We start from the raw sequence: 54,965 nt of genomic DNA, 5'->3' as shown, positions 1-54,965 counted from the left end.
CCGCCGGTCACGATCCCGCTGGTGTACTACTCCTCGACGAGGAGCTTGTCGCGCAGCTGGGCGAGGGTGCGGGCCAGCAGACGCGAGACATGCATCTGGGAGATGCCGACCTCCTGGGCGATCTGCGACTGGGTCATGTTGCCGAAGAACCGCAGCAGAAGGATCTTCTTCTCGCGGGGCGGCAGATCTTCGAGCAGGGGCTTGAGGGACTCGCGGTACTCCACGCCCTCCAGCGCCTCGTCCTCGGCGCCGAGGGTGTCGGCGACCGCCGGGGACTCGTCGTCGGTGTCGGGGACGTCCAGGGAGAGCGTGCTGTAGGCGTTGGCCGACTCCAGCCCCTCCAGGACCTCTTCCTCGGAAATCCCGATCTGCTCGGCGAGTTCATGGACGGTGGGTGCGCGGCCGTGCCGCTGGGAGAGCTCGGCCGTCGCGGTGGTCAGGGACAGCCGCAGCTCCTGGAGGCGCCGCGGAACACGCACCGCCCAGCCCTTGTCGCGGAAGTGCCGCTTGATCTCCCCGACGACCGTGGGGGTGGCGTAGGTGGAGAACTCCACGCCGCGGTCCGGGTCGAAGCGGTCCACGGACTTGATCAGGCCGATGGTGGCGACCTGGGTCAGGTCGTCCAGCGGCTCGCCGCGGTTGCGGAACCGCCGTGCCAGATGCTCCACGAGCGGCAGATGCATGCGGACCAGGGTGTTGCGCAGATCCGCGCGCTCGGGGGAGCCGTCGGGGAGTTCCCGCAGCCGGTAGAACATCGCCCGCGCGCCGCTGCGGTCGTGTGGATCATGGGCATGCTGCGGCTCGTGGGCATGCTCGGGTTCCTGGGGCTTCTGGTCGGGGGCGGACGCGTCGTTCGGATGCGCCTGCTTCCCCTGCTGCTCGCTGTGGTCCATGTGGTCCGCCCGCTCTGCCTGCTCCGACGCGTCCGACGGGCCGCCCTGGTCATCCACGCTCACCGGATGCGGCCGTGCCTGCTGATCAGGGATGGTCACCCCGGGTGCCATCCGCGCGCCGCGTTCGAGATCTTTCACGGGGCCCCCTGTTCGGTCATGACGGTCCGGGACCGGCGCCGCGCTCCTTGTACAGGCTGATGGTGACCGTACGGTCCTCGGCGACGGTGGAGTCGACCTTGCCGGCGAGTGCGGAGAGCACCGTCCAGGCGAAGGTGTCGCGCTCGGGCGCGCGGCCGTCGGTCGTCGGGGCCGAGACGGTCACCTGAAGTGCGTCATCGATGAGGCGGAAGACGCAGCTCAGCACGCTGCCGGGCACGGCCTGTTGCAGCAGGATCGCGCACGCTTCGTCGACCGCGATGCGCAGATCCTCGATCTCGTCGAGGGTGAAGTCCAAACGGGCTGCGAGGCCGGCTGTGGCCGTGCGCAGCACGGACAGGTAGGCACCCGCAGCGGGCAGACGGACTTCCACGAAGTCCTGAGTCCCGGGCTCGCCTGCGATCTGGGACACCCTCACCTCCAAGGTGGCACAAGCTGGTTGAGCTGGAATGCTGGATATACGAGATATCCACGCCGGGCGTCTCTCCCCTCGGTGAAAGGAGAACGATCCGGCGCAGCACATGGTTCGGCTGCGACGCTATCGCGATCTGTGGGCCGATGTCGCCCGGAAGGAGCACGACTGCCCCCCGGACGGCGATTCGGGCCCCGGTCGCCCGGCGCCATCGCTGTCACTCATTGTAAGGCTACGGGTACGCACAGTGGCTAGGGGTCTGCACTGCCAAATCCATACCGATTACGCTCTGTTGACGCGCGAGGAGCCCGCAAGGTTGTGCAGTGCCTCTCCAGTGAGCCGGAAGACCGTCCATTCGTCCATGGGCTGAGCGCCGATCGACCGGTAAAGGCCGATGGACGGTTCGTTCCAATCCAGGACTGACCACTCGAAACGCTCATAGCCGCGAGTCACGCACACCTCCGCGAGGGCCGCCAGCAGCGCCTTGCCATGGCCGCCGCCGCGCGCTTCCGGCCGGACGTACAGGTCCTCCAGATAGACACCGTGCGTGCCCGTCCACGTCGAGAAGTTCCGGAACCACAGGGCAAAGCCCACGGGGGCGCCGTCCGCCTCCGCGATGAACGCGAAGGCCGCCGGCTGGGGGCCGAAGAGGGCCTCCCGGAGCTGCGGCTCGGTGGCCCGGGCGGCGTCCGGTTCGCGTTCGTACGCTGCCAGCTCGCCGATCATGGCGAGGATGACGGGGACGTCGGCGGGGGTGGCTTCGCGGATCATGCGAAAAGGTTAAAGCGGCCCCGGACCGTCCCTCACACCAGGAGCTGGTCGGTGAAGCACCACCGCCAGGACTCACCGGGCTCGAAGGACCGCATCACCGGGTGGCCGGTCTCCGCGTAGTGCCCGCTCGCGTGCCGGTACGGCGACGAGTCGCAGCACGCGACATGGCCACAGACCAGGCACAGCCGCAGCTGTACGGGATGGCTGCCGACGGCCAGGCACTCCAGGCAGGTGGCACTGCGCGCGGCCGGCTCGGCGCGCGGCAGTTCTGATACGTGCGTGCACTCGCTCATGATGGCCAGGTTAGATCGCCGGAACGGATGGCGAAGAGTGTCCCCGGCCCGGGGGCCGGGGGACGAGACGAACACGGGGACGGGACGGACCGATGGCTGTGATGCCGCTGTTGTTGCTGGTCGCGGGGAGCGCCGCGGTCGCCGGACTGGCACGCCGCACGCCCGTTCCGGCGCCGCTGCTGCTCGTCGCCGCCGGGCTGCTCGTCGGCTACGTCCCCGGTGTCCCGGACTACACGCTCGATCCGCACATCGTGCTGCCCCTGCTGCTCCCGCCGCTGCTGCACACCGCGGCCCTGGAGAGCTCGTATCTGGATCTCCGCGCCAATCTGCGGCCGGTGGCGCTGCTGTCGGTGGGCTATGTCCTCTTCGCCACCCTCGCGGTCGGTTACGCCGCCTATCTCGTGATCCCGGACCTGCCGCTGGCCGCGGCGCTGGTCCTGGGCGCCGTGGTCGCGCCACCGGACGCCATCGCGGCCACCGCCATCGCCCGCAAGCTCGGGCTGCCGAGCCGGGTCACGACGATTCTCCAGGGTGAGTCGCTGTTCAACGACGCCACCGCGATCACCGCGTACAAGGTGGCCCTCGGCGCGGCCGTCGGCGTGGGTGCGACATGGGGGGAGGGCCTCAGGGAGTTCGCCGTCGCGGCCCTGGGGGGCATCGGGGTCGGTGTGGTGCTGATGGTGCCCCTGCACTGGCTGCGACGCCGGCTGCGGGACTCCGCGCTGTTGGAGAACACCCTGTCGCTGCTCATCCCCTTCTTCGCGTACGCGGCGGCGGAGCAGGTCGGTGCCTCCGGCGTGCTCGCCGTCGTGGTGGTCGGCCTCTACCTGGGGCACCGCTCCTGGCAGGTCGATTTCGAGACGCGGCTCCAGGAGGAGGCCGTCTGGAAGATGGTCTCCTTCATCCTGGAGTCCAGCGTCTTCGCGCTGATCGGCCTGCAACTGCCGGTCGTCCTGCGCGGCCTGGGGGAGTTCAGCGGCCAAGAAGCGCTCTGGTACGCGGTGGTGGTGTTCGCGGTGGTGGTCGTGGCGCGATTCGTGTGGGTCGTGCCTGCCATGTACCTGCCGCGCGCCCTGTCCGCCCGGGTCCGCCGGAAGGAGCCGGAGATGCCCTGGCCGGCGACCTCGATCGTGGGCTGGGCCGGGATGCGCGGCGTGGTGTCGCTGGCCCTCGCCTTCGCCATCCCGGCCACCGTGCACGACGGTGACTCCTTCCCGGCGCGCAACCTCGTGCTCTTCCTGACCTTCACCACCGTGATCGGCACCCTCGTCATCCAGGGGCTGACGCTGCCGCCGCTGATCCGTGCGCTGAAGGTGCCCGGCCGGGACGTCCAGGCCGAGACGCTCATCGAGGCCCAGGCGCAGAACGAGGCGTCGCAGGCGGCCGAGGGGCGCCTGGAGGAACTGCTGGCGGACGAGCGCAACGCACTGCCGGGACCGCTGGCGGACCGGTTGCGCACCGTCATGGAACGGCGCCGCAACGCGGTGTGGGAGCGGCTCGGCACGGTCAACGAGGTCACCGGGGAGTCCGCCGACGACACCTACCGGCGGCTGGCGCGGGAGATGATCGACGCCGAGCGGCGGGTCTTCGTCGAGCTGCGGGACGGTCGCCGGATCGACGACGAGATGCTGCGGACACTGCTGCGCAGGCTGGACCTGGAGGAGGCGGCCGCCTACCGGGAGGGCGCTTCCTAGGGGCGGCGACGGCGGCTCAGGGCATGCCGGTGATCACGGCGGCGACGGTGCTGCCGGGCGCGAAGGCACCCTCTTCGGCCAGGGTCGTCAGCCCGAGCAGCAGTTTCGCCACGTAGACGCGCTCCAGCGGCAGACCGTGCCGCGCCTCGAAGGCGTCGGCGAACGCGTCGAGTTCAGGGGTGCGCCTGGCGTACCCGCCGCAGTGGAAGCGGTCCTCCAGCCGCCAGTCCCCGCAGGGTGCGCCGAACGCCGCGCGCTGGAGGTCCTCGACCGTTCGCTGAAGGAAGTGCGGGCTTCCGCCCTTGAGGACGGCAACGCCGATGGCCCGCTGCCCGGGCGCGAGGCCCGCGGCGAGCCCGGCGAGGGTGCCGCCGGTTCCGCAGGCCACCGCGGCAGTGTCCGCGACTCCGCGCAGCTCCCTGCCCAGCTCCGTGCAGCCCTGTGCGGCAAGGGAGTTGCTGCCGCCCTCGGGTATCACCGCGAAGGCGCCGAAACGGTCGTGCAGCGCGGCGAGGACATCAGGTTCGGTCTTGCGCCGGTAGGTGCCGCGGTCGACGAAGTGCAGCCGCATGCCGTCGGCCGCGCAGCGGGCCAGGGACGGGTTGAGCGGTGCCCCGGCCAGCTCGTCGCCGCGCACCACGCCGATGGTGGCGAAGCCCAGCAGCCGGCCGGCCGCCGCGGTGGCGCGCAGATGGTTGGAGTACGCGCCGCCGAAGGTGAGCAGGGCACGCTCGCCGGCCGCGGCGGCGGCCCGCAGATTGGGCGCCAGCTTGCGCCACTTGTTGCCCGGCAGGTCGGGGTGGATCAGATCGTCCCGCTTGAGCAGCAGCCGTACGCCGTGGCGCGCGAACGTCTCGTCCTCGATCTCCCGCACCGGGGACGGCAGGCGGGGACGCAGGGCGCCGGGGCCGGAGGGCCCGGCGGGGGTTGCGGGCGCCTGCGGTGCCTCGGACGGTTCCGCCGGATCGGGCGGATCGGGGACTGGGCTGGTCACGGGCTCCATTGTCCCGCGCTGCCCGGCGGGGGAGGGCGCGGGCCCGTTGCGCGGTCCCTTCGGTGTGATCGCCTGTCCGTCCGCCTCCGTCGGTGTCCCGTCCGCAGGCCGGTGCACCGCCTCGTCTGCCCGCCGCCGGTTACTTCAGTCGGTCGGCGATCCGCTCGCGGAGCTCGTCCATGGTGAAGCCGCGAGGGTCGCTCTTGCCCGGCTGCCACTCCAGGTGCCCGATGACCGAGCGCTCGGTCCAGCCGTGGGTCCTGCACAGGGCGGCAGCGGCCTTCTCAAGCGCCGTGATCTGGGCCGGCGGCCAGGGGTCAGCGCCGTCGCCGAGGTTCTCGCACTCGAAGCCGTAGAAGTGGCGGTTGCCGTCGGTGTCGGCCTCGTTGTCCGGCGGCAGCCGCTTCTCGGCGATCACCGCGCGCAGGACCTCGCCGTCGCCGAGGCCCGCGTGGTTGGCGCGGCCGCCGCCGACCAGATGCACCGTGCCGTCCTTGGTGATCACGCCGTGGCACAGCGGTCCGGGCAGGTCGGGGCGGCCGTCGTAGCAGAGCCGTACGGTGCGGTCGGCGCCGGACGTGGCGGTGTGGTGCACCATCACGCCGTGCACCGTGCCCCAAGGGCCCTTGTCGTTGCGGTGGTGGGTCTGCCAGTCGTCGACCTCGACGACCCGCAACCCCTCGTCCTTGAGGACGTCGAGGAAGCGCGCGGCGGGCAGCGGTGCGGGCATGCCGTCTCCGATCGGTGCGCGACGGCCGCCGACCGCGCACCGCCTCATGCCTCGCTTGTACGGGACGGCCCGCCGACGGGGGAGCGGAACGCCATAAGAAGGACCAGGCGTTCGACACCTGTGCGAGCGGTTCCGGCCGCCCGGAGCGGCTCCGCCCGTCGCGGCGAGCCGAACGCTTGCTACGCGCCGTGCAGGAAGGCGTCCCCATGGGTGGCGATATGGGCCTCCAGGGCACGCAGCGCGTTCTGCGTCGCTTCCGGCGTGCCGCTGCCGTTGCGCTCGGCGTAGTACGCGCTGCCCAGCTTCTTCAGCAGATCGCTGCCGGCCCTCTGCTGCTGTACCTCGTCGACCTTCTGCTTGCCCTGCGCCAGTCCGCGCTGTGCCTGCTCCTTGGCGCGGTCGAGAAACCCTGCCATGTGCTGCCTCCGTGAAGGTCGGTGTCGTAAGGGATCAACGGCGCGGACGGCCGAAGGGTTCCCGTGCCAGGCTGGAGTACGTGAGCGAGCAGCGCGACACGGGTGAGCCGCACGGCGCAGCGGATGCGGCGGGCGGGTACCGCGAGCGGGCGTCCCGGCTGCCGGGCGCGGTGCTGTGGACGAACACCGCCCGGCCCTCGCCCGGCCCCGTCCTGCCCGACGGCTGCACGGACCTGATCTGGGGCGAAGGGCATCTGTTGGTGGCCGGTCCTGACACCGGCCCGCACCTCCTGGGCGATGTGGCGCCCGGCTCCCGCTACGTGGGGCTGCGCTTCGCCCCGGGGCAGGGTCCGGCGTTCTTCGGCGTACCGGCACATGAACTGCGTGACCAGCGCGTGCCGTTGGCCGATCTGTGGCCGGCGGAACGGGTGCGGGAGCTGGCCGAGCGGGTGAGCGGTGCCACCGCGCCGGGCCGCGTCCTGGAGGAGGCCGCCGCGGCCAGGCTCCTGGAGGCCGCGGGTCCGGCCGACCGGGACGGCCGTCCCGGACGGACCGCCGCGATCGCCGCGGCGCTGGCCCGGGGCCTGCCGGTCGCCGAGGTCGCCCGTTCCGTGGCCCTGAGCGAGCGCCAGCTCCACCGCCGCAGTCTGGACGCGTTCGGCTACGGCCCACAGACCCTGACACGGGTGCTGCGGCTCGTGCGCGCCCTGGACCTCGCGCGCTCCGGGGTGCCGTACGCGCAGGTCGCGGCCCGCGCCGGATACGCGGATCAGGCGCACCTCGCGCGCGAGGTGAAGTCCCTGGCGGGGGCTCCGTTGGGGGTGCTCCTCGGGCCGGGTTAGCGTGTCCGGCATGGACTACCAGGCCGTTCTCGAGGAGGTGGCCGCCTTCGCCCGGCCCTATGTGGGGAAGGGCCAGGTCGCCGACTACATTCCGGCGCTGGAGCGGGTGGATCCCGGCTGTTTCGGGATCGCGCTGGCGGACATCAACGGCGATGTGTACGGCGTCGGTGACTGGGAGGTGCCGTTCTCCGTGCAGTCCATTTCCAAGGCGTTCTCCCTGGCGCTGGTGATGGCAGGCTCGCAGGACCCCGAGGACATCTGGAAGCGGGTCGGACGGGAGCCGTCCGGTACGCCGTTCAACTCGCTGGTCCAGCTGGAGTGGGAGAACGGCATCCCGCGCAACCCGTTCATCAACGCGGGAGCGCTGGTGGTCACCGACCGGCTGCAGACCCTCACCGGCGACGCAAGCACCACGATGCTGCACTTCCTGCGCGAGGAGAGCGGCAACAAGGATCTCGCCTTCGACCAGGGAGTGGCCGACTCCGAGGCCGACCACGGCGACCGCAACGCGGCGCTCGCCCACTTCATGGCGTCCTTCGGCAACCTGGAGAATCCGGTCCCCAGCGTCATCGAGCACTACTTCTGGCAGTGCTCGATCGAGATGAGCTGCCGCGATCTGGCCGTCGCCGGCGGCTTCCTGGCCCGCCACGGGCTGCGCGCCGACGGCAGCCGGCTGCTGGGGGCACGCCAGGCCAAGCGGATCAACGCGGTGATGCTGACCTGCGGGACGTACGACGCGGCGGGAGAGTTCGCCTACCGGGTGGGGTTGCCGGCCAAGAGCGGCGTGGGCGGCGGCATCGTCGCCGTGGTCCCCGGCCGCTGCACGCTGTGCGTATGGAGTCCGGGGCTGGACGCCCGCGGCAACTCCGTCGCGGGTGCCGCGGCCCTGGACCAGTTCACGACGCTGACCGGCTGGTCGGTGTTCTGACCGGTCCGCACCCGCCCGCCGCCCCCGGTTGCCGTTGTGGGCACCGGCCGGTCGGCGCATCGTGGGGCGTAGGGAGGTGCACCGCCATGGAGCACGAGATGCGCGCGGAGTACGAGGAAGGCGTCCTGCCCCGGGCGGACGTTCCGGTCAAGCTCTGGCACATGGTCCGGCTGGAGGGCACGTCGGCGATGTGCGGACGCGAGCTGGCACCGGCCTCCGCCACCCAAACGGCCGACGCCTGGGGCACGCCCAAGGCGGAACCGTTCTGCCACACCTGCGGGGCCATGTACCTGCGCGAGGTGCCGTAGCGGGCTCGGGGGCCGGGGAGTGGCCTCGGAGAGGGACGCACCCCAGGGGCGTCCTGTGGTCACCTGCCCCGTGGTCACCGCTCCAGTGGTGCGAAGAGGTCCACGCCGTGGCCGTCCGGGTCGCGTACGACGGCGTAGCGCTGACCCCAGAAGGCGTCCCAAGGGGCTTTGTCGCCCTGGTAGCCGGCGTCGGTGAGCGCGGCGTAGACCTTGTCGACCTCGGCGGGGTCGGCGCAGGCGAAGGCCAGCCCGGTGGGCGCGCCGGCCTGCGGCGGAGTCCAGTCCGGGTCGATGGCACGGGCGGTGTCGTAGGTGTCCCACATCAGCCGCAGGCCACCGGGGAGCGGGGCCTCGGCGTGCGGGGCGGTGTCCGCGTCGGCGGCGATGTCCAGGCCGAGGCGGCGGTAGAAGGCGAGCGAGGCGGCCATGTCGGCGACGGTCATGCCGATGGCATCGAAACGGGGAGTCGAGGTAGTCATGTTTCGAGGCTAGGCAGCGACGCCGGCCGCGGTCTTGAACGCATCGGACGTCCTGCCGGACGGCGCGCGCCGAGGTTGTGCGCCCGCGGACACGGCACGCGCGGTCTGCCTCACGGGCAGCGGATGACCTGGCCCGCGTAGGAGAGGTTCCCGCCGAAGGCGAACAGCAGCACCGGGTCGCCGGAGGCGATCTCGCGGCGTTCGACCATCTTGGACAGGGCGAGCGGTACGGAGGCGGCCGAGGTGTTCCCGGAGTCGACGACGTCCCGGGCGACGACGGCGTTGACCGCGCCGATGCGCTCGGCGACCGGCTCGATGATGCGCAGATTGGCCTGGTGCAGCACGACGCCCGCCAGGTCCTCGGGCCGCACGCCGGAGCGCTCGCACACCTTGCGGGCGATGGTGGGCAGCTGGGTGGTCGCCCAGCGGTAGACGGTCTGGCCCTCCTGGGAGAACCGCGAGGGGTCGCCCTCGATGCGCACCGCGCCGCCCATCTGCGGGACCGAGCCCCACAGCACCGGTCCGATCTGCGGGTCCTGCGCGGTGGTGACCACCGCGGCGCCCGCTCCGTCGCCGACCAGGACGCAGGTCGACCGGTCCGTCCAGTCGACCACGGAGGTGAACTTCTCCGCGCCGATGACCAGGGCGTTCCTGGCCGCGCCCGCCTGGATGGCGTGGTCGGCTGTGGCCAGCGCGTGGGTGAAGCCGGAGCAGACGACGTTGATGTCCATCGTGGCCGGGGCCGGCAGGCCGAGCGTGGCCGCGACGCGGGCTGCGGCGTTGGGGCTGCGGTCGACGGCGGTGCAGGTGGCGACGAGCACCATGTCGATCTCGTCCGCGGCCAGGCCGCTTGCGGCGAGCGCCTTGGCGGCCGCGGCGGACGCCATCGCGTCGACGGTCTCGTCCGCCGCCGCGACATGGCGGGTGCGGATACCGACGCGGCTGCGGATCCAGGCGTCGTCCGTCTCGACGATCTTGGCGAGATCGTCGTTGGTGAGCACGGCGGAGGGCTGGTAATGGCCGAGAGCCAGGATGCGTGACCCCGTCATGTGTTCCCCCTGTGCGTGGGCGGGCGGTATACGACCAGTCTCGCCGGTCCGCGCCGGCCGGCGGTTGCGTGATCCGCCAACGTTCCGCCGCCAGAACTGGAGACATCCGACCGGCGTACGACCCTTATGGGCGCCGCGGGGCGTGTATGGGGCGCGGGGCGCCGGCCGCTCCCGGCCACCGGCTCAGCGGAGACCGGTGGGCCCTAGCGGTGATCACCGCCGGGGCCCACTCGATTTTCAGGTATCCGCTGGTCAGGGGCGTGTACGGGCCGCCGCCAGGGGCCGGAAGCGTCGCAGTCGCAGGCTGTTGCCGACGACGAACACCGAGGAGAAGGCCATCGCGGCACCGGCGATCATCGGGTTGAGGAGTCCGGCTGCGGCGAGGGGGATGGCCGCGACGTTGTAGCCGAACGCCCAGAAGAGGTTGGCGCGGATGGTGTTGAGAGTGGCGCGGGCGAGGCGGATGGCGTCGGCCGCGGTGCGCAGATCGCCGCGGACGAGGGTGAGGTCGCCGGCCTCGATGGCGGCGTCGGTGCCGGTGCCCATGGCGAGGCCGAGGTCGGCCGTGGCGAGGGCGGCGGCGTCGTTGATGCCGTCGCCGACCATGGCGACGGTCCTGCCCTCGTTCCGCAGGCGGGTGATGACGGCGACCTTGTCCTCGGGCAGGACGCCCGCGATGACCTCGTCGATGCCGACCTCGGCGGCGACGGCGCGGGCGACGGCTTCGTTGTCGCCGGTGAGCAGCACGGGGGTCAGACCCAGGGCGCGCAGGCTGCGGACGGCCTCGGCGCTGGTCGGCTTCACCGCGTCCGAGACCACCAGCACCGCGCGGGCCCGGCCGTCCCAGCCGACGGCGACCGCGGTCCGGCCGGCCGCCTCCGCCTCGGTCGTGGCGGCCGCAAGCTCGGGCGGCAGCTCGTGCCACCGCTCCCGCAGCAGCCGCTCGCGGCCGACCAGGACGGTGTGCCCGTCGACGACGCCCCGCACCCCGAGGCCGGGAAGGCTCGCGAAGTCCTCGGGGGCCGGCAGCGCACCGCCCCGGGCCGCCTCGGTCTCCGCCGCGGTGGCGATGGCACGGGCGATCGGGTGCTCGGAGGCGTGCTCCAGCGCGCCGGCCAGGCGCAGCGCCTCCTGGCGGGTCTCGCCGTCGGCGAGGTGCACGCCGGTCAGGGTCATCACGCCGGTGGTGACCGTGCCGGTCTTGTCCAGCACGATGGTGTCCACCCGGCGCGTGGATTCCAGCACCTCGGGGCCCTTGAGCAGGATGCCGAGCTGGGCGCCCCGGCCGGTGCCGACCATCAGCGCGGTGGGGGTGGCGAGCCCGAGGGCGCACGGGCAGGCGATGATCAGGACCGCCACGGCAGCGGTGAAGGCGGCCACCGCCCCGGCGCCGCTGCCGAGCCAGTACCCCAGGGTGCCGACGGCGAGTGCGATGACGACGGGCACGAAGACCGCGGAGATCCGGTCGGCGAGGCGCTGGGCCGCGGCCTTACCGTTCTGTGCGTCCTCCACCAGGCGCGCCATCCGGGCGAGCTGGGTGTCGGAGCCGATGCGGGTGGCCTCGACGACGAGCCGGCCGCCGGCGTTGACGGTGGCGCCGGTGACGGAGTCACCGGGGGAGACCTCGACGGGCACGGACTCGCCGGTGAGCATCGAGGCGTCCACGGCGGATGCGCCGTCCACCACCCGGCCGTCGGTGGCGACGGTCTCCCCGGGGCGTACGACGAAGTGGTCGCCGACGGACAGTTCGGCCACCGGGACGCGTACCTCGCGGCCGTCCCGCAGGACGGCGGCGTCCTTGGCGCCCAGCTCCATCAGTGCCCGCAGGGCCGCGCCGGCCTTCCGCTTGGAGCGGGCCTCGAAGTACCGGCCCGCCAGGATGAAGGTGGTGACCCCGGCCGCCGCCTCCAGATAGATGCTGCCGCTGCCGTCGGTGCGGGCGATGGTCAGCTCGAAGGGGTGGGTCATGCCGGGCATGCCCGCCGTACCGAAGAACAGCGCCCACAGCGACCAGCCAAGCGCCGCGAGGGTGCCCATCGAGATGAGGGTGTCCATGGTGGCCGCGCCGTGCCGCAGGTTCGTCCAGGCGGCCCGGTGGAAGGGCAGCGCCCCGTAGGCGACGACCGGGGCGGCAAGGGTCAGCGAGAGCCACTGCCAGTTGGTGAACTGCAGCGCCGGCACCATCGCCATCAAGATCACCGGAACACTGAGGGTGAGGGAGACGAGGAGGCGTTGACGCAGTCCGGCGAGGGAGTCGGCCTCCTGGGGGGTGGCCTGTGCGCCGCCCGCGCCTGACGCGTCACCGGATGTGTTCACCGGGGGCGGCGCCGGGGCGGGTGGCGCCGGCAGCGCGGCGGTGTAGCCGGTCTTCTCGACGGTGGCGATCAGGTCGGAGGTCTCGACGCCACTGCCCGCGGCGACCGCCACCTTCGCCTTCTCGGTGGCGTAGTTGACGCTGGCGGTGACGCCCTCGATGCGGTTGAGCTTCTTCTCGACACGGGCCGCGCACGACGCGCAGGTCATTCCGCCGATCTCCAGCTCGACGCGCTGCTCGCCGATCGCGGTGGTCATGACTGCTCCTCCGTCTGCTGCGGGTGCCGTCCGTGCTCGGTGGCCGGTGCGGGCGTGGCCGGCCGGTGCGGTGCGGGGGCCTGCCGACCGTCCCCATCGTCGCCGATAGCGCGGCCGAGGCCGAAACCGCCGGCGAGGACGACGAGCAGGATCAGTGCGTAGCCGCCGAGCTTGGCCGGGGTGGTCAGGGCCCTCATGGCGTACTCCTCATCGCGAGCCTCCCGAATGCCGAGGACGACGGCGGCGGCCGGCGTCCACTGTGCAGAACCATATACCCCCTAGGGGTATTCCGCGACCGACGGACCCGGGGGCGCATCCGTCACCCCGTGGAGGGAGTGGCGAGCCTCACGGCCGGCCTGCCGGTGACCGCCGAGTCTGCCGATCCGGCGTCACTCTTCGGTGCTTATCTCCGCACATGTCAGGATCCCGGGGCGCAAAAACCGGGGCTCCGCCGTACCGCAGGCAGGCCCCGGCGCGCCATACTGGCGGGGTGTCGATGATCAGCAACCTCCGCAAGGCCGTTCGGCTGCCGCAGCCGCGTAGCCATGGAGTCGACCTCAGCCACCCGGCCCGATCGCCGTTGGGCACCGCCGTCGTGAACTGCGCGGTGTACGTCTCCGGCATACGGCAGAGCGGCGACCACCCCGCCGCCGAGGCGATCCGCAGGGTCAGGAAGTCCGGCGACGGTTTCGTCTGGATCGGCCTGCACGAGCCCACCGAGAAGGAGTTCGCCGGGATCGTCGAGCTGTTCGGGCTGCACCCGCTCGCCGTCGAGGACGCCGTCGACGCCCACCAGCGGCCAAAGTTGGAGCGCTACGACCAGTCGCTGTTCACCGTCTTCAAGACGGTCCGCTATGTGGAACACGACCGGCTCACCGACACCAGCGAAGTGGTGGACACCGGCGAGATCATGGTCTTCACCGGCGCCGACTTCGTGATCACGGTGCGGCACGGCGGCCACGGCTCGCTCGGCCCGCTCCGTGAGCAACTGGAGAGCATCCCCGAGCAGTTGGCCCTCGGCCCGTCCGCCGTCCTGCACGCCATCGCCGACCTGGTCGTGGACGACTATCTGGACGTCACAGCCGCCGTGCAGGACGACATCGACGACGTCGAGAGCGAGGTCTTCTCGGTCCGGGGTGGCGGCGGAGCCGGCCGGATCTACCAGCTCAAGCGCGAACTGCTCGAACTGAAGCGGGCGGTGGCGCCGCTGGACCGGCCGATGCAGGCGCTGGCCACCCAGCCGATGTCGCCGGTCGACCCGCGGATCCAGACCTACTTCCGGGACGTCGCCGACCACCTCGACCGGGTCACCGAGCAGATCACCGCGTTCGACGAGCTGCTCAACTCCATACTCCAGGCGCATCTCGCCCAGGTCACCGTCGCCCAGAACGAGGACATGCGCCGGATCAGTGCCTGGGTGGCGATCCTGGCCGTGCCGACCATGGTCTGCGGTGTCTACGGCATGAATTTCGACTACATGCCGGGACAGCACTGGATATACGGCTATCCGCTGGTGATGGCGGTGACCGTGGCGGCGTGCTGGGTGATCCACCGCGGCTTCAAGCGCAACGGCTGGCTGTAGGCGGGCCGTTGCCGTTCGAGCCGCTCCGCACGGGCGCCGGCAACGACAGGTCCAAAGATCGCCCGGCCGCGTAAGCTGCGATCAGTCTCCGGTACCGCCGCGCCACGGGTTGCGCGGTACGGACGGAGGTGGCTGACCGGCAGAACGGGAGGGCCCATGGCAGAGGTGTTCCTACGGCGGCTGACCAGGTGGCAGGCGGAGACCCAGCGGGAGTCCGTCGCCGATCTGTACGCCGCGGCCCACCGTGATCCGGTGTCCGGGGAGGCCCCCGGGCGGGAGGATTTCCTGCGCCGGTTCGCCGAGCACGACGTCCGGCGCCCCGGCTTCGAGATGGTCATCGGCAGCGACCCCGCGCTCGCCGGATGCTGCTACGGCCACCCCCTCGACCGTGCGGACGACTGGTGCCGGGACCTGCCCGGCGCGGTGCCGGACAGCTTGCGCGAACAGGGCGCGGCGGGAGGGCTGTTCCTCGTGGCCGAACTCTTCGTGCTGCCCGTTCACCGGCGCACCCGCGTGGCCACCCGCCTCCAGGAGACGCTGCTGATGCGCAGCAGCGCCGCGCGGGCGGTCGCCTTCCTCGCCTCGGACAACGCTGCGGCCAGGGCCGCGTTCCGTTCGTGGGGCTGGGAGCCGGTGGATCGGCCGGAGCAGCCCGCGGAGGCCGCAGGCCGCGAGGTGTGGAGCCGGGCGCTGCGATAGCGCCCGAAGGCGCCGCACCGGCCGCCGGGCGGTGCGGCGCCCTCGGGCACACGCGAGCGGCGGGGCCCGGGAAGAGCCCCGCCGCATGCGGGTTGGAGAGGGCCGGCCGCCAGGTACCGGCCCTCGTCAGCCACCGGCCGTCAGCGTGTCCTGACCGTGCTCGAAGGGTCAGGGCGGCGCGGGCGGTCGCCGTTTCTCAGGAGGCCTTGCCGAAGCGCAGGCCCGCCAGTCCGTTGGCCCACAGCTGGTTCACCTGGGCGCGCTCGTTGGCGTCCGGCTGGGCGTTCTGGCACGAGGTGCCGGGGCCGCCACCGGACATCAGCTCGCTGCAGGGGCCCTCGTAGTGGTCCGGCAGACCCAGCACGTGGCCGGTCTCGTGGGCGGTCACGCGGGTGGAGTTGTACTCCTGGTTCTGCTGGTAGTCCAGGAAGACGTAGCCCCGGCCGTGGCCGTCGGTGCTGGCGTAGGAACCGCGCGGGTCGTTGCCCTCGCGGTACTGGAAGTCGCCGCCGCTGCCTGCCTGCAGCTTCACGTTCGACACGGCGCTGTTCCAGATCGACGCGCTCTGCGATATCTGACTGGCGAAGGTCGGGGCGGCGCTGGCGTCGTAGGTCACGGTGACCGACGCCGCGTTCGGGTGCGCCTTCATCTTGGCCTTGGCCGACTTCATGACGGCCTCGAAGAACGCCTTGGTGTCGGCCTTCTCGGCGGCCGAGCCGGTGTACGCGGCGATCGAGGCCCGCGTGCTGTGGGAGGAGGTGGGGGAGGAGGGGGAGGCTGCCGAAACCGGTGCCGCTGCTGCGAGCGCGGCAACGAGGCCCAGGCCGAGCGCCGCCGACAGCGCCGTCTTGGGAGATCTCATGTGGGGGCTCCTTTATTTCCGAGGGCCGTACGGTCGCCGTGTGGGGCGGCGACCGGGGCCCTGCGGATTTCTTGGTGCCGCCGAGTCTGGGGGGAGTTCACCCGTCGGGCGGAGATGCCAGGTGGTGATAGGACGAGGCAATACCCCTCGGGAAAATGGCACTTGGCGCAGGTGAAGAGTCTGGTGTGACGTATGCCGACGTCGATATGCTCCCGATGTGGAGCTTGAGGTGAGGCATCTTCGCGCAGTGTGCGCCATCGCCGACTCCGGCAGCGTACGCAAGGCGGCCAGGCAGCTGGGCATGACCCAGCCCTCCTTGACGACCCAGCTCCACCGCATCGAGAAGGCCCTGGGTGGCCAGCTGTTCTTCCGCGAGGCGAGCGGCAGCCGCCCCACTCCGCTGGGGTACTCCGTGCTCTGCCGGGCCCGGCCGATAGTGGCCGAGATGCGGGCGCTGGTCGAGGAGATCGCCACGGTGTCGGTGCGCGAGAAGGGAGCGCGGCTGCACATCGGCAGCACCAACAGCCGTGCCGTCGCCGGCTGGCTGCGCAGACTGCGGGTGCGGCTCCCGGAGACCGACACCACGATAAGGACCGATGTGTCTGCCAATGCGCTGCTGCAGATGGTGGTGATGGGGCAGCTCGACGTGGCGTTCGTGCACGAGGTCGAGGGCGCGCCGCTACGGGTGCCCGAAGGGCTGGTCGAGCATGAACTCATCGCCAGGGAACCGCAGTTCATCGCGATGTCCGACAGCCACCCGGCGGCGGCGCGGACGGTGGTACGGGTCCAGGACCTGGCCGACGACCAGTGGATGGTCGACCCGACGGTGGACGGCGAGTGGGCCGGGCTGCGGCGCGTCTGGGCCGCCGCGGGCGTCAAGCCCCGGGTGGTGCACGGCGATTACCTCACCGCCGTGGATCTCGTCACCGCAGGTGAGGTGGTCACCCCCTGCCAGCCGACCGCGCGGCCCCGGCAGGGCATGGCCATCCGCCCGCTGCACGGCGACCCGCTGGCGGTGCGCCTCTTCATGGCCTGCCGCCCGGACGGCAGCCCGGCAGCCCCCGCCGATGCCCTCTTCGCCGACCTGACCTCGTCCTACATGGAGATCGCCTGGTCCAGCGCGGCGTACCGCGACTGGCTCGTCCGGCACGACGGGCCGCTGCCGGTCGGCATCTAGGAGCTGTCCGGGCGGGCCCGGTGGCCGCTGACCACAGCGCCCGCGGCCGATCGCGGAAAGCCGGCCGCCACCCGGATCCGGTCGATAGGGCCGTGACTGCCGGGCATGTGGGTCAGGTCCTGGTGGAGATCTCCGGGGTCGGGAGGGGGCCGCCGTCGGTGTCGGGGCCGGGGGTGGAAGCGGGGGCCGGAGCGGGAGCGGGGGAGACGGGCGCGGGGGCGGACTCGATGCGGCGGGGTGAGCGCTCCGGCGCGGGATACGCGAGATGCACCAGCCGCGACTGTTCCTGACGCATGTACATGAGCGATTCGAGGATGTATCCGACCAGCAGGACCAGGGCCGCTGTGCTCATGATCGCGGCCGCGAGGATCGCGGTCGGGAAGCGCGGCACGGTGCCCGTGCTGACGTAGTCGAGGATCACCGGGATGCCGAGAACGACCGCAAGCAGGGCCAGCAGACCCGCGACCGCGGTGTGCACGAGCGAAGGCCGCTCACGCCGTGCCAGGTTGAGGATGACGCGCAGGATGCGCCACCCGTCCCGGTAGGTGCGCAGTTTGCTCTCGCTGCCGGCCGGGCGGTCCTTGAAGTCGACGGGGATCTCGGCCGTGGGCAGTCGCAGGATGAGCGCGTGGACCGTCATCTCGGTCTCGGTCTCGAACTGGCGGGAGAGCGCGGGGAAGGACTTGACGAAGCGTCGGGAGAAGACCCGGTATCCGCTCAGCATGTCGGTCACGTCATTGCCGAAGAGGGACCGCACCGCCCCGGTGAGCAGCTTGTTCCCGACGGCGTGGCCCGTCCGGTAGGCACCGTCGACCGTCTCGCGGCGGACGCCGAGGACCTGGTCGTAGGGCCCCTCGAAGAGCAGGTCCACCATCTCGCGTGCCCGGGAGGCGTCGTAGGTGTCGTCGCCGTCGATGATGAGCAGGGCGTCGGCGTCGACATCGGCGAAGGCACGCCGGATGACATTGCCTTTTCCCTTGCGGCGCTCCTCGCGGATGATGGCGCCCGCCGCGCGGGCGACCTCCACTGTCCGGTCGGTGGAGGCGTTGTCGTAGACGTAGATCTCCGCTTCGGGGAGCGCGGCCCTCAGATCGCGCACCACCTTGCCGATGGCCGCCTCTTCGTTGTGGCACGGCACGACGCAGGCGATCGTGGGGCTCACAGGCTCTCCTCGGATGAATCGACACCGGCCGTAGTGGTCAAAATATGACATAGCGCCGCATGGTCGGCGAGGGGAACGCGTGCTGTTACCGTCAGTTCCGTGCCGTTTCCCGGGTCCTTGACGCTGCGTATGGGCGACGCCCTGCGGGGTATCTGGCGCGAGGCTGCCAAGTTCGGGGTCGTCGGGGCGCTCGCCTTCGTGATGGACAACGGGGGCTACAACCTGCTGGTCTTCGGCCTCCCGGGGGGCGGTGGCGGGCCGATGGCGGCCGCGCCGGTCCAGGCCTCCGTCCTCGCGACGGGTGCCGCGACGATCTTCAGCTGGGTCGGCAACCGCTATTGGACCTACCGTCAACAGCGCCGCGAGAAGGTCTCCCAGGAGCTGACGCTGTTCCTGATCGTGAACATCATCGGCCTCGTCATCACCGCGGGCACCGTCTTCCTGTCCCGGCATCTGCTCGGGCTCGACTCCGCGCTCGCCGACAACGTCGCCCGCATCTTCGGCTGGGTTCTCGCCACGCTGTTCCGCTTCGTCACCTACCGGCGCTACGTCTTCGTCGCGCCCTGATCCGGCCGGGTGGGCACGCCGGGCGCGGTCCGGTAGCCGCTGTTAGCATCCGGGCATATGGGACATCTGCGATGGATTCGGCGTGAACGACGCTGGTCCTGGGCTCTGGCGCTCATCGCCACGGCCTGTTGCCTGGTCACCACCGCCGTGTTCTCCCCCGGGTTCGTGAGCGCGGACACCCTTTCCCAGCTCCGGCAGGCCCTGGGCCGGGAGCCGCTGAGCGACTGGCACCCGCCCGTCATGAGCCTGGTGTGGCAGGGGCTCATCGCCGTGACGGGCCTCCCCGCGGCCTTGGCCATCGTGCAGTCCGTCCTCTTCTGGGCGGCGCTCGGGACGATCGCCTGGTGCGTGTGGGAGGCGACCGGGAGCCGGCCGAAGTCCCTCGCCGTGCTCGGTGTCGGGCTGACTCCCCAGGTGCTGACGTTCGTCGGTGTGGTGTGGAAGGACGTCCACATGGCGATCGCGCTCCTGGCCACCTGCGCGGTCGCGCTGGTCGGGCGGCGCCTGCCGGCCGGTCGGTCCGCCCTGCGGTGGGCCCTGCTGTGGCTCGGAGTGCTCTTTCTCGTCTACGCCATCCTGGTGCGCAAGAACGCCGTCTTCGCGGCGATTCCGGTCTTCGTGCTGCTCGTCCTCGCCCTGTGGGGTGGCCGTCCCGGGCGCCGGACGTGGCTGATGTCCACCGCTGCTCTCGTCGTCGCCCTGGTGCTGCCCTCGGCCGCCGTCTCGGCCTTCGCGCGGCCGGTGCAGTTGAGCCAGGGTTCGCAGATCCTGCTGGACGACCTCATCCACGTCGTGCCCGTGCGCGAGCTGCGAACGGCGGACGTGTCGCTGGAGCTGCGGGGCCGGCTGGTGGCCGCGGCGGAGGAGTGCCACCGCATCAAGTCCCTGTCCAACTCCTACTTCACCTGCTATGACCCGGGCCCGAACGGACTCGCCGCGGACGCGGACCAGCTGACGTCCTTGTGGATCAGCAAGATGAGCGGCGATGTGCCCCTGTACCTCCAGTACCGGCTGCAGGTCTTCTCGGAGCTGCTGTTCAAGGGCCGCTACGAGTACCAGAACGGGGTCATGCCCAACGACCTCGGACTGCGGGTGACGAACCCCCGGCTGGAGGCCACCCTCCAGAACTACATCGACGCCGCGGTCCGGGATCTGTCGTTCCTGTTCGCGGGGTGGTTCTGGCTCGGCATCGGTCTGGTACTCGTGTTCCGGCCGGGCCGGGGGAGCTTCTCGATGCCCGTCCGGGCGCTGGCCTTCAGCTCGGTGGCCTACGTGGTCGGATACCTGCCGATCATGCCGGCGACGGACTTCCGCTACATCTACTGGCCGGCGATCGCGGGCACGCTCGGCCTTCTGCTGGTGTGGGTCGGCCGCGGCGCCCCGCCGCCCGCGTCCCCGACCGGCTCACGGACCGGCGACGACCGGCGGGAGGAGCCCTACCGGTCGGCGGACTCCGAGAACGAGCCGCTGCCCAACTGACGCCGCCCGCGGGGACGGCCGCCCGAACGGCCGCACCCGGACCACCGTGGACTCCCCGTGGGGCGTCCGGTGGGCCGGGTGCGGACGGCCGGACTCTGCGGAGCAGTCACCGCAGGTCGGATCGCCTGATGGCGGATCAAGCCTTCTTGGTCTCCCAGAAGATCTTGTCGATCTCGGCAATCAGGTCGAGCGCCTTCTGGCCGGTGGCCGGGTCGTTCGAACCCTTGGCGGCGCTGAGCGCCTTGAGGGTGTCGTTGACCAGCTGGTGCAGCTGCGGGTACTTCTCGAAGTGCGGCGGCTTGAAGTAGTCGCTCCACAGCACCGAGACGTGGTGCTTGGCCAGCTCGGCGCGCTGCTCCTTGATCAGGACGGCGCGGGTGCGGAAGTCCGCATCCTCGTTGCCCTGGTACTTCTCCTGGACGGCCTTGACCGACTCGGCCTCGATACGGGCCTGGGCGGGGTCGTACACGCCGCAGGGAAGGTCGCAGTGGGCGCTGACCTTGACCTTGGGGGCGAACAGGCGGGAAAGCATGTTCAGTCCTTCCTCGTGATCGTCTTCTCAGGTGCGAGATTACTCGGTGGGGGAAGCCTTTTCGCGGGTGCCCCGTGGGTCTTAGGGCAAAAGTCCAGTGCCAAGGTGGGGCGGATGGAGGATGGACCGGTGAGCGGGTCGGACCGGAGGGACGGGATGCCGGAGCGGGTGGAAGAGCGCGGGCCGGAGCGGGAGCGCGCCGAGGGCACGGGGCAGGCCGGCGGCCGGGGCGGGCTGCTGAGCGCGTTCGGGCTGGCCGAGGTCTACAACCCCTCGATGGTGCCGACGCTGCAGCCGGGGGACCAGCTGGTGGTGCAGTACGGGGCGGCGGTGCGGCCCGGTGACGTGGTGGTGCTGCGGCATCCGTTCCGTCAGGACCTGCTGATCGTCAAACGCGCCGTCCGGCGGGACGAGGGCGGCTGGTGGGTGCAGGGCGACAATCCGTACGTCCGGAACGACAGCCGGGAATTCGGTGCCGTTCCGGACGAGCTGGTCATCGCGCGGGCCTGGGCCCGGGTCCGGCCGCCGCGCGGGATTCAGCGGTCGCCGAGGGCGCTGCTCTCCTGGGCCGTCTCGGCGGTCCGGCCGGTGCGGGCGGACCGGTCGCTCTCCAGGCGCTTGCGGGCGCGGTAGGCGGCGACGTTGGCGCGGGTCGCGCAGCGGTCGGAGCAGTACCGCCGGGAGCGGTTGGTGGAGGTGTCGAGGTAGGCGTTGCGGCAGGGCCGCGCCTCGCAGATGCCCAGCCGGTCGACGCCCAGCTCGGTGAGGTGGAAGGCCAGGCCCATGCAGGCGGTCGCGGTGTAGCCGGCGGTGGCGTTGGCGGCGTGGTCGGCGATGTGCAGGTGCCACTTGGGGCGGCCGTTGTCGTCGCGGAACTCGTGGCCGGAGATCTGCGGGCTGACCGGGAACTCCATCATCAGCGCGTTGAGCAGGTCGACGGCGAGCACCTCGTCGCCGCCGTCGGCGGCCTCGAAGACGGCGCGCAGCCGGGAGCGGACCGTGCGCAGCCGCGTGACGTCGCTGTCCGTCGCGCGCCTGGCTGCCTGCTGTGCCGGGCCGAAGAGGTCGCGCACGGCCTCGACCGAGGTGAGGCTGTCACCACCGCGCTCGGGCTGCTCGGTGTTGACCAGCCGCACGGCAAAGTCCGAGTAATAGGCCAGTTCCACTTGTAGTCCTTACCAGGGGCGGTCTATGGTGCGGAGTGCGTGTTCGTAATGGGTGGTTTAGCTACGAGGGTATTACGGGCTGAAGGGGATGCGATGACCGAGACCATTGTCGGCGCCGACTGGCAGGCGTGGCAGAGCAGTTGGGACCGTCAGCAGGAGTGGTACATGCCCGACCGCGAGGAGCGGTTCCGGGTGATGCTCGACATGGTCGAGGCGCTGGTGGGCCCCGAGCCCCGGGTTCTGGATCTCGCGTGCGGTACGGGCAGTATCTCCGACCGTCTCCTCAAGCGGTTCCCGAAGGCGGAAAGTGTGGGCGTCGATCTGGATCCGGCGCTGCTGGCCATCGCGGAGGGCTACTTCGAGGGCGAGTCGCGGGTCCGCTTCGTGCGGGCCGACCTGAAGGACCCGCAGTGGACGTCCCGGCTGCCGCACGACTCCTACGACGCGGTGCTCACCGCCACCGCGCTGCACTGGCTGCACTCCGAGGACCTGCGCGGGCTGTACGGGCAGCTCGGCGGGCTGGTGCGGGACGGCGGCGTCTTCATGAACGCCGACCACATGCCGGAGGACGCCACTCCGCGGATCAACGCCGCGGAGCGGGCCTTCCGGCACGCGCGGATGGACCGGGCCAAGGAGTCCGGCGCGGTCGACTGGGCCGCCTGGTGGCAGCTGGCCGCCGCCGACCCGCGGCTGGCGGGCCCGACCGCCGAACGCTTCGAGATCTACGGCGAGCACGCCGACGGCGACACCCCCTCGGCGCGGTGGCACGCCCAGGCGCTGCGGGACTCCGGTTTCGCCGAGGCGCGGGCGGTGTGGAGCTCCCCCTCCGACGCGCTGGTGCTCGGCCTGAAGTAAACCCGGGGCCGGCCGCGAACTGCGCGGTCCGGCCGGGACGAGGAAGCACGAAGGCGGTACGCGGACCCTTCCGGGACGCGTACCGCCTTTCTTCGTGCGCCGGGGCGCCCGGTCCTCAGAGCACCTTGGACAGGAACGACTTGGTGCGCTCGTGCTGGGGGTTGCCGAGCACATCGCGCGGGTGGCCGGTCTCCACGACCACGCCGTCGTCCATGAAGACCAGCGAGTCGCCGACCTCACGGGCGAAGCCCATCTCATGGGTGACGACGATCATCGTCATGCCGTCAGCGGCCAGGTCCTTCATGACGTCCAGGACGTCACCGACCAGCTCCGGGTCGAGCGCCGAGGTCGGCTCGTCGAACAGCATCAGCTTCGGCTCCATCGCCAGCGCACGGGCGATGGCGACCCGCTGCTGCTGACCGCCGGAGAGTTGCGAGGGGTAGTTGCCGGCCTTGTCGGCGAGGCCGACGCGGTCCAGGAGCTTGGTCGCGCGCTGCCGGGCGGCGGACCGGGACTCGCCCTTGACCTGGATCGGCGCCTCCATGATGTTCTCCACCGCGGTCATGTGCGGGAAGAGGTTGAAGCGCTGGAAGACCATGCCGATGTCGCGGCGGCGGGCGGCGACCTCGCGGTCGCGCAGCTCGTAGAGCTTGCCGTTGTGCTCGCGGTAGCCCACCAGCTCGCCGTCGACGGACAGCCGGCCGGCGTTGACCTTCTCCAGGTGGTTGATGCACCGCAGGAACGTCGACTTGCCGGAGCCGGACGGGCCGATCAGGCAGAAGACCTCCTTGGGCGCCACTTCGAGGTCGATGCCCTTGAGGATGTGGGCCGCGCCGAAGGACTTGTGGACGCCCTCGGCCTTCACCATCGGGACGGCGGTCTTTGCGGTCATGCGGCACCTCCGGGGCGGTTGAAGCCGCCGGACAGCTGCGCCTTGGCGCGCTGGAGCGGGGTCGGCGGGAGCTGGCGGCTGGAGCCGCGGGCGTAGTAGCGCTCCAGGTAGTACTGGCCGATGCTCAGGACAGTGGTGGCGATCAGGTACCAGGCCGCGGCGAGGATCAGCATCTCGACGACGACACCGGAGTCGCGTCCGACGTTCTGCGCGGCCTGCAGCAGGTCGTAGTACTGGACGGCGATGACCAGCGAGGAGGTCTTGAGCATGTTGATGACCTCGTTGCCGGTCGGCGGCACGATCACCCGCATCGCCTGGGGCACGATGATCCGGCGCAGCGTCTTGCCCTGGCTCATGCCCAGCGCGTGCGCCGCCTCGGTCTGGCCCTCGTCGACGGCGTTCAGACCGGCCCGGCAGATCTCCGCCATGTACGCCGCCTCGTTGAGCCCGAGGCCCAGCAGCGCGCACAGGAACGGGGTCATGAAGTCCGACCACTCGTCCTTGTAGATCGGCATGACGTCGATGTACTGGAAGACCAGGCCGAGGTTGAACCACAGGAACAGCTGGACGTAGACCGGCGTGCCGCGGAAGAACCAGACGTAGAACCACGCGACGGTCGAGGTCACCGGGTTCTTGGACTGGCGCATCACGGCCAGGACCACACCGAGGACGATGCCTATGACCATGGAGAGCACGGTTATCAGCAGGGTGTTGCGCAGGCCCTTGAGGATGTCCCCGTTGAACAGGTACTGGGGTATGGCGTCCCAGTTGACGTTCCCGGAGGCGAAGGCACGGACCAGCAGCGCGAGCACCGTGAGTACGGCGACGGCCGCCACCCAGCGCCCGTAGTGGCGCACGGGTATGGCTTTGATGGGCTCGGGCTGGGGCGGCGGGGCGTCCGCCGGCGGCTGTGCCGACTTGTCGACGTCAACTGACACGGGTGTTGCCTTTCAGCGTTCGGCGGGGGTTGCGCGGTGAGCGGGGGAGGGGGACTCGCGGCGGCTCAGGAGCCGGCGTTGAGCTTCACTTCCTCGACCGCGGCGTCCTTGACGTCCCACTTCTTGAGGACCTTGGCGTACGAGCCGTTCTTGATCGCGTTCTCCAGGGCCGCGGAGAGCGCGTCGCGCAGCCGCTCCTTGCCCTTGGGCACCGCGATGCCGTACGGCGCCGCCTTGAGCGGTTCGCCGCCGACCATCTGGAAGTCGTTGCCGTTGCCGGAGACCTTCACCGCGTACGCGGCGACCGGGTAGTCACTGGAGACGGCGTCCACGCCGCCGGTCCGCAGCCGGGTCTGGGCCTCGGAGTCGTTGTCGAAGGCCTCGATCTCGATGGCCGGCTCGCCGCTCGACCCGCACTTCTTCGACTTGTCCTTGGCCAGGTCGTGCGAGACGGTGCCGCGCTGCACCGCGATCTTCTTGCCGCAGAGGGCTTCCCAGCTGTCGATGCCCTGCGTCTTGCCCTTCTGGGTGTAGAGGGAGACGCCGACATTGAGGTAGTCGATGAAGTCGACGCCCTCGCCGATCTTCTTGCCGGTGCTGCTGTCGATGCCCTGCTGGCGCTCCTTGGTGTCCGTCATCGCGGACATGGCTATGTCGTAGCGCTTGGACTTCAGGCCGCCCATGAGGGTGTCGAAGGTGGCGTTGTTGAAGTTGAGCTTGATGCCCAGCTCCTTGCTCATCGCCTCCGCCAGATCCGGGTCGATGCCCACGACCGCGCCGTTCGTGCGGAACTCCACCGGCTTGTACGTGATGTCCGAACCGACCTGGAGCATCGCCTTCTCCTGGACGTCCTTGGGGAGCATCTTGAAGAGCGGCGCGTGCGTGTTGCGGTTCTTGTGCGCCTCGCGCTTGGCGATGGCCGCATCCGTCTGGTCACCGCAGGCGCTGAGCAGCAGCAGCGAGGCGGCGACCGCGGTCGCGGCGGCCACGGCTGAACGAGACCTGCCGGCGGCCGAGCGACGGGTGGAGCGTGCGGTCATGCTGATCCTCCAGCGGATGGGAGTAGCCGACGGGCAGGGGTCGGGCACACCCCATTGAGCGTCGCGACCTCGGTTGGTTACGGAATCTTGCCATCCGTAATCCGGAATGCGGACTGGTCGCCAGGTCAAAATCGGATAACGGACGCGCGGGGTCCCGCGTGGCCCAGACGGCGCAAGGGTGGGGCCCCCTCGGAGGGGTGCCAAAGGTGGTCCGTATCGCCCCGGCGTCTCGGAATTCGGACAAGCAGAGGGCGACTCCTCTGCGTTTTTGCGCATTTCGCCGTTATTGTCAGAGCTCTGAACCGGAGGGTAATGAATCTGACTCGTCGAGCCCCGCGCCCGTCCGGTAGAAAGGTTCGTTACACCCCTCATCCGGGGCTCAGGGCGCGTGTGCGGCGCGCCCGGTGTCCGCACCTCCCCCCGCGCGGCGGCCATCCGCCTCGCCGGGCGCGGACGCGGTGCCCGCCCACCCCTTAACCAGGGAGTGGTCACCCTCAACTGATTTACGATTAAAGGGGTTGGACAAGTGGCAGCGGAGATCGTCAATCCTCGCAGCGACAGCAATACGGGCGCGGGCTCGGGCGGTGCTCCCGACGAGTACTTCGACCCGGCCTTCGCGCTGCATCGCGGCGGCAAGATGGCCATCCAGGCGACCGTTCCGGTGCGCAACAGGGACGACCTGTCCCTCGCGTACACACCGGGCGTCGCCAAGGTGTGCAGCGCCATCGCCGACCAGCCGGACCTCGTGCACGACTACACCTGGAAGTCCCAGGTCGTGGCCGTGGTCACGGACGGCACCGCGGTGCTCGGACTGGGCGACATCGGTCCGGAAGCCTCCCTCCCGGTGATGGAGGGCAAGGCCATTCTCTTCAAGCAGTTCGGCGGCGTGGACGCGGTGCCGATCGCCCTCGGTACGACCGACGCCGACGAGATCGTCGAGACCGTCGTCCGGATGGCGCCGTCCTTCGGCGGCATCAACCTGGAGGACATCTCCGCCCCCCGGTGCTTCGAGATCGAGCGCAAGCTCAAGGAGCGGCTGGACATCCCGGTCTTCCACGACGACCAGCACGGCACCGCCGTGGTGACCCTGGCCGCCCTGCGTAACGCCGCCAAGCTCACCGACCGTTCGCTCGGCCAGCTGCGCGCGGTCATCTCGGGTGCCGGTGCGGCCGGTGTCGCCATCGCCAAGATCCTCGTCGAGGCGGGCATCGGCGACGTCGCGGTCTGCGACCGCAAGGGCGTCGTCTCCGCCGACCGTGACGACCTCACGGACGTCAAGCGCGACGTGACCGGCTTCACGAACAAGGCCAATCTGAGCGGTTCGCTGGAGAGCGCGCTGGACGGCGCCGATGTCTTCATCGGGGTCTCCGGCGGCACGGTCCCGGAGTCCGCGGTGGCCACCATGGCGAAGAACTCGATGATCTTCGCGATGGCCAACCCGAACCCGGAGATCCACCCCGACGTCGCGCACAAGTACGCGGCCGTGGTCGCCACCGGGCGCAGCGACTACCCGAACCAGATCAACAACGTGCTCGCCTTCCCCGGCATCTTCGCCGGTGCGCTCCAGGTGCGGGCCTCGCAGATCTCGGAGGGCATGAAGCTCGCCGCGGCCGAGGCGCTGGCCGCCGTCGTCGCCGACGAGCTCAGCGCCGACTGCGTCATCCCCTCGCCGTTCGACGAGCGCGTCGCGCCGGCCGTGACGGCCGCCGTGGCGGCCGCCGCCCGCGCCGAGGGCGTCGCCCGCCGCTGATCCGCGGCACAGCGACCGACGGGCCGGGCCCGCACCTCTCACAGGTGCGGGCCCGGCCCGCTGTGTGCCAAGGACCCGCCGGGCGCGGCGCGTGTCACACCCGTGCGTGGTACCGCAGCACGCGGCAGCGGCCTACTTTGGGATCATGTTTGCTGCCTACGCCGCCCGCATCGACCGCGACCAGCCGCTCAACGGCCTCGAATTGGGGGAGCGCCCCGCCCCCGAGGAGCGCCCCGGCTGGACGACCGTCAACGTCAAAGCCGCCTCCCTGAACCACCACGACCTCTGGTCGCTGCGCGGGGTGGGGATCGGCGAGGAGTCGCTGCCGATGATCCTCGGCTGCGACGCCGCCGGAACCGACGCGGACGGCAACGAGGTCGTCCTGCACTCCGTCATCGGGCAGACCGGCCACGGCGTCGGCCCCAAGGAGAAGCCCTCCATCCTCACCGAGCGCTACCAGGGCTCCTTCGCCGAGCAGGTCACCGTCCCCACCTGGAACGTGCTGCCCAAGCCGAAGGAACTGTCCTTCGCCGAGGCCGCCTGTCTGCCCACGGCCTGGCTGACGGCGTACCGGATGCTGTTCACCAACGCCGGGGTACGGCCCGGCGACAGCGTGCTCGTGCAGGGCGCGGGCGGCGGCGTGGCCACCGCCGCCATCGTGCTGGGCGCCGCGGCCGGGCTGCGCGTCTTCGCCACCAGCCGGGACGAGGCCAAGCGCAAGCGGGCCGAGGAGCTGGGCGCGGAAGCCGCGTTCCCCAGCGGCGAGCGGCTGCCGCAGCGGGTGGACGCGGTGATCGAGACGGTCGGCGCGGCCACCTGGTCCCACTCCGTCAAGTCGCTGCGCCCCGGCGGCAGTCTCGTCATCTCGGGCGCCACCAGCGGCTACCACCCCGAGCGCACCGAACTCAACCGGATCTTCTTCCTGGAGCTGAAGGTCGTGGGCTCCACGATGGGCAGCAAGGAGGAGCTGGCGTCGCTGCTGAGCTTCTGCGCGGCCAAGGGCATCCGGCCGGTCATCGACTCGACGCTGCCGCTGGACCGGGCGCGCGAGGGCTTCGAGAAGATGGCCCAGGGCGATCTGTTCGGCAAGGTCGTGCTGACGGTCTGACGCCGGCGGTTCAACGGTCCGGCGGGTCCGGTGTGGTGAAGGGGACGAGTGGCGGGCATGGGTGAGACGGGGACGGATCGGCCGCGGATCCTGCGGGCGGCCGAGCGGACCGCCGCGCCGTGGAGCAACGGCGGCGGGGTGACCCGTGAGGTCGCCGTCCACCCGCCGGGATCCGGCTGGGACGGGTTCGACTGGCGGGTCAGCCTCGCCGAGGTGACGCGGGACGGGCCCTACTCGCCGCTGCCCGGGGTGCGGCGGATCCTCACGGTCGTCGACGGCGCCGGCACCGAGCTCACGGTGGACGGCCGCACCCACCAGCTCACCGGCCGCTTCCGCCCGTTCTCCTTTCCCGGCGACGCGGTCACCGAGGGCAGGCTGCCGGCCGGCCCGATCGTCAATCTCAATGTGATGCTCCGGGACGGGCGTGCGGCGGCGACCGTGGAGACGGTTCGGGGAAGGCGGTCGGTGCCAACCGCACCGGGGAACGGCCCGGATGCCGGACGCGGCGGCCCGGTCGTCCTCGTTGTCGCGCTGGAGGGCGGCACGCGGCTCGCCGGGGCCGCGGAGCCGGTGGTGCTGGAGCGGTTCGACGCGGCCCTGTTCGCCGGCGAGGGCGCGGACGGAACGGGTCCGTGTCCGCAGCGGCAGTGGGAGCTGCACACGGACGGCGTCGCGGCGTTGATCACGCTGACTCCGGCCGGACCGCTCTGAGGCCGCTCCGGCTACGGATAGCCGACCTTCACCGCCCCGATCCCCAGGGTGCTGTGCCGCGGCAGATATCCGGCCTCGAAGACCGCGCTCAGGACGGGCTGCAGGAGCTGCGCCAGCCGCTCGGCCCGGGAGTGGCCCAGGGCCCGCCAGGGCCCGGCCGCCAGGCGGTCCGTCATGTGCTCGATCTCCTCGCGTTCCTTGTGGGCGCGTTCGGTCGCGCTGCCGTCGGGGGCGATCCAGCCGCGGGCGGCCAGGCGGTGCCGGGCGTCGGTCCACTCCTGCGCGCTCCAGCCGCGCCCGGCGAAGCCGGCGGCCGGGGCGGCGCCGATCGCGGCGAACGACACCAGCGCCTCGCACGGATCGAGGCCGCAGGTCAGCAGCGCCGCCAGGTGGCCGTCGCCGCGGTGCTCGCGCAGTACCGTCGCCGCCTGCCAGAGCACCAGGTGGGGTGAGTCGGGCCAGGGCAGATCGCGGTTGGCGGCCGCCAGCGGCCGGGCCGCGGTCCCGGCGTTCTCGGCGGCCTGGCGTGCCAGCCGGGCCGCCTCGACCAGCTGCGCGGTGGTCAGCCGGTCACCGACGAGGGCGGTCAGGGTGCGGTCCACCGCCAGCAACCGGGCGTCGAGCACCTTGGCCGGGTCGGCGGTCGTCCAGATCCCGGGAACGTACCTGGCGATCATTCGCGGGCTGAAGCTGTAGTAGGTCGCGGCCACCAGCTCGGGCCCGGCGGCGCCCAGCGGGGCGGTACGCCAGGCGAAATAGCTCGGCCACCGGGAGCCCACGTCGAAGCCGAGGTCCGACGCGACCTGCCGGGCCTCGGGGGCGAAGTAGAGCGTGGCGTGCAGGGGTTCGAGCTGGTGCCACATCCGACGGGCGACCGGCGGGTAATCCGACATCGCTGATACCTCATGGCCTTCACGATGTGTGCAGACAGGGAGAGTTGACCGTAGACCGGAACGCGGCCGTCGGTGGGCGGAATCGAGTCGCCGGGGGCCCTGGCTCCCGACCCCGGACGAAGAACCGTGCGAAGAACTGATTTCCCCGATTACGGGCGGTGAATCTCGGACCGCGATGGGTAACTCTGGGTAAGGGAAACCGGGTTGGGGGGTTCCGCCTCCAGCGGCCGCTTCGTGACAGGGGGAGGCCGGCGGGCCGCGGGCACGTAAATTCGCTCCGGTGATGGCTGTCGGTGCGTGTGCCGGCACCGCCTCGACAGCTGGAGGGGCCGGTGTGTGCGCGGGCAGCGCCTCGCGGAATCCGCCGGTGTCCCCGTGGTCGAACGCGGCGTGTTTTCAGGGGAGTTGAGGTCTCCGCGCAGGGACCGGCCCTGGGTGGAGGGTGCCGAGTTCCCAGGTGCGACGGTCTCGACGGCCCGCGACCTCCTGGCCGGGCCCCGCGGCCTCGGCGTGGGCTTCGTGATCGGCGGCCCCTTGACCGGATGGTCGAAGACGGCGACGGCGACGGGGGCGGCGATGCGGGCCGGACGGTTGGGTGGTTGATCCGGCCTCGGGGTGAGGGGTCCTGCCACCGCTGTGGTTTCTGCCGGTTGACTGATCGCCCTGGAGCATCGCCGGGTTGATCCCGAGGTCCCGATCGCCGCGCTGCGGGCGCCTCGGCGTTCTGCCCCCGTGTCAGCCCCCGGCCCCGCCGTGTCCTACGGGGTGTCGTCCGGGTCGGTCAGGGACGCGTGCCGTTCCGGGTCGCGCAGCAGGGCGCCGATGTGCGCGGCGGTGGTCGACAGGCGTCGCCGGGACTCCTTGAGCTGCTCCGCCGTGACGCCGTGGTCGCGTGCCGCGTCCCGAAGGTCGTCGCGGAAGCGGTCCAACAGCCGGTCGAAGTCGCGGGCCGGGTCGCCGCTCGCCGGCTCGCCCGCCCACTCGGGGGTCGGTGGAGCCGCTGCCCGCGCCGTCTCCTCGGCCGGACCGGAAGGCGCGGCCGGTGTCCGGTCCTCGCCGTCCTGGGCGGCGGCTGCCTGCTCGGCGCCACGGGACGAAGCCGTACCCGCCGTGAAGCGGCCGACCTCACGGGAGACCTCGGACAGCGCCTCGCGCACCGCCCCCGACCAGTCGCCGGACCGCATGTGCCCCTGGGTCTGCTCCTGTACGCGCTGGATGACCCGCTGGACCTCCTCGCGGGCGAACGTCTGCGCGTCCTTGGCCTGCTTGCGGGCCCGCTGGGCGTCCTGCCGGGCCCGCCGGCTCTCCTCCTTCGCCCGCCGCGCCTGTTCCTTCCACTCGTCCTTCGCGCGCCGGAACTCCTCCTTGGCCTGCCGCCAGGACTCCTTGTCGCCGAGCGAACCGTCGAAGAGGTCCGCGTCCGGCCCCCGCCCTCGCGCGCCACCGGCCCGGCCCGGACCGCCGGCCTCCGCGCGGGCCTGCTGCGCGGCCTCCCGGATCTCCCGGCGCAGCTCGCTCGCGGAGCCGCTGACGTCCGCCCGGATGTCGGAGGCGAGCGCGGCGACCGACTCCCGGATCTCCAGTTCGAGGTCCGCCAACTCGCCGCTGCGGTCGGAGAGTTCGCGCCGACCCGCCTCCGTGAGGGAGTAGACCTTGCGGCCGCCCTCGGTGGCGTGCGTGACCAGCCCCTCTGCCTCCAGTTTGGCCAGTCGCGGATAGACCGTGCCGGCGGAGGGGGCGTAGAGCCCCTGGAAGCGCTCCTCCAAGAGGCGGATGACCTCGTAGCCGTGACGCGGGGCCTCGTCCAGCAGCTTGAGGAGGTAGAGACGGAGGCGGCCGTGGGCGAAGACGGGGGGCATGCTCAGAGCACCTTCTTCTCTGCGGGGGTGTCGGTGGGGGCGGCGCCCCGGGGGCCGGAGTCCGGGGCGCCGCCGTCCGCGGCGCCCCTGACGTCCTCGAAGGCCGGCCGACGCAGCAGCGTCAGCCCGCCGGAGACGGTGGTGACCTTGAGCGTGCCGGTGCCCGCGCCGAGCGCGCCGGTGATCCTCTTGGCGCCCCACTGGCCGCTGACACGCAGGTCGTCGAAAACGTTGGCGACCGCGCCGCTGGTGGTGTTGGCGTCGACCCTGGCGTCGGCCGGGTCGGGGAGCCGGATGGCGACCTCCCCGGAGACCGTCGTCAGGCGGACGTCCGCGCTCCTGGCGGTGTGGTCCAGGTCGAGCACCATGTCGCCGCTGACCGAGTCGGCGTGCACCGCACCGCCGGCTCCGTCGATGACCGTCAGGTCCCCCGAGACGGAGTGGAACCGCAGGTCGCCGGTGACGGCCTGCGCCTCGACCCTGCCCGAGACGGTGTCGGCACGGACCGCGCCGGTCAGCCCGACCAGCGTGCTGTCGCCGCTCACGCCGCGCAGGTCCGTACGCCCGGAGATGCCGGAGATCACCGCGTGCGCGCCGACGACGCCCACCTCGACGCGGGTGGTGGCCGGCACGGTCACCGAGACCACCGCGCTGCGGTGCCACCTCTTGCGTTCACGGAACGCCAGCAGGCCCTTCCAGGGGAGGTCCTGGTAGGCGAGGGAAAGGGTGCCGTCGAGATACTCGACGGTCAGCGGCGGGCCCTTGACCTCGCTGATCTCCAGGCGGGGCGGGTCGCCGTCGGAGGTGCCGACGACGTTGACGGTGCCGCCGACGAGGCGGACGTTCAGCGTCCTGACGGGCTCTTCGATCTCCAGCGTGCGTGGTGCGGAGATCGACCACTCGGTCCGGGCTGACATCTCCGGCCTCCCTGGATCGGCGCCACCCGGGCAGGCAGGCAACGCAACATATCGTGTCTTCGAGAACACGATATATCGCGGATCGGGGAAGTCAAGACAGGAACGGGGCGCCGCGGCTGCGACGGCGCGGGACGGCGCGCCCGCTCGTGGTCGCTCCCGGGCGCTCCCTACTCGTCCTCGTCATCGTCGTCGAGCCTGGCCAGCCAGGTGGCCAGCCGCTCCACCGGGACCTCGAAGTCCGGGTTGAGGTCGACGAACGTCCGCAGCTGGTCGGCCACCCACCCGAGGGTGACCTCCTCCTCGCCGCGCCGGTTCTCCAGTTCCTCGATACCTCGGTCAGTGAAATACACGCGCTCTCCACCAGGGGTCATGGGTCGTTCCCGGCAAGGATAGGCAGGCTCACGGACCGCTCGCGCCACAGCACCCGAGGGCCGGCGTGATGGCCCGTCAGCAGTCCTGTGCGGGGGCAGGGCACGGGGCCTTCGGCCGTGCGCCCGGGCGGCCCGGAACTGCCGGACAGCCCGAAGGGCCCGTCCCTCGCAGAAGCGGGGAGCGGGCCCTTCGGTGCGCTCGGTGCTACCGGTGGCCTCGACGCCTACGCGTCGAAGACCTCCGCGACCAGCTGGGCCTGCTCCGCCTGATGGCGCTTGGCGGAGCCGACGGCCGGCGAGGAGCCGTGCGGCCGCGAGATGCGGCGCAGGCGCTCGCCGTGCGGGATGTCCGCGCCGACGGCCAGGTCGAGGTGGTCGATCAGGTTGAGACCGAGGAACGGCCAGGCACCCTGGTTCGCCGGCTCTTCCTGAGCCCACAGGTACTTCTCGGCGTTCGGGAACTTGGCGATCTCCGCCTGCAGCTCCTTGCCGGGCAGCGGGTACAGCCGCTCGATGCGGATGATCGCGGTGTCGTTCGCACCGCGCTTCTCGCGCTCCGCCTCGATGTCGTAGTAGACCTTGCCGGAGCAGAAGACGACCTTGCGGACGTCCTCGGCCTTGACCGTGGAGTCGCCGATGACGGGGCGGAAGCCGCCCGTCGTGAACTCTTCCGTCTTCGACGCCGCGGCCTTCAGACGCAGCATCGACTTCGGGGTGAAGACGACCAGCGGCTTGTGGTGCGGGTTGTGGACCTGCCAGCGCAGCAGGTGGAAGTAGTTCGACGGCAGGGTCGGCATGGCGACCGTCATGTTGTTCTGCGCGCAGAGCTGGAGGAAGCGCTCGATCCGGGCCGAGGAGTGGTCCGGGCCCTGGCCCTCGTAGCCGTGCGGCAGCAGGAGGGTGACGCCGGAGGTCTGGCCCCACTTCTGCTCGGCGGAGGAGATGAACTCGTCCACGATCGTCTGGGCGCCGTTGACGAAGTCACCGAACTGCGCCTCCCACATGACCAGCGACTCCGGGCGGGCCAGCGAGTAGCCGTACTCGAAGCCCATCGCCGCGTACTCGCTCAGCAGCGAGTCGTAGACGTTGAAGCGGGCCTGGTCCTCGGAGAGGTAGAGCAGCGGGGTGTAGTCCTCGCCGGTCTCCCGGTCGATCAGCACCGCGTGGCGCTGGCCGAAGGTGCCGCGGCGGGAGTCCTGGCCGGCGAGCCGGACCGGGGTGCCCTCCATCAGCAGCGAGCCGATGGCGAGGGTCTCGCCCATGCCCCAGTCGATGGTGTTGTCCTCGACCTGGGCCGCCCTGCGCTGCAGCTGCGGCAGCAGACGCGGGTGGACGGTGACCCGGTCGGGGATGTTGACCTGCGACTCGGCGATCCGCTTGACGACCTCCTGGGAGATCGCGGTGTCGACGAAGACCGGGAACTCGGCCTGCGGCTGCGGCACCTCGGGGGAGGCCGGCGTCGTGGTCGCGTCGCGGACCTCGGTGAAGACCTTCTCCAGCTGTCCCTGGAAGTCCTGCAGCGCCTGCTCGGCCTCTTCCAGCGTGATGTCGCCGCGACCGATGAGGGACTCGGTGTAGAGCTTGCGCACCGAGCGCTTCTTGTCGATCAGGTCGTACATCAGCGGCTGCGTGAAGGCCGGGTTGTCGGACTCGTTGTGGCCGCGACGGCGGTAGCAGATCAGGTCGATGACGACGTCCTTGTTGAACGCCTGGCGGAACTCGAAGGCGAGGCGCGCGACACGCACCACGGCCTCCGGGTCGTCACCGTTCACGTGGAAGATCGGCGCCTCGATCATGCGGGCCACGTCGGTGGCGTACATGGAGGAGCGGGCCGACTCCGGCGCGGCGGTGAAGCCGACCTGGTTGTTGATGACGATGTGGACCGTGCCGCCGGTGCGGTAACCGCGCAGCTGCGACATGTTGAGCGTCTCGGCCACCACGCCCTGGCCGGCGAAGGCCGCGTCACCGTGCAGCTGGACGGGCAGGACGGTGAAGTCCGTGCCGCCCTTGTTGATGATGTCCTGCTTGGCGCGCGCGATGCCCTCGACGATCGGGTCGACGGCCTCCAGGTGCGAGGGGTTGGCGGCCAGCGAGACCTTGATCTGCTCGCCGTCCAGACCGGTGAAGGTGCCCTCGGCGCCCAGGTGGTACTTCACGTCGCCGGAGCCGTGCATCGACTTCGGGTCGAGGTTGCCCTCGAACTCCCGGAAGATCTGCGCGTAGGACTTGCCGACGATGTTGGCGAGGACGTTCAGCCGGCCGCGGTGGGCCATGCCGATGACGACCTCGTCGAGCCGCGACTCGGCCGCGGAGTCGATGACCGCGTCCAGCAGCGGGATGACGGACTCGCCGCCCTCCAGCGAGAAGCGCTTCTGGCCGACGTACTTCGTCTGCAGGAAGGTCTCGAACGCCTCGGCGGAGTTCAGCCGCCGCAGGATGCGCAGCTGCTCCTCGCGCTCGGGCGACTTGTGGCTGCGCTCGACGCGGTCCTGGATCCACTTGCGCTGCTTGGGGTCCTGGATGTGCATGAACTCGATGCCGGTGGTGCGGCAGTACGAGTCGCGCAGCACGCCCAGGATGTCGCGCAGCTTCATCATGGACTTGCCCGAGAAGCCGCCGACCGCGAACTCGCGCTCCAGGTCCCACAGGGTGAGGCCGTGCTCGATGATGTCGAGGTCGGGGTGCTTGCGCTGGTGGTACTCCAGCGGGTCGGTGTCGGCCATGACGTGGCCGCGGACCCGGTAGGAGTGGATCAGGTCGAAGACCCGGGCGGCCTTGGTGACGTCGTCGTCGTGGGAGACGTCGATGTCCCGCAGCCAGCGGACCGGCTCGTACGGAATCCGCAGCGACTTGAAGATGTCGTCGAAGAAGTCGTTCTCGCCGAGCAGCAGCTGGCTCATGATGCGCAGGAACTCGCCGGAGGCGGCGCCCTGGATCACGCGGTGGTCGTACGTGCTGGTCAGCGTCATGACCTTGGCGACGCCGAGCTTGTTCAGCGTGTCCTGGGACGTGCCCTGGAACTCGGCCGGGTAGTCCATCGCGCCGACGCCGAGGATGAGGCCCTGACCGGGCATTAGGCGGGGCACGGAGTGGACGGTGCCGATGCCGCCCGGGTTCGTCAGCGACGCGGTGACTCCGGTGAAGTCCTCCATCGTCAGCTTGTTGTCGCGGGCCCGGCGGACGATGTCCTCGTAGGCCTGCCAGAACTCGAAGAAGGTCAGCGTCTCGGCCTTCTTGATGGCGGCGACGACGAGCTGGCGGTCGCCGTTGGGCTTCACCAGGTCGATGGCCAGACCGAGGTTGACGTGCTGGGGCTTGACCAGCGTCGGCTTGCCGTCCTTCTCCGCGAAGGAGTAGTTCATCGACGGCATGGCCTTGAGGGCCTGCACCATCGCGTACCCGATGAGGTGGGTGAAGGAGACCTTCCCACCGCGGGCGCGCTTGAGGTGGTTGTTGATCACGATGCGGTTGTCGAACAGGAGCTTCACCGGCACCGCGCGGACGGACGTGGCCGTCGGCAGGTCCAGCGAGGCGTTCATGTTCTTCGCCACCGCGGCCGAGGGGCCACGCAGGGTGACCAGCTCCGGTCCGGCCGGCGCCTCCGCGGCGTCATCGGCCTTGGCCTTCGCCTTGGCCGGTGCCGCGGACTTGGCCGGGGCGGCCTGCTTCGCGGGCGCCGGAGCGCTCGCTGCGGGCTTCGCCGGGGCCGGCGCGGGCTTCTGCGGGGCCGCGGCGGGAGCCGCGGTCTCCTGGGCCGGGGAGCCTGCGGGAGCACTCGCGGCGGCAGGTGTGGCAGGAGATGTGGCCGGGGCGGCCGGAGCAGCGGGCTGCGCGGCGTCAGCCGCTCCCGTGGGGGAGCCCTCCGCAGGCTGGCTCGGCGCCGTGGCACCGCCCGGCTTGTAGTCGGCGAAGAAGTCCCACCAGGCTCGGTCTACCGAGTTCGGGTCCTGGAGGTACTGCTGGTAGATCTCGTCGACGAGCCACTCATTGGGACCGAACGCAGCGGCAGGGTTCTTTCCCTGCCCCTCTTGGTCGGTCGAGATGCTCGAGCTGTTGGGGGACTGTAGCGACACGGCGGCAACCGCCCTCTTCCGCTTCCTAAGGTGGTGGACAGCGGGAATAAAGGCTACGCCTCCCTGCACCCCTGGTGCAGTCCGGGAGGGTCAGTCGTCGCGCACGTCACATTCACCGCTGGGTTTCAGGGCATGACTTGGCGGGAAACACACGGAGTTTGCCCGCGTGAGGGTAGAACTCATCGCCGAGGCACCCCTTGATCAGTGCTCCCACCACCGACCCTACGGCACAGGCCGTCAACTTCGAGCTGACTCCTTGCCCGGAAGGGTGACGCGAATGCGGCATCCACGTGGGGATTCGGCCACGCCGATGCGTCCGCCGTGCAGATCCACCGCCCACCGGGCGATGGCCAGGCCGAGCCCCGTACCGCCGTCGGTCTTGGGACCGGACGGGCCCGGCCCGCCGCGGTTGAACCGCTCGAAGACCCGGTAGCGCTCCGACTCGGGGATCCCGGGCCCCTCGTCCTGCACCTCGAGCACCAGGCTCTCCGGCCCTTCGCCGCGCCTGGCGTGGACGGTGACCCGGCCGTGCCGGGGGCTGTGCTTGATGGCGTTGTCGATGAGGTTGGCGACGACCTGGTGCAGCCGTTCGGCGTCGGCGTGCGCGGTCAGCTCGGGCGGCGAGACGTCGAGATGCAGATGGACGTCCGTACGGGTGTGGGTGCCGGAGCCGGCCATGCCGGCCAGCCCGGAGAGCGTGGTGGCGCCGCGGCTCATGTTGGCCTCCTTGAGCACCCCCGACAGATACGGCCACACCTCGAAGCGCCTGGCGTGCAACGGGACCACGCCGTTGTCCAGCCGGGAGAGGTCCAGGAGGTGCTCGACGAGCCGGCCGAGCCGCTCGGTCTGCTTCAGCGCCGTCCGCATCGTCTCCGGGTCGGGGTCCGAGACGCCGTCCACGACGTTCTCCAGCACCGCGCGCAGCGCCGCGATGGGCGTACGCAGCTCGTGCGAGACGTTGGCGACCAGCTCCTTGCGGTGGGTGTCCACCGCTTCCAGGTCCGCCGCCATCCGGTTGAAGGCGGTGGCGAGGTCGCCGAACTCGTCGCGGCGCTCGGAGCGCACCCGGCGGGTGTAGTCGCCTCCGGCCATCGACCGGGTCACGTCGGTCATCTCGCCGAGCGGAGCGGTCAGGCTGTTCGCGACGAACTGGGTGATCAGCAGCGACGCGATGATCGAGAAGATGGTGATCACCCGTAGCTCGGTCGCCGAGTGGGTGGCGACGAACACGAGCAGTGTGGTGATGATCACCGAAACGCTGACCAGTGCGCCCAGTGCGGCCTTGACCGAGCGGTAGGGGTCGAGCGGCCGCAGGCCCTCCCAGATCCGCTCCCACAGGCCGTGAGCGGGCGCGCGCCACCCCCGCCTCATGCGGGCGGGGTCTCCAGGGCGTAGCCGACGCCGTGGACCGTGCGGATCCGCTCGGCGCCGATCTTGCGGCGCAGGGCCTTGATGTGGCTGTCGACCGTGCGCGTCCCGGAGGCGTCGGCCCAGTCCCAGACCTCGGCCAGCAGCTGCTCGCGGGAGAGCACCGCCCGTGGCGTGTTCGCCAGGCAGACCAGCAGGTCGAACTCGGTGGGGGTGAGGTGGACGTCGTCCGCGCGCACCCGCACCCGGCGCTGCGCGTGGTCGATCTCCAGCTCGCCCAGCCGCAGGATGCCGCTGCGCGGGGTGTGCGCGGCCAGGGTGGCGCGCTCGACCCGGCGCAGCAGGACGTGCACCCGGGCGGCCAGCTCACGCATCGAGAACGGTTTGGTCATGTAGTCGTCGGCGCCGACCCCGAGGCCGACCAGCATGTCGGTCTCGTCGTCCCGGGCAGTGAGCATCATCACCGGCACCGGGCGCTGGGCCTGCACGCGGCGGCAGACCTCCAGGCCGTCGAAGCCCGGCAGCATCACGTCGAGGACCAGCAGATCGGGCTGCCACGCCTCGGCGGTGTCGACGGCGGCAGGGCCGTCGGTGGCCGTCTGCACCTGGAATCCCTCGGCGCGCAGCCGGGCCGCGATGGCGTCGACGATCGTCGGGTCGTCCTCCACGACCAGCACCCGGCGCTGGGCGCCCGGCGTGGCCGCGGCGGTGCCGCCCTGGGTTGTCTGAATCTGGTCCATCGCCCGCCCCTGCATGTCCCCTGCGTGGTCGCGTATTGCTGGGCAGCAGCGTAAGGGCATGGTGTGACTGTCGGCTACGCGCCCTTGCGGGCGAGGTGCACCACGTCAGGGACGCCTCGGACAACGGGGATCTCTTCCGTCCGTACGTCATCGAATCCGGCATTTCGCAGGGCCAGTTCGAACGCCGGGGAGGGCTGTGCGGACCAGACGGCGAGGACGCCGCCGGGGGCCAGCCGGTCGCGGCAGGCGGCGAGGCCGGTGGGGGAGTAGAGGCTGTTGTTGTCGTCCGTGACGGTCCAGTCCGGCCCGTTGTCGATGTCAAGGCACAGCGCGTCAAAGGTGTCACGGCCCGCTTCCGTGCGGATATATCCGACCAGATCGGTGTGCAGGATCTCGGTTCGCGGGTCGGTCAGCGCGTCCGCCGAGACGGCCGACAGCGGGCCTTCGCGATGCCAGTCGATGACGGCCTGCTCACGCTCCGCGACCGCGATCCGGCCCCAGCGCGGCTCGGACGACGCGCGCGCCAGTGAGAAGCCGACGCCGAGGCCGCCGATCAGGACGGAGGGCCGCTGCCGTGCCGCGGGGAGCTCGGCCAGCGCGGCGTCGATCAGCAGTCGCTCGGAGCGTCCGTCCGAGGTGTCCATCAGGAAGCAGCCGTTGGCGATGATCTCGTAGACCGCGGGGGTCTCGGTGGCGCCGGGCCCGGCGGTGCCGCCGCGCTGCCGCAACACCACCTCTCCGTACGGGCCTTCGCGGCGGTCGAGGGTGCGCGGGGCCTCCTGGAGGCCGGCCGTCGAGGGCGGGAAAGAAACGGGAGCCATGCCGCCATTTTGGCCAACCGCCGGGCCGTCGGTCCACCGCGTCCGGCGCCCGGACCTGCGCGGAGGTGAGAGATCTCATGAAGGTTGCCTGACGTGATGGATCTCACGCTCACAGCTGGCTCATGGGTTGAGCGTGCAGGCTGGTCGCGGACGTAGCCAAGGGGGGCGGGAGCGTTGCCGAAGCCGCGCGCGGGGGCGAGGCGTGGCGGGAAGCGGGCGACGTGAACCGAGGTGGGGGCACGGCGCATGCGCCGTGGACGGACAGCCCGCGACGGACAGCCCGCGACGGACAGTCGGGGGGCGGACGGCCGGGGACGGGTGGCCGCGGGTGGGGCCGCGGGGCGAGGGACAGAAGGGGCACGGGACGGTGAGTGGGGTCGGATCCGCCGACAGCAGGGCGGTCGTGGGCATGCCTGCCGGGAGTGCGCCTGCCGGGAGCGCGCCTGGTGGCATCGCGCCTGCCGGCACCGGGAGTTGCGACCCCACGGGGCCGGGCGCACTCGCCGGGGTTCCCCGGCAACGCGGTGGACGGCGTGGCGTCGCGAAGGACATCACCGCGGGGGCGGCCCCGCTTCCGGGGGCAGTTCGGGCGGCGGCAGACGCGGGCGCCGATGCGGCCGCGACACGACGGATGGGCGGCCTGCGGCGCGCTCTGCGGCTGCTGCCGACCCCGACCGGCACTCCGTTCACTTTCGTCTACGCCGCTCTCCTCGTGGCGACCTCACTCTTCGCCGAGCACGCCGATCCGCACCTGGTGTCCGAGCTGTTGCGCGGCTCCAGCACGGACGTCGCCCATCTCGCCCGCACCCCGCTGCTGGTGCTCGTCGCCAGCGCCCTGTGGGTCGCCGGCGGCCTCACCTCGGCCCACGCCATCGGCTTCCTCTTCGTCCTGACGGCACTGGAGCGGCGGATCGGTGGACTGCGGGCCGCCGCGGTGTTCTTCGGCGGCCATGTGCTGGCCACCCTCGCCACCGAACTCCCCGTCGGGTTCTCGGTCGCCGCCGGGCAACTGCCGGAGAGCTCGCTGCACCGCCTCGACTACGGCATCAGCTTCGGCGTGATGACCTGCACCGGAGCCCTCGCGGGGCTGTTGCCCGCCTGGTGCAGGTGGCCCCTGCTGGCCGGCGTCGGCTACGTGGCCGTCAGCGACCTGCTCGTCCAGGCCGACCCGCTGACCGACTGGGGGCACCTGCTCTCCCTCGTCCTGGGTGTGGCGAGCCGGCCGCTGCTGCGTCGCTGGCGCGACCGGCACGCCTCCCCGCCGCTCCTCGGCGACCTGGGGCACCCGGCGCTACGGGGCACCCGGACCTTCCTGGCGCAGGAGTAGGCGCCGCCGAGGTGCCACCAGGTCGTGGCGTTCGAAGTGCCCTGGGGCGTGTCCGCCCTAGCCCAACCAGATCAGCATCCCGTCGCCCTCGGCCGCCGCGGCCCGGAAGAACGGCTGCAGTTCGGCGTAGTGCTCGCCGACGTGGTCCAGCGGCTCGCCGCGCTCCCAGACGACGGCCGGATAGACCTGCGACGCGGCGAGCTCGTCCGGTGCGACCCCGGCGGTCAGGCTCTGTGCGGAGGTCCGCGCCATTTCCTCGGCCGCCGTGCGCACCCGCTCCGGGGTCAGATAGCGGGGCGGTCCGTAGCCCCAGTCCTCGGCGTCCGCCATCGGCTCCTCGCCGTGCACGATGTCCACGGGGAAGGCCCGGCGGCGGAGCAGGTAACCGAGGGCGTCCCACGCCGTGCCGATGTCCAGGCAGCGGGCCTTCGCCGGCTCCGGCTCGGTGTCCGCCTCCTCGTCCATGCGCTCGCCCACCATCTCCAGCGCCCACTCGGGATCGCTGACGGCGCGCTGGAGTTCGGCCGCCGTGACACGTGCGTACTGTCCGATCATGCTCATGGTCCGGATGCTAGGCGCGGGCACTGACAACCCGCCGCGCCGGTCCGGATGGCGACCGCCACGCGCCGGGAACCGGCCACCGCCGCACCGTGGGCCCGGCCCGGTCGGCTGCCGTCGTGCGGCCCGAGCACCCGGCTGCCCCTGGGAGAATGGCGCTCTTGCGAGCGCGGCGGTACGCGGCGCTCACCGGTAGCAGGAGTGCACGCCCGTGTCCCAGGACCCCACCCAGCCGAACCCTGACGCCACTCGCCTCGGCCTCGTATCCGACTGCGGAAGTTGCTTCGGCCTGTGCTGCGTCGCCCTGCCGTTCGCCGCTTCCGCGGACTTCGCCGTCGACAAGGACGCCGGGCGGCCCTGCGGCAACCTGCAGAGCGACTTCCGCTGCGGAATCCATGCCGAGCTGCGCGAGCGCGGCTTCACCGGCTGCACCGTCTTCGACTGCTTCGGCGCCGGACAGAAGGTCTCGCAGATCACCTTCGGCGGCGAGGACTGGCGGCAGGCCCCGCGCACCGCCCGCCGCATGTTCGACGCCTTCCCCGTCATGCGGCAGCTCCACGAGCTCCTCCAGTACCTCGCCGAGGCCCTCGCCCGGCCGGCTGCCCGATCGATCCGGGGCGAGTTGCGGCGCGCGCTCGACGAGACCGAAGCCCTCACGTACGGCACTCCGGAGGAATTGGCCGGCCTGGATGTCGCGGCCCACCGGGGCGAGGTCAACGCCCTGCTGCTGCGCACCAGCGAGCTCGTGCGGGCCGAGGTGCCGGGCCGCAAGAAGGAGCGGCGGGGCGCGGATCTCATGGGCGCCCGGCTGCGGCGCGCCGACCTGCGGGGCGCCAACCTCCGCGGGGCCTACCTCATCGCCGCCGACCTCACGGGCGCCGACCTGCGGCTGGCCGACCTGATCGGTGCCGATCTGCGGGACGCCGACCTGAGCGGCGCCGACCTCACCGGCAGCCTCTTCCTCACCCGGGCCCAGCTCACCGCGGCCAAGGGGGACGACAGGACCACGCTGCCGCCGGAGCTCGGCCGCCCGGCTCACTGGTAGTCACCGGCCGCACCGGGCACGGCACATCTGCCGCCGCCCGCCGGTGACCAACGCCGACGATCCGAATTCGCCCGTCTTCGTACGGCATCACCTGCCCACAGCCGCGGACCGGAGTCACCTCCGCCGATCCGCCGCCGAGGGCTGCCTTCCCTGATCGCTCACAGCGAACGCTCCCCGGGGAACATCTCCCCGTACAGCGGCATTGAGTGAGTACAGCTCAACTTGCCTGCCGAAGGGGAGATCATGGCTTCGACGTCCACATCGCTCACCCTGCCCGTGCTGCCCCTCGATGACGAGGTCGTTCTGCCCGGCATGGTGGTGCCTCTCGACCTGTCCGACACCGACGTCCGGGCAGCCGTGGAGGCCGCACAGGCCGCCGCCCCGTCGGGTAACAAGCCGCAGGTGCTGCTTGTGCCCCGGCTCGACGGCAGCTACGCCGGGATCGGCACGCTCGGGCGGATCGAGCAGGTCGGACGGCTCTCCGACGGCGACCCCGGGGCCCTGATCAGGGGCCTCGGCCGGGTGCGCATCGGGTCGGGCACGACCGGCCCGGGGGCCGCCCTGTGGGTGGAGGGCACCACCGTCGAGGAGACGGTGCCCGACCCGCTGCCCGGCGCGGTGACGGAACTCGTCACCGAATACAAGGCGCTGGCCACCAGCTGGCTGCGCAAGCGTGGCGCCTGGCAGGTCGTCGACCGCGTCCAGCAGATCGAGGACGTGCCGACGCTCGCGGACAACTCCGGCTACTCGCCCTTCCTGACCACCGAGCAGAAGGTCCGGCTGCTGGAGACCGCCGACCCGGTGGCCCGTCTGAAGTTCGCCACCGATGCCCTGCGCGAGCACCTCGCCGAGCAGGACGTCGCCGAGTCGATCGCCAAGGACGTCCAGGAGGGCGTCGACAAGCAGCAGCGGGAATTCCTGCTGCGCCGTCAGCTGGAGGCGGTCCGCAAGGAACTCGCCGGGCTCAACGGCGACCCCGAGGACGAGGGCGACGACTACCGCGCCCGCGTCGAGGCCGCCGAACTGCCCGAGGAGGTCCGTAAGGCCGCCCTCAAGGAGGTCGACAAGCTGGAGCGGTCCAGCGACCAGAGCCCCGAGGGCTCCTGGATCCGCACCTGGCTGGACACCGTCCTGGAACTGCCGTGGAACGAGCGGACCGAGGACGCGTACGACATCGCGGGCGCCAAGGAGATCCTGGACGCCGACCACGCGGGCCTGGAGGACGTCAAGGAGCGGATCACCGAGTACCTCGCGGTCCGCAAGCGCCGGGCCGAACGCGGCCTGGGGCTCGTCGGCGGCCGGCGCGGCGGCGCGGTGCTGGCGCTGGTGGGCCCGCCCGGCGTCGGGAAGACCTCGCTCGGCGAGTCCGTCGCACGGGCCATGGGGCGCGAGTTCGTCCGGGTCGCGCTCGGCGGCGTCCGGGACGAGGCGGAGATCCGCGGCCACCGGCGCACCTACGTCGGCGCGCTGCCCGGCCGGATCGTGCGGGCCATCAAGGAGGCCGGGTCGATGAACCCGGTGGTGCTGCTCGACGAGATCGACAAGGTGGGCTCGGACTTCCGGGGCGACCCGGCCGCCGCCCTCCTGGAGGTCCTGGACCCGGCACAGAACCACACCTTCCGCGATCACTACCTGGAGGTCGAACTGGACCTCAGCGACGTGGTCTTCCTGGCCACGGCCAACGTCCTCGAAGCCATCCCCGAGCCGCTGCTCGACCGGATGGAACTGGTCAGGCTCGACGGGTACACCGAGGACGAGAAGGTCGTCATCGCGCGGGAGCACCTGCTGCCCCGTCAGCTGGAGCGGGCCGGTCTGGAACCCGGCGAGGTCGTCCTGGAGGACGACGCGCTGCGCAAGCTCGCGGGCGAGTACACCCGTGAGGCGGGCGTACGGAATCTGGAGCGGTCGGTGGCCCGGCTGCTGCGCAAGGTCGCGGCCCAGCACGAACTGGGTGAGCGGAAGCTGCCCTTCACGGTCGGCGCGCAGGAGCTGCGTCCGCTGATCGGGCGCCCGCACCACACCCCCGAGTCCGCGCAGGACCCGGCCGAGCGGCGGACCGCGGTGCCCGGTGTCGTCACCGGACTCGCGGTGACCGGCGCCGGCGGCGACGTGCTGTACGTCGAGGCCTCGCTGGCCGACCCGGAGACCGGCGCGTCCGGGCTGCAGCTGACCGGTCAGCTGGGCGACGTGATGAAGGAGTCGGCGCACATCGCGCTGTCGTTCCTGCGCTCGCACGGAGCGGAACTGGAGCTTCCGGTGGCTGATCTGAAGGAGCGCGGAGTGCACCTGCACGTCCCGGCAGGCGCCGTCCCCAAGGACGGCCCGAGTGCGGGGGTGACGATGACGACCGCGCTGGCCTCGCTGCTGTCGGGCCGACAGGTCCGGCCGGACGTCGCGATGACGGGTGAGATCTCGCTGACCGGGCGGGTCCTGCCGATCGGCGGCGTCAAGCAGAAGCTGCTCGCCGCGCACCGCGCCGGGATCACCACCGTGATCATCCCCAAGCGCAACGAGCCGGACCTGGACGAGGTGCCCGCCGAGATCCTGGACGCGCTCCAGGTCCACCCGGTGGCCGACGTCCGCCAGGTGCTCGAACTGGCGCTGACACCGGCCTCGGCCGGTGCCGCACCGGAGGTCCCGGTCGCGGCGTGACGGGCGTGACCGGGCGAGGGCCCCTTCCGCACCAGGTGTGCGGAAGGGGCCCTGTCGTGTGCCCGGCGGCGCGGGCGGTGGAGCGAGGGGCGCGGCTCAGCCGTTGGCGAGTGCCTGGAGCCGGTCCATCGCGCCGTTGAAGCGGTTGTGGTCGCCGACCGTCGGCCCGGTCGAGGTGTACTGCCAGATGGTGTGGAAGCCCCAGCCGCCCGGGAGTTCACCCACCGAGGAGCCGTAGCGCGGGACCCACAGGGGGTTGATGCTGCCGAATCCCGCGTAGTTGCCGGTGCACTGCTTCCACCAGCTGGTGGAGGTGTAGATGACGGCGTCCCGTCCGGTACGCGCCTTGTAGGTGGCGAACCAGTCCTTCATCCAGTTGACCAGCCCGGTCGCGCTCAGGCCGTAGCAGGTCGCCCCGTAGGGGTTGTACTCCATGTCGAGCGCGCCGGGCAGGGTCTTGCCGTCCCGGGACCAGCCGCCGCCGTGGTCGACGAAGTAGTTGGCCTGGGCCGCGCCGCTGGAGGTGTTCGGAGTGGCGAAGTGGTAGGCCCCGCGGATCATGCCGATGTTGTAGGAGCCGTTGTACTGCTGCGCGAAGGAGGGGTTGGTGTAGCTGGTGGACTCCGTCGCCTTGACGTAGGCGAAGCGGACGCCGCTGTTCCAGAGCGTCGACCAGGCGACGTTGCCCTGGTGGCCGCTGACGTCCACGCCTTCGACGGACGCGGCGACGGCGGACGGCGGCGGTGTGCCGTCCGGGGCGGTCGATGACCCGCCCTCGTGCGCGGCGATCTGCGAACCGGCCCAGTCCTGGCCCGGGTGGGTGGGTTCCGGTGCGTACGTCGTGGCCGCGGCGCCTGCGGTGCCGGGGAGGCCGAGGAGGAGGGAGAGGATCGCCAGAAGGATCCCGGCCGCGGTCGCCAGGGAGCGCGAGCGGCGGTGGGGGGAGCCGGATCTGAGCACGGGCATACGTGCCTCCGAAGATCTCGGTGAGGGACCTGAGGGGGGCGAGCGAGCGGCACGGCGCAGGCGTGCGAGCACGGAATCTACGGGTGGGGGTGTGCGGTGGAACCATTGACGCTTGGTGTGGCCATGCCAGAAATGACGATACGCGCGTAGATCGGCGGGACAAAAGAGGGCTACGGGGCTGCCGTTGGTCTAATCCTGCGAAATACTGGCCGAGCTGCGGTAACGGCCGCGGCTGAAAGAAACTTTCACGGCCGGGAAACCCGGAAGAACCGGAAAACGCAGAAATCGCAGGAGAAGTGGGAAAGGGCGCTGACGTGCACAACACCGGAGCCGACGGTATGACGGCGGACGGCGCGCCGAATGGTGTGGACCACGAATTCCTCGCCCTGGAACGCGAGTTGGCGGTATTTCTCCGCCGCGCCCGGGCCTCGTCCGGCGAACTGGCGCGCGAGGTCCACCCCGATCTGGAGCCCGCCGCCTACGGTCTGCTCGTCCGGCTCGCCGACGCCGGCGCGCAGCGCGCCACCGACCTGGCCGGGTTCTTCGGCGTCGGCAAGGCCACGATGAGCCGCCAGCTGCACGCCCTGGAGGGACTCGGGCTCGTCGCCCGGGAGCCGGACCCCGCCGACGGCCGGGCGGTCCTGGTGCGGATCACCGACGAGGGGCGGGAACGCTTCACCCGCGTCCGCACGGCCCGCCGCGCCCAGTACGCACGCCGCCTCGCCGCGTGGGACCGCACGGAGGTCGCCGAGCTGGCCCGCCTGCTCCACCAGCTCAATGCCGGGCAGGAGGGGCAGGAGGGACAGGAGGGGCAGGAGGGGGACGACGCCCCCTGAGGGCGCGGGTTCCGCGCCCAGGCGCCTCGCCCCGCGAACCGGGTCACCGCCCGGCGTCGTCTCGCCGGTCACGGCACGACATGGATCACCGCCGCGTCGTCCCGGGCCTTGCCGCGCGGGTGGGCGGTGCCCTCCGGGTCCGCCGCCTCCGCCGCCCGCACCCTGTCGATGAGGGCCTGCGGGCCCTGTTGTGTCACCAGTTGCACGCAGTCGGCCCACGAGCCCTGGTGGAAGACCTCGACCCAGCGGCTCGCGCCGTCGCTCAGCGCGGTCAGGGAACGGACCTCGGCGCGCGGGGTGGTGCCGGTGACCGCGCGGGCGGCCACGGACGGATCGGCGGCAGCGGTGAAGAAGCCCCCCTCGGCGTTGCGCAGCGCCTCGACGGCACGGCCGTACTCCCGGCCCGCTGCAGCCCGTTCGGCGGAGCCGCGGGGCAGCGCCCGCACGGCGTCGCGCTGCGCTCGGGCCCGCGGCGGCAGTTCGTCCAGCCGGCTGTCCAGTACGGGTTGCACCGATCCGTCCGTCCGCTCCAACAAGAGGGCGGAATCGGACAGTACGAGGTGTTCGACGGTGTCCTCCGACCAGCGCACGGCGACCACGGTTGCCTGCGGCGTACGGACGTGAGAAAGGTCACAGCTGTCCCGGTGAATTGCCGCCGTACGGGAGATGGCCGCGGACAGTGCCTCAGGGAGCGTCATATCCGGGTGCGAACCCGACAGTTCGAGCATTGCACCCCCGAGGCGCGCGGTGAACCACGAGACCGGGTGCACGCAGCCGTAGTCCCCCTCCGGTGGCGTCACGCCGTCCAGAAGGACCAGGGCTCCGCCCTGACCGGAGGCCGGGAGGGCGACGGACGCGTAGTCCTCGTTTGGGTGTTGGGGGTCGCCCGGGGCAGTGGCGAGTGCGCTGTGCATGCCGGCAAGTCTGCCGGAGACGGCCGTTTCGCTCCGGCGATCGGGCCGGTCCGGGGGTGTTGGGGTACGGCCAGGTCAGCGGCGTACGGAAAGTCCGGACCAGGGGGTCCGGGCGCTGCGGGCGCGCATCTTGCCAGGACCGGGACGGTTCTCCAAACCCGTTCGGGGGCGGGTCGGGGTAGCGGTCCAAGTCATCGGTGCACGGAAGTTGATGGCCAAACTCTGATTGATGTTCACTCCTTCAGGTGGCCGGGCATGTGTTGCCGAGCCACTGCGCGGCGCCGGTGGAATGGTCGCTCCCGGATCACGGGGTGGGGCCAGGACGTCCGTCGCGACGCGCAGAGCCGGGCTGTTCCCCTTCGCGGAAGTGTGCGCTGCTGCGGTCTTCGCGCAGGTCCGCCCCGCGAGCGGAGCGAGCCGGGTCCGCGACGCCACACGGCGTGGGCAGGCGAGACAGGATTGCGAGCAGCGGTGCGGAACAAGCGGCTTCGGGGCGGCGCAGGGAAGCCGGGATCACCGGCCGGTTCGGTCTCCCGACCGACCAAGGGTCCGGGCACCACGGGTGACGGGGACCGTACGGAACGGCGTCCCGCGCGGGTGCGCAACCGACTCGTCGGGGCGGTGGCCGTCGTGGCCGTCGCCGTCCTGGGAGCCGGCGCGCCCGCCATCGCCACCGCCGCGGACGACGCGCAGCAAAGTCAGCAGCTCGTCGACCTCGCAGAGTTGGACGCGCACGCCCTCGCGCTCGCACACTCCCTGGCCGACGAGCGCGACACCATGACCGCTTTCGTCGCCGCCGGGCGCGGTGCCCGCGGCGGTGCGGAAGCAGCACGGCCGCAGCGCGCCCGCGTCGACCGGCAGATCCGCGAACTGCGGAGCGAGGCCCACGGCGCCGCCGGGGAGACCGCGGTGTACCGGACCGCGGACAAGCTCCTCACCGCCCTTCCGGAGACCCGCAGTCAGGCGTTGAGCGGGACGGGCACCGCCGAGCAGACCTTCGAGGCGTACACCCTCGCCGTCCAGGCGCTCGGCGCCATCAGCGACGACATCGCCCGGGGACTGCCGGCCCGCGCCGACGCCGCGGACGCCGACACCCGCGCGCTGCCCGCCCTCGGCCGCGCCGTCGACCAGGCCGCTGGCACCCGCGCGCTACTGCTTTCCGCACTCAACGCCGGTGGCTCGCAGCCCCGTCTGACCGCCGCGGCACAGCTCGCGCACCTGCGTGAACAGGGTGCGCTGGAGGACTTCGCCCAGTCGGCGAGCGAGGGCGCCCGGGACCGCTACGACCGCACCGTGAACGGCACGGACGTCGCCACCGCCGAGCGCTATCTGACCCGCCTGACCGACCAGCCCCGGCTGAGCGGCACCGATCTGCGCCTCGACCGGGAGCGGGTGCGCGCCACCCTCACCTCCCGGGTGGGGCTGATGCGCGGCGTCGAGTCCGCCATGGCCACCGCCGAGATCCAGAGGCTGGGCGCGCTGCGCGACGACGATGTGACGGCGCTGGAGATCCGCATCGGGCTGGTGGGCCTCTGCCTGCTGCTTGCCGTCGGCGCTGGCATCTCCGGAGCCCGCTCCATGACCCGGCCGCTGGCCGCCCTGCGGCTCGGTGCCCAGCGTGTGGCCGCCGATCCCGGCGCCGAGGAGCCCATCACCTTCACGGGCCGCGACGACGAGTTCGCCGCCGCGGTCCGCTCCGTCAACTCGCTGCACGCCCAGGTCGGCGAACTCGCTCGCCGGACGGCCGAGCTGGAGGGCGAGCGCAAGCGGCTGGTCAGCGGCCGCCAGCGGATGGTCGCCGAGCGCGAGGTGCTCCAGGACCAGGCGGCCGGGTTCCAGCAGGAGGTCGCCGAACTCACCGAGCGGCTCGCCGCACTGCGCGCCGGTGTGCACGGCCGGTTCGTCAACCTCTCGCTGCGCACCCTGGGCCTGGTGGAGCGCCAGCTCGGCGTCATCGAGGCGCTGGAGGAGAGCGAGCAGGACCCGGAGCGGCTGGAAACCCTGTTCAAGCTGGACCACTTCGCCGCGCGGATGCGCCGCAACAGCGAGAACCTCCTGGTGCTTGCCGGCGCCGAACACGGCACCGGTCACACCGGCCCGGTGCCGCTGCTTGACGTGCTGCGCGCCTCGGTCAGCGAGATCGAGCGGTACGAGCGGGTGCGCATCCAGTCGCTGCCGCCGCACTCCCAGGTCGCCGGGTTCGCTGCGGACGACCTCAGCCACCTCGTCGCCGAACTCCTGGAGAACGCCACCGCGTTCTCGCCGCCGGACGCGCATGTCGAGCTGTCCGGCTGGCTGCTGGAGAGCGGCGAGATCATGCTCTCCGTCCAGGACGAGGGCATAGGGATGACCGGGGACCGGCTGGCCGAGCTCAACGACCGGCTCTCGGACGCCGAGGCCGCCTCGTCCTCCGAGACCATCGACGAGGCGCTGGGCCTGGGGCTGTACGTCGTGGTGCGGCTGGCCGCCCGGCACGGCGTCCGCGTCCAGCTGCGCGACAGCAGGCAGGGCGGCGTGACCGCCGTCGTGGTGCTCCCCGGCTCGATACTGCCCACCCGCCCCGACCCCTCCGGTCTGCCGTCGGTGGCCACCCACGACGCGCCGCACACGCCGAGCCTGCCCGGCTCGGTCGCCGAGGCGAATTCCAACGCCCTCCAGAAGCGGGCCCCGCGAAGCGTGCCCACGGCCCAGCCCGCTCCGGCGTCCGCCGAGGAAACGGCCGCGCCGACCGCAAAGGCCACCGAGCCCGTCGCGGAGACCGACCGAGCAGAGGGTTCCGACCCCTTCGTCGCCGCCGCGGAGCGCGCGATCGACGCGGCCGGCAGGGGCGGACCGGCAGAACCGGCGTCCCCCGCACAGCCGTCCGGCCCCACCACGGGCACCGGGCCCGACCAGAGCCCGTACGGCCCGCAGTCCTCCGGCCCGTACGCCACGGCCGGCGGCGAGCACGCACGGCCCGACGACGCCGCGGACCCGGCCGCGGACGCGGTCACCCCGGCGGCGCCCGGCTCCGGTCGGCACGCCGCACCGGTCGCATCCGCCGACCCGTACGCCATCGGCGCGGACGAGCACACCCGTCCCGCCGCCGACGTCGTGCCCACGGACGCCGCAGGGGCCGCCGCGACGGACCCGCCGCAGGACCACACACAGGACGACGCGCCGGACGACGCACCCTCCGGGGCGCGCCGGACGACCGTCACCGGGCTGCCCAAGCGCACGCCCAAGATCGTGTCGCAGCAGTCGCCCGCCGGACCGCGCAAGAGCGGCGGGGTCAACGCCGAAGCACTCCGGCGCCGGCTCGGCGGCTTCCAGCAGGGCGCGCGCGAGGGCCGGCGTGAGGTCGAGGCCGAGATCTCGGACGCCACGCCGGAGCGGACCATCCCACAGACGGACACCGACGGAGCGGGGGCCCCGGGAGAGAGCGACATTGTCGAGGAGGCACGCGATTGAACGCGCAAGCGCCCAGTGCGCAGGGACGCGGATTGAGCAGCCAGGCGAGAAACCTGCACTGGCTCCTGACCAACCTGGTCGACGAGGTGCCGGGCATCCGCTCGGTGGCGGTGGTCTCCTCCGACGGGCTGATGCTGCTCTCCTCCGACCCCGTCCGGGCGGACGAGACGGCGCAGCCCGGTGAGAGCAACGGGCCCAAGGGGTCCAGTGCCGACCTCGCCACCATCGTCTCCGGGCTCGGCAGTCTGACGCTCGGTGCCGCCAAGCTGATGGACGGCGGCGGCGTCAAGCAGACGATGGTCACGATGGACGAGGGCAGCCTCTTCGTCATGTCGATCAGTGACGGCTCACTGCTCGGTGTGCACGCCACCCCGGACTGCGACATGAGCATCGTCGCCTACCACATGGCGCTGTTCGTCGGGCGGGCCGGCCATGTCCTCACCCCCGAACTCCGCACCGAACTGCGCAAGTCGATGGAGAACGTCCAGTGAGTAGTCCCAAACTCCCCGTACGCGGCGGGGACAGGAAACCCGCGCGCGTACGGCCGTATTCGCTCACCGGCGGCCGGACGCGATTCGGGCACGTGTTGCTCGTCGAGACGTTCGTGGCCGCGCTCGAGGCCCCCGAGGAGCGTCGCGAGCTGACGTCGGGCGGCTGGGGCGACCGGGTCATGCCGGAGATGCGCGCGATCGTCGAACTGTGCCGCCGCATGCGCTCCGTCGCGGAGATCTCCGCGCTGCTCAAGATGCCGCTGGGCGTGGTCCGCGTCCTCCTCAGCGACCTCGCCGACCAGGGAAAGATACGCGTCTACGGCACCGGACACGGCACCGGCCGACCGGACCGCGCGCTGCTCGAAAGGGTGCTGAGTGGACTTCACAGGCTCTGACACGATAGCGGCCGGGCCGACCGCGTCCGCCGGTCGTGCGGGCGAGGCCGACGCGGTGGCCGTGGCCGCCGACGAGGGTCTGCAGAGCTGGCAGACGGACGCGTCGCGGGCCCCGGTCGCCACCAAGATCGTGGTGGCGGGCGGTTTCGGCGTCGGCAAGACCACCTTCGTCGGCTCGGTCTCGGAGATCACCCCGCTCCAGACCGAAGCGGTGATGACGCAGGCCAGTGCCGATACGGACGATCTGACGTCCACCCCGGAGAAGACCACGACCACGGTCGCGATGGACTTCGGGCGGATCACCCTCGACCAGGACCTGGTGCTCTACCTGTTCGGCACGCCCGGCCAGCAGCGCTTCTGGTTCATGTGGGACGACCTGGTGCGCGGCGCGATCGGCGCGATCGTGATGGCGGACACCCGGCGGCTGGAGGACTGCTTCCCCGCGCTGGACTACTTCGAGAGCTGCGGGCTGCCGTACGTCGTCGCGGTCAACCACTTCGAGGGGACCGCCGCGTACGCCGTGGAGGACGTCCGCGACGCGCTGACCGTGCCCCCGCACGTACCTGTCGTGATCATGGACGCCCGTCAGCGGGTCACCGTGATCCAGTCGTTGCTGGCGCTCGTCGGCCACGCCTTGCAGACCGCACCGGAATAGCCGGACCGGGCCACCCGTCCGGACAGGCCACCGCCTGCCCGGACCGGCCGGGCTCCGCCGCCCCGTGGGCCACCCCCGCCCTCACCCCCCGAACAGCAGCAGTAACGGAAAAGAGCGCCGCCATGCGGAAGATACTCATCGTCGGAGCCGGCCAGTCCGGTCTCCAACTCGCCCTCGGCCTCCAGTCCCAGGGCTACGAGGTCACCCTCATGTCCAACCGCACCGCCGACGAGATCCGCTCCGGCCGGGTCATGTCGACGCAGTGCATGTTCGACACCGCCCTCCAGCACGAGCGCGACCTCCAGATCAACTTCTGGGAGAGCCAGGCCCCACGCATCGAGGGCCTTGGCGTCTCGGTCGCCGCGCCCGGCAGCCACGCCGAGCCCGGAGGCTCCCAGCGCGCCATCGACTGGGTCGGCAAGCTCGACGGCTACGCCCAGTCCGTCGACCAGCGCGTGAAGATGGCCGGCTGGATGGAGACCTTCGCGCAGCGCGGCGGCCAGCTCGTCATCCACGGCGCAGCAGTCTCCGACCTGGACTTCTTCGCCAGCCGCTACGACCTGACGCTGGTCTCGGCCGGCAAGGGCGAGCTGGTGTCGATGTTCGGCCGGGACGCCGCCCGTTCCCCCTACGACGCCCCGCAGCGCGCCCTCGCCGTCGCCTACGTCCACGGCATGGGCCCGCGCCCGGAGCACCCCGATTTCGACGCGGTGCGCTGCAACCTCGTCCCCGGGGTGGGCGAACTCTTCGTCATGCCGACGCTGACCACCTCGGGCCGCGCCGACATCCTCTTCTGGGAGGGCATCCCCGGCGGCCCGCTGGACGCCTTCGAGGGCGTCAAGGACCCCGGCGAGCACCTCGCCAAGACGCTGGAGCTGATGGAACAGTTCGTGCCGTGGGAGTACGCACGCTCCACCAAGGTCGAGCTGACCGACGCCAACGGCACCCTGGCCGGCCGCTACGCCCCGACCGTGCGCAACCCCATCGGCCGGCTGCCCTCCGGCGGCCTGGTCCTCGGTGTCGCCGACGTCGTCGTGGCCAACGACCCGATCACCGGACAGGGCTCCAACTCGGCCTCCAAGTGCGCCGCGGCCTACCTCTCCGCCATCGTCGAGCGCGGCGACCAGCCGTTCGACGAGGCGTGGATGCAGGGTGCCTTCGACCGGTACTGGAACACCGCCCAGCACGTCACGAAGTGGACCAACGCGATGCTGGGGCCGCCGCCGGAGCACGTGCTCAACGTCATCGGCGCGGCCGGTCAGCTGCAGCCGGCCGCCGACCGCTTCGCGAACGGCTTCAACGACCCGTCCGACTTCGAGAACTTCTTCTACGACCCGGACAAGGCGAACGCCTACCTCGCGTCGCTCACCAGCTGAGCGACGTCCCACCTCGCGGCGGGGGGGGGGGGGGGGGGGGGGGGGGGGGGGGGGGCGCGCGGGGGGGGGGGGGGGGGGGGGGGGGGGGGGGGGGGCGGGGGGGGGGTGGGGGGGGGGGGGGGCGGGGGGGGGGGGGGGGCGGGGCGGGCGGCGGGAGAGGGGCTGCTGGCGATGCGGGCGGTGGGGGTGTGGTGGGCCGGGG

53 protein-coding genes are annotated in these 54,965 nt (G+C 71.6%); 24 read left to right on the top strand and 29 right to left on the bottom strand.

Annotated features, from left to right (window positions below; all coding sequences use genetic code 11):
- Positions 1-26: 26 nt before the first annotated feature.
- The 4 genes from ACGFZW_RS31185 to ACGFZW_RS31170 form a co-directional block, all read right to left on the bottom strand.
- Positions 27-1,004 carry a SigB/SigF/SigG family RNA polymerase sigma factor gene (locus tag ACGFZW_RS31185; protein ID WP_393896685.1) on the bottom strand — a complete coding sequence of 326 codons (978 nt, stop codon included), beginning with the start codon at positions 1,002-1,004 and terminating at the stop codon, positions 27-29.
- A gap of 43 nt (positions 1,005-1,047) precedes the next feature.
- Entirely contained in the window at positions 1,048-1,461 is a 414-nt protein-coding gene (locus ACGFZW_RS31180) for an anti-sigma factor (protein WP_003985353.1), read from the bottom strand.
- A 282-nt stretch (positions 1,462-1,743) separates the two neighbouring features.
- On the bottom strand, positions 1,744-2,232 hold the full coding sequence (locus tag ACGFZW_RS31175) for a GNAT family N-acetyltransferase (RefSeq protein WP_393896621.1): 489 nt from the start codon (positions 2,230-2,232) through the stop codon (positions 1,744-1,746).
- A gap of 32 nt (positions 2,233-2,264) precedes the next feature.
- Positions 2,265-2,525, bottom strand: coding sequence for a UBP-type zinc finger domain-containing protein (locus ACGFZW_RS31170; protein ID WP_393896620.1), 261 nt, complete (start codon positions 2,523-2,525; stop codon positions 2,265-2,267).
- A 92-nt stretch (positions 2,526-2,617) separates the two neighbouring features.
- Here ACGFZW_RS31170 and ACGFZW_RS31165 point away from each other — a divergent pair, with 92 nt between their 5' ends.
- Complete coding sequence (locus ACGFZW_RS31165; RefSeq protein ID WP_393896619.1) at positions 2,618-4,219, top strand: Na+/H+ antiporter; 1,602 nt, start codon at positions 2,618-2,620, stop codon at positions 4,217-4,219.
- Between the two features lie 16 nt (positions 4,220-4,235).
- Here the strand turns inward: ACGFZW_RS31165 and ACGFZW_RS31160 are convergent, their stop codons facing one another.
- The 3 genes from ACGFZW_RS31160 to ACGFZW_RS31150 all read right to left on the bottom strand — a co-directional run bounded on the left by ACGFZW_RS31160 (position 4,236) and on the right by ACGFZW_RS31150 (position 6,359).
- Entirely contained in the window at positions 4,236-5,117 is an 882-nt protein-coding gene (locus tag ACGFZW_RS31160; protein WP_393896684.1) for a 1-aminocyclopropane-1-carboxylate deaminase/D-cysteine desulfhydrase, read from the bottom strand.
- A gap of 235 nt (positions 5,118-5,352) precedes the next feature.
- On the bottom strand, positions 5,353-5,943 hold the full coding sequence (locus tag ACGFZW_RS31155) for an N-acetylmuramoyl-L-alanine amidase (RefSeq protein ID WP_393896618.1): 591 nt from the start codon (positions 5,941-5,943) through the stop codon (positions 5,353-5,355).
- 179 nt (positions 5,944-6,122) lie between these two features.
- Positions 6,123-6,359 carry a hypothetical protein gene (locus ACGFZW_RS31150; RefSeq protein WP_393896617.1) on the bottom strand — a complete coding sequence of 79 codons (237 nt, stop codon included), beginning with the start codon at positions 6,357-6,359 and terminating at the stop codon, positions 6,123-6,125.
- An 80-nt stretch (positions 6,360-6,439) separates the two neighbouring features.
- Here ACGFZW_RS31150 and ACGFZW_RS31145 point away from each other — a divergent pair, with 80 nt between their 5' ends.
- The 3 genes from ACGFZW_RS31145 to ACGFZW_RS31135 all read left to right on the top strand — a co-directional run bounded on the left by ACGFZW_RS31145 (position 6,440) and on the right by ACGFZW_RS31135 (position 8,437).
- Positions 6,440-7,201: a helix-turn-helix domain-containing protein gene (locus ACGFZW_RS31145; RefSeq protein WP_393896616.1), complete on the top strand. Its 762-nt coding sequence runs from the start codon at positions 6,440-6,442 to the stop codon at positions 7,199-7,201.
- Between the two features lie 10 nt (positions 7,202-7,211).
- The gene (locus tag ACGFZW_RS31140; RefSeq protein ID WP_393896615.1) at positions 7,212-8,129 is read left to right on the top strand and encodes a glutaminase; all 918 of its coding nucleotides are present in this window, start codon (positions 7,212-7,214) and stop codon (positions 8,127-8,129) included.
- Between the two features lie 86 nt (positions 8,130-8,215).
- The gene (locus ACGFZW_RS31135) at positions 8,216-8,437 is read left to right on the top strand and encodes a hypothetical protein (RefSeq protein WP_393896614.1); all 222 of its coding nucleotides are present in this window, start codon (positions 8,216-8,218) and stop codon (positions 8,435-8,437) included.
- A 74-nt stretch (positions 8,438-8,511) separates the two neighbouring features.
- Here ACGFZW_RS31135 and ACGFZW_RS31130 read toward each other — a convergent pair whose 3' ends face one another.
- The 4 genes from ACGFZW_RS31130 to ACGFZW_RS31115 form a co-directional block, all read right to left on the bottom strand.
- A complete protein-coding gene (locus ACGFZW_RS31130) occupies positions 8,512-8,916 on the bottom strand; it encodes a VOC family protein (protein ID WP_393896613.1) in 405 nt (134 codons plus the stop codon).
- Between the two features lie 110 nt (positions 8,917-9,026).
- Positions 9,027-9,965, bottom strand: coding sequence for a beta-ketoacyl-ACP synthase III (locus ACGFZW_RS31125; RefSeq protein WP_393896612.1), 939 nt, complete (start codon positions 9,963-9,965; stop codon positions 9,027-9,029).
- A 252-nt stretch (positions 9,966-10,217) separates the two neighbouring features.
- The gene (locus ACGFZW_RS31120; protein ID WP_393896611.1) at positions 10,218-12,536 is read right to left on the bottom strand and encodes a heavy metal translocating P-type ATPase; all 2,319 of its coding nucleotides are present in this window, start codon (positions 12,534-12,536) and stop codon (positions 10,218-10,220) included.
- Positions 12,533-12,733 carry a hypothetical protein gene (locus tag ACGFZW_RS31115; protein ID WP_393896610.1) on the bottom strand — a complete coding sequence of 67 codons (201 nt, stop codon included), beginning with the start codon at positions 12,731-12,733 and terminating at the stop codon, positions 12,533-12,535. Before ACGFZW_RS31115 ends, ACGFZW_RS31120 begins: the two co-directional genes overlap by 4 nt.
- Before the next feature lie 299 nt (positions 12,734-13,032).
- On the opposite strand from ACGFZW_RS31115, the gene ACGFZW_RS31110 reads away from it, so the two are divergent.
- Both ACGFZW_RS31110 and ACGFZW_RS31105 read left to right on the top strand, forming a co-directional pair.
- The gene (locus ACGFZW_RS31110; protein WP_393896683.1) at positions 13,033-14,118 is read left to right on the top strand and encodes a magnesium and cobalt transport protein CorA; all 1,086 of its coding nucleotides are present in this window, start codon (positions 13,033-13,035) and stop codon (positions 14,116-14,118) included.
- A 156-nt stretch (positions 14,119-14,274) separates the two neighbouring features.
- The gene (locus ACGFZW_RS31105) at positions 14,275-14,817 is read left to right on the top strand and encodes a GNAT family N-acetyltransferase (RefSeq protein ID WP_393896609.1); all 543 of its coding nucleotides are present in this window, start codon (positions 14,275-14,277) and stop codon (positions 14,815-14,817) included.
- A gap of 196 nt (positions 14,818-15,013) precedes the next feature.
- Here the strand turns inward: ACGFZW_RS31105 and snpA are convergent, their stop codons facing one another.
- Entirely contained in the window at positions 15,014-15,679 is a 666-nt protein-coding gene (gene snpA, locus ACGFZW_RS31100; RefSeq protein WP_393896608.1) for a snapalysin, read from the bottom strand.
- 229 nt (positions 15,680-15,908) lie between these two features.
- On the opposite strand from snpA, the gene ACGFZW_RS31095 reads away from it, so the two are divergent.
- Positions 15,909-16,856, top strand: a complete 948-nt coding sequence (locus tag ACGFZW_RS31095) for a LysR substrate-binding domain-containing protein (protein WP_393896607.1) — start codon at positions 15,909-15,911, stop codon at positions 16,854-16,856.
- Positions 16,857-16,968: 112 nt separating this feature from the next.
- On the opposite strand, the gene ACGFZW_RS31090 is transcribed toward ACGFZW_RS31095, so the two are convergent.
- Entirely contained in the window at positions 16,969-18,018 is a 1,050-nt protein-coding gene (locus tag ACGFZW_RS31090) for a glycosyltransferase family 2 protein (protein WP_393896606.1), read from the bottom strand.
- Positions 18,019-18,117: 99 nt separating this feature from the next.
- Between ACGFZW_RS31090 and ACGFZW_RS31085 the strand changes: the two genes are divergently transcribed.
- Complete coding sequence (locus tag ACGFZW_RS31085; protein ID WP_393896605.1) at positions 18,118-18,585, top strand: GtrA family protein; 468 nt, start codon at positions 18,118-18,120, stop codon at positions 18,583-18,585.
- A gap of 57 nt (positions 18,586-18,642) precedes the next feature.
- Positions 18,643-20,064 (top strand): hypothetical protein, encoded by a 1,422-nt coding sequence (locus ACGFZW_RS31080; protein WP_393896604.1) that lies wholly within the window; start codon positions 18,643-18,645, stop codon positions 20,062-20,064.
- Between the two features lie 136 nt (positions 20,065-20,200).
- Here the strand turns inward: ACGFZW_RS31080 and sodN are convergent, their stop codons facing one another.
- A complete protein-coding gene (gene sodN / locus ACGFZW_RS31075) occupies positions 20,201-20,596 on the bottom strand; it encodes a superoxide dismutase, Ni (RefSeq protein ID WP_393896603.1) in 396 nt (131 codons plus the stop codon).
- 156 nt (positions 20,597-20,752) lie between these two features.
- Between sodN and sodX the strand changes: the two genes are divergently transcribed.
- Positions 20,753-21,229, top strand: a complete 477-nt coding sequence (sodX, locus tag ACGFZW_RS31070; RefSeq protein WP_393896682.1) for a nickel-type superoxide dismutase maturation protease — start codon at positions 20,753-20,755, stop codon at positions 21,227-21,229.
- On the opposite strand, the gene ACGFZW_RS31065 is transcribed toward sodX, so the two are convergent.
- Positions 21,133-21,762, bottom strand: a complete 630-nt coding sequence (locus tag ACGFZW_RS31065) for a CGNR zinc finger domain-containing protein (protein WP_393896602.1) — start codon at positions 21,760-21,762, stop codon at positions 21,133-21,135. The two genes, sodX and ACGFZW_RS31065, sit on opposite strands and share 97 nt — an antisense overlap.
- 93 nt (positions 21,763-21,855) lie before the next feature.
- On the opposite strand from ACGFZW_RS31065, the gene ACGFZW_RS31060 reads away from it, so the two are divergent.
- Positions 21,856-22,617 (top strand): class I SAM-dependent methyltransferase, encoded by a 762-nt coding sequence (locus tag ACGFZW_RS31060; protein ID WP_393896601.1) that lies wholly within the window; start codon positions 21,856-21,858, stop codon positions 22,615-22,617.
- Positions 22,618-22,732: 115 nt separating this feature from the next.
- Here ACGFZW_RS31060 and ACGFZW_RS31055 read toward each other — a convergent pair whose 3' ends face one another.
- The 3 genes from ACGFZW_RS31055 to ACGFZW_RS31045 all read right to left on the bottom strand — a co-directional run bounded on the left by ACGFZW_RS31055 (position 22,733) and on the right by ACGFZW_RS31045 (position 25,487).
- Positions 22,733-23,485 (bottom strand): amino acid ABC transporter ATP-binding protein, encoded by a 753-nt coding sequence (locus tag ACGFZW_RS31055; RefSeq protein WP_393896681.1) that lies wholly within the window; start codon positions 23,483-23,485, stop codon positions 22,733-22,735.
- 20 nt (positions 23,486-23,505) lie between these two features.
- Positions 23,506-24,447, bottom strand: a complete 942-nt coding sequence (locus ACGFZW_RS31050; protein ID WP_393896600.1) for an amino acid ABC transporter permease — start codon at positions 24,445-24,447, stop codon at positions 23,506-23,508.
- 65 nt (positions 24,448-24,512) lie between these two features.
- Positions 24,513-25,487 (bottom strand): ABC transporter substrate-binding protein, encoded by a 975-nt coding sequence (locus ACGFZW_RS31045; protein ID WP_393896599.1) that lies wholly within the window; start codon positions 25,485-25,487, stop codon positions 24,513-24,515.
- A gap of 526 nt (positions 25,488-26,013) precedes the next feature.
- On the opposite strand from ACGFZW_RS31045, the gene ACGFZW_RS31040 reads away from it, so the two are divergent.
- The 3 genes from ACGFZW_RS31040 to ACGFZW_RS31030 all read left to right on the top strand — a co-directional run bounded on the left by ACGFZW_RS31040 (position 26,014) and on the right by ACGFZW_RS31030 (position 29,056).
- Positions 26,014-27,237, top strand: a complete 1,224-nt coding sequence (locus tag ACGFZW_RS31040) for an NADP-dependent malic enzyme (RefSeq protein ID WP_393896598.1) — start codon at positions 26,014-26,016, stop codon at positions 27,235-27,237.
- 145 nt (positions 27,238-27,382) lie between these two features.
- Positions 27,383-28,345: a zinc-binding dehydrogenase gene (locus ACGFZW_RS31035; RefSeq protein ID WP_393896597.1), complete on the top strand. Its 963-nt coding sequence runs from the start codon at positions 27,383-27,385 to the stop codon at positions 28,343-28,345.
- Positions 28,346-28,402: 57 nt separating this feature from the next.
- Positions 28,403-29,056: a HutD family protein gene (locus ACGFZW_RS31030; protein WP_393896596.1), complete on the top strand. Its 654-nt coding sequence runs from the start codon at positions 28,403-28,405 to the stop codon at positions 29,054-29,056.
- 11 nt (positions 29,057-29,067) lie between these two features.
- On the opposite strand, the gene ACGFZW_RS31025 is transcribed toward ACGFZW_RS31030, so the two are convergent.
- Positions 29,068-29,949: a hypothetical protein gene (locus tag ACGFZW_RS31025; protein WP_393896595.1), complete on the bottom strand. Its 882-nt coding sequence runs from the start codon at positions 29,947-29,949 to the stop codon at positions 29,068-29,070.
- A 336-nt stretch (positions 29,950-30,285) separates the two neighbouring features.
- Here ACGFZW_RS31025 and ACGFZW_RS31020 point away from each other — a divergent pair, with 336 nt between their 5' ends.
- Positions 30,286-30,552: a hypothetical protein gene (locus ACGFZW_RS31020; RefSeq protein ID WP_393896594.1), complete on the top strand. Its 267-nt coding sequence runs from the start codon at positions 30,286-30,288 to the stop codon at positions 30,550-30,552.
- Between the two features lie 155 nt (positions 30,553-30,707).
- Here the strand turns inward: ACGFZW_RS31020 and ACGFZW_RS31015 are convergent, their stop codons facing one another.
- From ACGFZW_RS31015 to ACGFZW_RS30985, 7 genes are all read right to left on the bottom strand, one after another.
- Positions 30,708-31,808, bottom strand: a complete 1,101-nt coding sequence (locus ACGFZW_RS31015; protein WP_393896593.1) for a helix-turn-helix transcriptional regulator — start codon at positions 31,806-31,808, stop codon at positions 30,708-30,710.
- A 2-nt stretch (positions 31,809-31,810) separates the two neighbouring features.
- Positions 31,811-32,725, bottom strand: a complete 915-nt coding sequence (locus ACGFZW_RS31010) for a DUF4097 domain-containing protein (RefSeq protein WP_393896592.1) — start codon at positions 32,723-32,725, stop codon at positions 31,811-31,813.
- Between the two features lie 167 nt (positions 32,726-32,892).
- Positions 32,893-33,075: a DUF6104 family protein gene (locus ACGFZW_RS31005; protein ID WP_033266669.1), complete on the bottom strand. Its 183-nt coding sequence runs from the start codon at positions 33,073-33,075 to the stop codon at positions 32,893-32,895.
- Positions 33,076-33,320: 245 nt separating this feature from the next.
- Entirely contained in the window at positions 33,321-37,169 is a 3,849-nt protein-coding gene (locus tag ACGFZW_RS31000; RefSeq protein WP_393896591.1) for a multifunctional oxoglutarate decarboxylase/oxoglutarate dehydrogenase thiamine pyrophosphate-binding subunit/dihydrolipoyllysine-residue succinyltransferase subunit, read from the bottom strand.
- A gap of 237 nt (positions 37,170-37,406) precedes the next feature.
- Entirely contained in the window at positions 37,407-38,540 is a 1,134-nt protein-coding gene (locus tag ACGFZW_RS30995) for an ATP-binding protein (protein WP_393896590.1), read from the bottom strand.
- Positions 38,537-39,277 carry a response regulator transcription factor gene (locus tag ACGFZW_RS30990; RefSeq protein WP_393896589.1) on the bottom strand — a complete coding sequence of 247 codons (741 nt, stop codon included), beginning with the start codon at positions 39,275-39,277 and terminating at the stop codon, positions 38,537-38,539. The genes ACGFZW_RS30995 and ACGFZW_RS30990 overlap by 4 nt, the downstream gene beginning before the upstream one ends.
- Before the next feature lie 74 nt (positions 39,278-39,351).
- Complete coding sequence (locus ACGFZW_RS30985; protein WP_393896588.1) at positions 39,352-40,098, bottom strand: spermidine synthase; 747 nt, start codon at positions 40,096-40,098, stop codon at positions 39,352-39,354.
- 631 nt (positions 40,099-40,729) lie between these two features.
- Between ACGFZW_RS30985 and ACGFZW_RS30980 the strand changes: the two genes are divergently transcribed.
- The gene (locus ACGFZW_RS30980; protein ID WP_393896587.1) at positions 40,730-41,425 is read left to right on the top strand and encodes a rhomboid-like protein; all 696 of its coding nucleotides are present in this window, start codon (positions 40,730-40,732) and stop codon (positions 41,423-41,425) included.
- A gap of 57 nt (positions 41,426-41,482) precedes the next feature.
- Here ACGFZW_RS30980 and ACGFZW_RS30975 read toward each other — a convergent pair whose 3' ends face one another.
- Positions 41,483-41,986 (bottom strand): YfbM family protein, encoded by a 504-nt coding sequence (locus tag ACGFZW_RS30975; protein ID WP_393896586.1) that lies wholly within the window; start codon positions 41,984-41,986, stop codon positions 41,483-41,485.
- 208 nt (positions 41,987-42,194) lie between these two features.
- Between ACGFZW_RS30975 and ACGFZW_RS30970 the strand changes: the two genes are divergently transcribed.
- Positions 42,195-43,028 carry a pentapeptide repeat-containing protein gene (locus ACGFZW_RS30970; RefSeq protein ID WP_393896585.1) on the top strand — a complete coding sequence of 278 codons (834 nt, stop codon included), beginning with the start codon at positions 42,195-42,197 and terminating at the stop codon, positions 43,026-43,028.
- A 243-nt stretch (positions 43,029-43,271) separates the two neighbouring features.
- The gene (gene lon / locus ACGFZW_RS30965) at positions 43,272-45,680 is read left to right on the top strand and encodes an endopeptidase La (RefSeq protein ID WP_393896584.1); all 2,409 of its coding nucleotides are present in this window, start codon (positions 43,272-43,274) and stop codon (positions 45,678-45,680) included.
- A 96-nt stretch (positions 45,681-45,776) separates the two neighbouring features.
- On the opposite strand, the gene ACGFZW_RS30960 is transcribed toward lon, so the two are convergent.
- A complete protein-coding gene (locus tag ACGFZW_RS30960; RefSeq protein WP_393896583.1) occupies positions 45,777-46,646 on the bottom strand; it encodes a lysozyme in 870 nt (289 codons plus the stop codon).
- A 338-nt stretch (positions 46,647-46,984) separates the two neighbouring features.
- Between ACGFZW_RS30960 and ACGFZW_RS30955 the strand changes: the two genes are divergently transcribed.
- A complete protein-coding gene (locus ACGFZW_RS30955) occupies positions 46,985-47,482 on the top strand; it encodes a MarR family winged helix-turn-helix transcriptional regulator (RefSeq protein ID WP_393896680.1) in 498 nt (165 codons plus the stop codon).
- Between the two features lie 68 nt (positions 47,483-47,550).
- Here ACGFZW_RS30955 and ACGFZW_RS30950 read toward each other — a convergent pair whose 3' ends face one another.
- Positions 47,551-48,396, bottom strand: a complete 846-nt coding sequence (locus ACGFZW_RS30950) for a hypothetical protein (RefSeq protein WP_393896582.1) — start codon at positions 48,394-48,396, stop codon at positions 47,551-47,553.
- 597 nt (positions 48,397-48,993) lie between these two features.
- On the opposite strand from ACGFZW_RS30950, the gene ACGFZW_RS30945 reads away from it, so the two are divergent.
- From ACGFZW_RS30945 to ACGFZW_RS30925, 5 genes are all read left to right on the top strand, one after another.
- Entirely contained in the window at positions 48,994-51,846 is a 2,853-nt protein-coding gene (locus ACGFZW_RS30945) for a nitrate- and nitrite sensing domain-containing protein (RefSeq protein WP_393896581.1), read from the top strand.
- The gene (locus ACGFZW_RS30940) at positions 51,843-52,337 is read left to right on the top strand and encodes a roadblock/LC7 domain-containing protein (protein ID WP_393896580.1); all 495 of its coding nucleotides are present in this window, start codon (positions 51,843-51,845) and stop codon (positions 52,335-52,337) included. The genes ACGFZW_RS30945 and ACGFZW_RS30940 overlap by 4 nt, the downstream gene beginning before the upstream one ends.
- The gene (locus ACGFZW_RS30935; protein WP_393896579.1) at positions 52,334-52,732 is read left to right on the top strand and encodes a DUF742 domain-containing protein; all 399 of its coding nucleotides are present in this window, start codon (positions 52,334-52,336) and stop codon (positions 52,730-52,732) included. Before ACGFZW_RS30940 ends, ACGFZW_RS30935 begins: the two co-directional genes overlap by 4 nt.
- A gap of 55 nt (positions 52,733-52,787) precedes the next feature.
- Positions 52,788-53,387: an ATP/GTP-binding protein gene (locus tag ACGFZW_RS30930; RefSeq protein ID WP_393896679.1), complete on the top strand. Its 600-nt coding sequence runs from the start codon at positions 52,788-52,790 to the stop codon at positions 53,385-53,387.
- 122 nt (positions 53,388-53,509) lie between these two features.
- Entirely contained in the window at positions 53,510-54,763 is a 1,254-nt protein-coding gene (locus ACGFZW_RS30925) for a styrene monooxygenase/indole monooxygenase family protein (RefSeq protein ID WP_393896578.1), read from the top strand.
- Positions 54,764-54,965: the final 202 nt, after the last annotated feature.

It is taken from the genome of Streptomyces sp. NPDC048248 (genome assembly GCF_043201875.1).
In the GTDB taxonomy this organism is placed as follows: domain Bacteria; phylum Actinomycetota; class Actinomycetes; order Streptomycetales; family Streptomycetaceae; genus Streptomyces.
This window is presented reverse-complemented; position numbering and strand designations above follow the sequence as displayed.

What these genes read in the sequence shown, in the direction of transcription:
- ACGFZW_RS31045 (WP_393896599.1), bottom strand. Translation starts at nt 25,487, where the DNA reads ATGACCGCACGCTCCACCCGTCGCTCGGCCGCCGGCAGGTCTCGTTCA.
- ACGFZW_RS30955 (WP_393896680.1), top strand. Translation starts at nt 46,985, where the DNA reads ATGACGGCGGACGGCGCGCCGAATGGTGTGGACCACGAATTCCTCGCC.
- ACGFZW_RS30990 (WP_393896589.1), bottom strand. Translation starts at nt 39,277, where the DNA reads ATGGACCAGATTCAGACAACCCAGGGCGGCACCGCCGCGGCCACGCCG.
- ACGFZW_RS31080 (WP_393896604.1), top strand. Translation starts at nt 18,643, where the DNA reads ATGGGACATCTGCGATGGATTCGGCGTGAACGACGCTGGTCCTGGGCT.
- lon (WP_393896584.1), top strand. Translation starts at nt 43,272, where the DNA reads ATGGCTTCGACGTCCACATCGCTCACCCTGCCCGTGCTGCCCCTCGAT.
- ACGFZW_RS31175 (WP_393896621.1), bottom strand. Translation starts at nt 2,232, where the DNA reads ATGATCCGCGAAGCCACCCCCGCCGACGTCCCCGTCATCCTCGCCATG.
- ACGFZW_RS31055 (WP_393896681.1), bottom strand. Translation starts at nt 23,485, where the DNA reads ATGGTGAAGGCCGAGGGCGTCCACAAGTCCTTCGGCGCGGCCCACATC.
- ACGFZW_RS31170 (WP_393896620.1), bottom strand. Translation starts at nt 2,525, where the DNA reads ATGAGCGAGTGCACGCACGTATCAGAACTGCCGCGCGCCGAGCCGGCC.
- ACGFZW_RS30950 (WP_393896582.1), bottom strand. Translation starts at nt 48,396, where the DNA reads ATGCACAGCGCACTCGCCACTGCCCCGGGCGACCCCCAACACCCAAAC.
- ACGFZW_RS31030 (WP_393896596.1), top strand. Translation starts at nt 28,403, where the DNA reads ATGGGTGAGACGGGGACGGATCGGCCGCGGATCCTGCGGGCGGCCGAG.
- ACGFZW_RS31135 (WP_393896614.1), top strand. Translation starts at nt 8,216, where the DNA reads ATGGAGCACGAGATGCGCGCGGAGTACGAGGAAGGCGTCCTGCCCCGG.
- ACGFZW_RS30975 (WP_393896586.1), bottom strand. Translation starts at nt 41,986, where the DNA reads ATGAGCATGATCGGACAGTACGCACGTGTCACGGCGGCCGAACTCCAG.
- ACGFZW_RS30995 (WP_393896590.1), bottom strand. Translation starts at nt 38,540, where the DNA reads ATGAGGCGGGGGTGGCGCGCGCCCGCTCACGGCCTGTGGGAGCGGATC.
- ACGFZW_RS31035 (WP_393896597.1), top strand. Translation starts at nt 27,383, where the DNA reads ATGTTTGCTGCCTACGCCGCCCGCATCGACCGCGACCAGCCGCTCAAC.
- ACGFZW_RS31015 (WP_393896593.1), bottom strand. Translation starts at nt 31,808, where the DNA reads ATGCCCCCCGTCTTCGCCCACGGCCGCCTCCGTCTCTACCTCCTCAAG.
- ACGFZW_RS31155 (WP_393896618.1), bottom strand. Translation starts at nt 5,943, where the DNA reads ATGCCCGCACCGCTGCCCGCCGCGCGCTTCCTCGACGTCCTCAAGGAC.
- ACGFZW_RS31125 (WP_393896612.1), bottom strand. Translation starts at nt 9,965, where the DNA reads ATGACGGGGTCACGCATCCTGGCTCTCGGCCATTACCAGCCCTCCGCC.
- sodN (WP_393896603.1), bottom strand. Translation starts at nt 20,596, where the DNA reads ATGCTTTCCCGCCTGTTCGCCCCCAAGGTCAAGGTCAGCGCCCACTGC.
- ACGFZW_RS31130 (WP_393896613.1), bottom strand. Translation starts at nt 8,916, where the DNA reads ATGACTACCTCGACTCCCCGTTTCGATGCCATCGGCATGACCGTCGCC.
- ACGFZW_RS31010 (WP_393896592.1), bottom strand. Translation starts at nt 32,725, where the DNA reads ATGTCAGCCCGGACCGAGTGGTCGATCTCCGCACCACGCACGCTGGAG.
- ACGFZW_RS31150 (WP_393896617.1), bottom strand. Translation starts at nt 6,359, where the DNA reads ATGGCAGGGTTTCTCGACCGCGCCAAGGAGCAGGCACAGCGCGGACTG.
- ACGFZW_RS31110 (WP_393896683.1), top strand. Translation starts at nt 13,033, where the DNA reads ATGATCAGCAACCTCCGCAAGGCCGTTCGGCTGCCGCAGCCGCGTAGC.
- ACGFZW_RS30985 (WP_393896588.1), bottom strand. Translation starts at nt 40,098, where the DNA reads ATGGCTCCCGTTTCTTTCCCGCCCTCGACGGCCGGCCTCCAGGAGGCC.
- ACGFZW_RS31140 (WP_393896615.1), top strand. Translation starts at nt 7,212, where the DNA reads ATGGACTACCAGGCCGTTCTCGAGGAGGTGGCCGCCTTCGCCCGGCCC.
- ACGFZW_RS31060 (WP_393896601.1), top strand. Translation starts at nt 21,856, where the DNA reads ATGACCGAGACCATTGTCGGCGCCGACTGGCAGGCGTGGCAGAGCAGT.
- ACGFZW_RS31120 (WP_393896611.1), bottom strand. Translation starts at nt 12,536, where the DNA reads ATGACCACCGCGATCGGCGAGCAGCGCGTCGAGCTGGAGATCGGCGGA.
- ACGFZW_RS30960 (WP_393896583.1), bottom strand. Translation starts at nt 46,646, where the DNA reads ATGCCCGTGCTCAGATCCGGCTCCCCCCACCGCCGCTCGCGCTCCCTG.
- sodX (WP_393896682.1), top strand. Translation starts at nt 20,753, where the DNA reads ATGCCGGAGCGGGTGGAAGAGCGCGGGCCGGAGCGGGAGCGCGCCGAG.
- ACGFZW_RS31025 (WP_393896595.1), bottom strand. Translation starts at nt 29,949, where the DNA reads ATGTCGGATTACCCGCCGGTCGCCCGTCGGATGTGGCACCAGCTCGAA.
- snpA (WP_393896608.1), bottom strand. Translation starts at nt 15,679, where the DNA reads ATGAGATCTCCCAAGACGGCGCTGTCGGCGGCGCTCGGCCTGGGCCTC.
- ACGFZW_RS31185 (WP_393896685.1), bottom strand. Translation starts at nt 1,004, where the DNA reads ATGGCACCCGGGGTGACCATCCCTGATCAGCAGGCACGGCCGCATCCG.
- ACGFZW_RS31105 (WP_393896609.1), top strand. Translation starts at nt 14,275, where the DNA reads ATGGCAGAGGTGTTCCTACGGCGGCTGACCAGGTGGCAGGCGGAGACC.
- ACGFZW_RS31165 (WP_393896619.1), top strand. Translation starts at nt 2,618, where the DNA reads ATGGCTGTGATGCCGCTGTTGTTGCTGGTCGCGGGGAGCGCCGCGGTC.
- ACGFZW_RS31115 (WP_393896610.1), bottom strand. Translation starts at nt 12,733, where the DNA reads ATGAGGGCCCTGACCACCCCGGCCAAGCTCGGCGGCTACGCACTGATC.
- ACGFZW_RS30925 (WP_393896578.1), top strand. Translation starts at nt 53,510, where the DNA reads ATGCGGAAGATACTCATCGTCGGAGCCGGCCAGTCCGGTCTCCAACTC.
- ACGFZW_RS30980 (WP_393896587.1), top strand. Translation starts at nt 40,730, where the DNA reads ATGGGCGGCCTGCGGCGCGCTCTGCGGCTGCTGCCGACCCCGACCGGC.